The sequence below is a fragment of the Paenibacillus brevis genome (assembly GCF_018919145.1).
Classification (GTDB): domain Bacteria; phylum Bacillota; class Bacilli; order Paenibacillales; family Paenibacillaceae; genus Fontibacillus; species Fontibacillus brevis.
Map to the genome: position 1 here is coordinate 115,145 of NZ_JAHLQJ010000006.1, position 57,671 is coordinate 172,815.

At 49.2% G+C, this 57,671-nt stretch carries 49 protein-coding genes, 1 pseudogene and 1 riboswitch (2 of these 51 running past the window's edge); of the genes and pseudogenes, 28 read left to right on the forward strand and 22 right to left on the reverse strand.

What is annotated here, in order from left to right:
- The 6 genes from KQJ23_RS08580 to sdaAA form a co-directional block, all read left to right on the forward strand.
- On the forward strand, nt 1-1,503 hold the 3' portion of the coding sequence (locus tag KQJ23_RS08580) for a cellulase family glycosylhydrolase (RefSeq protein ID WP_216478430.1). Its footprint begins 222 nt before the window's first position; 1,503 of the gene's 1,725 nt are visible here — the last part of the coding sequence; its start codon lies off the left edge, out of view; the stop codon is at nt 1,501-1,503.
- Between the two features lie 173 nt (nt 1,504-1,676).
- Nucleotides 1,677-2,453: an ABC transporter permease gene (locus KQJ23_RS08585; RefSeq protein ID WP_216478431.1), complete on the forward strand. Its 777-nt coding sequence runs from the start codon at nt 1,677-1,679 to the stop codon at nt 2,451-2,453.
- A complete protein-coding gene (locus tag KQJ23_RS08590; protein ID WP_216478432.1) occupies nt 2,450-3,253 on the forward strand; it encodes an ABC transporter permease in 804 nt (267 codons plus the stop codon). The genes KQJ23_RS08585 and KQJ23_RS08590 overlap by 4 nt, the downstream gene beginning before the upstream one ends.
- Before the next feature lie 14 nt (nt 3,254-3,267).
- Nucleotides 3,268-4,245, forward strand: a complete 978-nt coding sequence (locus KQJ23_RS08595) for an ABC transporter ATP-binding protein (RefSeq protein WP_216478433.1) — start codon at nt 3,268-3,270, stop codon at nt 4,243-4,245.
- 93 nt (nt 4,246-4,338) lie between these two features.
- Nucleotides 4,339-4,451: riboswitch (glycine riboswitch) on the forward strand.
- Nucleotides 4,452-4,635: 184 nt separating this feature from the next.
- Nucleotides 4,636-5,301, forward strand: a complete 666-nt coding sequence (sdaAB, locus tag KQJ23_RS08600; RefSeq protein ID WP_216478434.1) for an L-serine ammonia-lyase, iron-sulfur-dependent subunit beta — start codon at nt 4,636-4,638, stop codon at nt 5,299-5,301.
- Nucleotides 5,302-5,357: 56 nt separating this feature from the next.
- Nucleotides 5,358-6,239 carry an L-serine ammonia-lyase, iron-sulfur-dependent, subunit alpha gene (sdaAA, locus tag KQJ23_RS08605; RefSeq protein WP_216478435.1) on the forward strand — a complete coding sequence of 294 codons (882 nt, stop codon included), beginning with the start codon at nt 5,358-5,360 and terminating at the stop codon, nt 6,237-6,239.
- Between the two features lie 32 nt (nt 6,240-6,271).
- Here the strand turns inward: sdaAA and KQJ23_RS08610 are convergent, their stop codons facing one another.
- From KQJ23_RS08610 to KQJ23_RS08670, 13 genes are all read right to left on the reverse strand, one after another.
- Entirely contained in the window at nt 6,272-6,856 is a 585-nt protein-coding gene (locus KQJ23_RS08610; protein ID WP_216478436.1) for an LOG family protein, read from the reverse strand.
- Between the two features lie 12 nt (nt 6,857-6,868).
- Nucleotides 6,869-7,807, reverse strand: a complete 939-nt coding sequence (locus tag KQJ23_RS08615) for an alpha/beta hydrolase (protein WP_216478437.1) — start codon at nt 7,805-7,807, stop codon at nt 6,869-6,871.
- 12 nt (nt 7,808-7,819) lie between these two features.
- Nucleotides 7,820-8,527, reverse strand: coding sequence for a DNA alkylation repair protein (locus KQJ23_RS08620; RefSeq protein ID WP_216478438.1), 708 nt, complete (start codon nt 8,525-8,527; stop codon nt 7,820-7,822).
- A 224-nt stretch (nt 8,528-8,751) separates the two neighbouring features.
- Complete coding sequence (locus tag KQJ23_RS08625; protein ID WP_216478439.1) at nt 8,752-9,327, reverse strand: 50S ribosomal protein L25; 576 nt, start codon at nt 9,325-9,327, stop codon at nt 8,752-8,754.
- Nucleotides 9,328-9,581: 254 nt separating this feature from the next.
- Nucleotides 9,582-10,160: a DUF4256 domain-containing protein gene (locus tag KQJ23_RS08630; RefSeq protein ID WP_216478440.1), complete on the reverse strand. Its 579-nt coding sequence runs from the start codon at nt 10,158-10,160 to the stop codon at nt 9,582-9,584.
- 110 nt (nt 10,161-10,270) lie between these two features.
- Nucleotides 10,271-11,383 (reverse strand): TolB family protein, encoded by a 1,113-nt coding sequence (locus tag KQJ23_RS08635; RefSeq protein WP_216478441.1) that lies wholly within the window; start codon nt 11,381-11,383, stop codon nt 10,271-10,273.
- A gap of 106 nt (nt 11,384-11,489) precedes the next feature.
- A complete protein-coding gene (locus KQJ23_RS24095) occupies nt 11,490-12,950 on the reverse strand; it encodes a sensor histidine kinase (RefSeq protein ID WP_216478442.1) in 1,461 nt (486 codons plus the stop codon).
- On the reverse strand, nt 12,940-13,635 hold the full coding sequence (locus KQJ23_RS08645) for a response regulator transcription factor (protein WP_216478443.1): 696 nt from the start codon (nt 13,633-13,635) through the stop codon (nt 12,940-12,942). Before KQJ23_RS08645 ends, KQJ23_RS24095 begins: the two co-directional genes overlap by 11 nt.
- A gap of 106 nt (nt 13,636-13,741) precedes the next feature.
- Complete coding sequence (gene rlmD, locus KQJ23_RS08650; protein WP_216478444.1) at nt 13,742-15,289, reverse strand: 23S rRNA (uracil(1939)-C(5))-methyltransferase RlmD; 1,548 nt, start codon at nt 15,287-15,289, stop codon at nt 13,742-13,744.
- Nucleotides 15,290-15,369: 80 nt separating this feature from the next.
- Nucleotides 15,370-15,555, reverse strand: a complete 186-nt coding sequence (locus tag KQJ23_RS08655) for a CLC_0170 family protein (protein WP_216478445.1) — start codon at nt 15,553-15,555, stop codon at nt 15,370-15,372.
- 9 nt (nt 15,556-15,564) lie between these two features.
- Nucleotides 15,565-16,806, reverse strand: a complete 1,242-nt coding sequence (locus tag KQJ23_RS08660; protein WP_216478446.1) for a Ger(x)C family spore germination protein — start codon at nt 16,804-16,806, stop codon at nt 15,565-15,567.
- Nucleotides 16,799-17,893 (reverse strand): GerAB/ArcD/ProY family transporter, encoded by a 1,095-nt coding sequence (locus tag KQJ23_RS08665; RefSeq protein ID WP_216478447.1) that lies wholly within the window; start codon nt 17,891-17,893, stop codon nt 16,799-16,801. The genes KQJ23_RS08660 and KQJ23_RS08665 overlap by 8 nt, the downstream gene beginning before the upstream one ends.
- Nucleotides 17,841-19,502, reverse strand: a complete 1,662-nt coding sequence (locus KQJ23_RS08670; RefSeq protein ID WP_216478448.1) for a spore germination protein — start codon at nt 19,500-19,502, stop codon at nt 17,841-17,843. The genes KQJ23_RS08665 and KQJ23_RS08670 overlap by 53 nt, the downstream gene beginning before the upstream one ends.
- Nucleotides 19,503-19,635: 133 nt before the next feature.
- On the opposite strand from KQJ23_RS08670, the gene recQ reads away from it, so the two are divergent.
- From recQ to KQJ23_RS08685, 4 genes are all read left to right on the forward strand, one after another.
- Nucleotides 19,636-21,462, forward strand: a complete 1,827-nt coding sequence (gene recQ / locus KQJ23_RS08675; RefSeq protein ID WP_430522290.1) for a DNA helicase RecQ — start codon at nt 19,636-19,638, stop codon at nt 21,460-21,462.
- A gap of 10 nt (nt 21,463-21,472) precedes the next feature.
- On the forward strand, nt 21,473-23,293 hold the full coding sequence (locus tag KQJ23_RS08680) for a B12-binding domain-containing radical SAM protein (RefSeq protein WP_216478450.1): 1,821 nt from the start codon (nt 21,473-21,475) through the stop codon (nt 23,291-23,293).
- A 14-nt stretch (nt 23,294-23,307) separates the two neighbouring features.
- Nucleotides 23,308-23,439, forward strand: a complete 132-nt coding sequence (locus tag KQJ23_RS23935) for a hypothetical protein (RefSeq protein WP_283571162.1) — start codon at nt 23,308-23,310, stop codon at nt 23,437-23,439.
- Nucleotides 23,440-23,661: 222 nt separating this feature from the next.
- Nucleotides 23,662-29,154: a HAMP domain-containing protein gene (locus KQJ23_RS08685; protein ID WP_216478451.1), complete on the forward strand. Its 5,493-nt coding sequence runs from the start codon at nt 23,662-23,664 to the stop codon at nt 29,152-29,154.
- A gap of 117 nt (nt 29,155-29,271) precedes the next feature.
- Here the strand turns inward: KQJ23_RS08685 and KQJ23_RS08690 are convergent, their stop codons facing one another.
- The 3 genes from KQJ23_RS08690 to mnmL are packed head-to-tail and all read right to left on the reverse strand — an operon-like array spanning nt 29,272 to nt 31,771.
- Nucleotides 29,272-30,198 carry an alpha/beta hydrolase gene (locus KQJ23_RS08690; RefSeq protein WP_216478452.1) on the reverse strand — a complete coding sequence of 309 codons (927 nt, stop codon included), beginning with the start codon at nt 30,196-30,198 and terminating at the stop codon, nt 29,272-29,274.
- 38 nt (nt 30,199-30,236) lie between these two features.
- Nucleotides 30,237-30,818, reverse strand: coding sequence for a tRNA 5-(aminomethyl)-2-thiouridylate-methyltransferase MnmM (gene mnmM / locus KQJ23_RS08695; protein ID WP_216478453.1), 582 nt, complete (start codon nt 30,816-30,818; stop codon nt 30,237-30,239).
- Between the two features lie 2 nt (nt 30,819-30,820).
- The gene (gene mnmL, locus KQJ23_RS08700) at nt 30,821-31,771 is read right to left on the reverse strand and encodes a tRNA modification radical SAM protein MnmL/YtqA (RefSeq protein WP_216478454.1); all 951 of its coding nucleotides are present in this window, start codon (nt 31,769-31,771) and stop codon (nt 30,821-30,823) included.
- 486 nt (nt 31,772-32,257) lie between these two features.
- On the opposite strand from mnmL, the gene trmB reads away from it, so the two are divergent.
- Nucleotides 32,258-32,965, forward strand: a complete 708-nt coding sequence (gene trmB / locus KQJ23_RS08705) for a tRNA (guanosine(46)-N7)-methyltransferase TrmB (protein WP_216478455.1) — start codon at nt 32,258-32,260, stop codon at nt 32,963-32,965.
- Nucleotides 32,966-33,038: 73 nt separating this feature from the next.
- Here trmB and KQJ23_RS08710 read toward each other — a convergent pair whose 3' ends face one another.
- Nucleotides 33,039-34,187, reverse strand: coding sequence for an MGDG synthase family glycosyltransferase (locus KQJ23_RS08710; RefSeq protein WP_216478456.1), 1,149 nt, complete (start codon nt 34,185-34,187; stop codon nt 33,039-33,041).
- 49 nt (nt 34,188-34,236) lie between these two features.
- Nucleotides 34,237-34,767, reverse strand: a complete 531-nt coding sequence (locus tag KQJ23_RS08715; RefSeq protein WP_216478457.1) for a phosphatase PAP2 family protein — start codon at nt 34,765-34,767, stop codon at nt 34,237-34,239.
- Between the two features lie 691 nt (nt 34,768-35,458).
- On the opposite strand from KQJ23_RS08715, the gene KQJ23_RS08720 reads away from it, so the two are divergent.
- From KQJ23_RS08720 to KQJ23_RS08760, 9 genes are all read left to right on the forward strand, one after another.
- The gene (locus KQJ23_RS08720) at nt 35,459-36,691 is read left to right on the forward strand and encodes a glycosyltransferase family 2 protein (RefSeq protein WP_216478458.1); all 1,233 of its coding nucleotides are present in this window, start codon (nt 35,459-35,461) and stop codon (nt 36,689-36,691) included.
- 1,121 nt (nt 36,692-37,812) lie between these two features.
- Nucleotides 37,813-38,307: a translation initiation factor IF-3 gene (gene infC, locus KQJ23_RS08725; protein WP_044477581.1), complete on the forward strand. Its 495-nt coding sequence runs from the start codon at nt 37,813-37,815 to the stop codon at nt 38,305-38,307.
- 34 nt (nt 38,308-38,341) lie between these two features.
- On the forward strand, nt 38,342-38,542 hold the full coding sequence (gene rpmI / locus KQJ23_RS08730) for a 50S ribosomal protein L35 (RefSeq protein WP_044477582.1): 201 nt from the start codon (nt 38,342-38,344) through the stop codon (nt 38,540-38,542).
- A gap of 33 nt (nt 38,543-38,575) precedes the next feature.
- Nucleotides 38,576-38,935 (forward strand): 50S ribosomal protein L20, encoded by a 360-nt coding sequence (gene rplT, locus KQJ23_RS08735; RefSeq protein ID WP_216478459.1) that lies wholly within the window; start codon nt 38,576-38,578, stop codon nt 38,933-38,935.
- Between the two features lie 317 nt (nt 38,936-39,252).
- On the forward strand, nt 39,253-40,332 hold the full coding sequence (locus KQJ23_RS08740) for a BMP family lipoprotein (protein ID WP_216478460.1): 1,080 nt from the start codon (nt 39,253-39,255) through the stop codon (nt 40,330-40,332).
- A gap of 123 nt (nt 40,333-40,455) precedes the next feature.
- Nucleotides 40,456-42,000 (forward strand): ABC transporter ATP-binding protein, encoded by a 1,545-nt coding sequence (locus KQJ23_RS08745; protein WP_216478461.1) that lies wholly within the window; start codon nt 40,456-40,458, stop codon nt 41,998-42,000.
- The gene (locus tag KQJ23_RS08750) at nt 41,993-43,066 is read left to right on the forward strand and encodes an ABC transporter permease (protein WP_216478462.1); all 1,074 of its coding nucleotides are present in this window, start codon (nt 41,993-41,995) and stop codon (nt 43,064-43,066) included. The genes KQJ23_RS08745 and KQJ23_RS08750 overlap by 8 nt, the downstream gene beginning before the upstream one ends.
- A 1-nt stretch (nt 43,067) precedes the next feature.
- Entirely contained in the window at nt 43,068-44,027 is a 960-nt protein-coding gene (locus KQJ23_RS08755) for an ABC transporter permease (protein ID WP_216478463.1), read from the forward strand.
- Nucleotides 44,028-44,189: 162 nt separating this feature from the next.
- Nucleotides 44,190-44,519, forward strand: a complete 330-nt coding sequence (locus tag KQJ23_RS08760) for a hypothetical protein (protein WP_216478464.1) — start codon at nt 44,190-44,192, stop codon at nt 44,517-44,519.
- A 3-nt stretch (nt 44,520-44,522) separates the two neighbouring features.
- Here the strand turns inward: KQJ23_RS08760 and KQJ23_RS08765 are convergent, their stop codons facing one another.
- Nucleotides 44,523-44,978 carry a GNAT family N-acetyltransferase gene (locus KQJ23_RS08765; protein ID WP_216478465.1) on the reverse strand — a complete coding sequence of 152 codons (456 nt, stop codon included), beginning with the start codon at nt 44,976-44,978 and terminating at the stop codon, nt 44,523-44,525.
- A gap of 715 nt (nt 44,979-45,693) precedes the next feature.
- On the opposite strand from KQJ23_RS08765, the gene ilvB reads away from it, so the two are divergent.
- The 6 genes from ilvB to KQJ23_RS08795 all read left to right on the forward strand — a co-directional run bounded on the left by ilvB (nt 45,694) and on the right by KQJ23_RS08795 (nt 52,601).
- Nucleotides 45,694-47,436, forward strand: coding sequence for a biosynthetic-type acetolactate synthase large subunit (gene ilvB / locus KQJ23_RS08770; RefSeq protein WP_216478466.1), 1,743 nt, complete (start codon nt 45,694-45,696; stop codon nt 47,434-47,436).
- A 4-nt stretch (nt 47,437-47,440) separates the two neighbouring features.
- Nucleotides 47,441-47,923: an acetolactate synthase small subunit gene (gene ilvN / locus KQJ23_RS08775; RefSeq protein ID WP_374705659.1), complete on the forward strand. Its 483-nt coding sequence runs from the start codon at nt 47,441-47,443 to the stop codon at nt 47,921-47,923.
- 150 nt (nt 47,924-48,073) lie between these two features.
- Nucleotides 48,074-49,066 carry a ketol-acid reductoisomerase gene (gene ilvC, locus KQJ23_RS08780; RefSeq protein ID WP_216478467.1) on the forward strand — a complete coding sequence of 331 codons (993 nt, stop codon included), beginning with the start codon at nt 48,074-48,076 and terminating at the stop codon, nt 49,064-49,066.
- Between the two features lie 434 nt (nt 49,067-49,500).
- A complete protein-coding gene (gene leuB / locus KQJ23_RS08785) occupies nt 49,501-50,580 on the forward strand; it encodes a 3-isopropylmalate dehydrogenase (protein ID WP_044477593.1) in 1,080 nt (359 codons plus the stop codon).
- A gap of 178 nt (nt 50,581-50,758) precedes the next feature.
- Nucleotides 50,759-51,169 carry a hypothetical protein gene (locus KQJ23_RS08790; protein ID WP_216478468.1) on the forward strand — a complete coding sequence of 137 codons (411 nt, stop codon included), beginning with the start codon at nt 50,759-50,761 and terminating at the stop codon, nt 51,167-51,169.
- Between the two features lie 325 nt (nt 51,170-51,494).
- A complete protein-coding gene (locus tag KQJ23_RS08795) occupies nt 51,495-52,601 on the forward strand; it encodes an ATP-binding protein (RefSeq protein WP_216478469.1) in 1,107 nt (368 codons plus the stop codon).
- 57 nt (nt 52,602-52,658) lie between these two features.
- On the opposite strand, the gene KQJ23_RS08800 is transcribed toward KQJ23_RS08795, so the two are convergent.
- The 3 genes and pseudogenes from KQJ23_RS08800 to KQJ23_RS08810 all read right to left on the reverse strand — a co-directional run bounded on the left by KQJ23_RS08800 (nt 52,659) and on the right by KQJ23_RS08810 (nt 55,110).
- Nucleotides 52,659-52,835, reverse strand: a complete 177-nt coding sequence (locus tag KQJ23_RS08800) for a FeoB-associated Cys-rich membrane protein (RefSeq protein ID WP_216478470.1) — start codon at nt 52,833-52,835, stop codon at nt 52,659-52,661.
- Between the two features lie 18 nt (nt 52,836-52,853).
- Nucleotides 52,854-54,871: pseudogene (gene feoB / locus KQJ23_RS08805) on the reverse strand (ferrous iron transport protein B).
- Nucleotides 54,868-55,110: a FeoA family protein gene (locus KQJ23_RS08810; protein ID WP_216478471.1), complete on the reverse strand. Its 243-nt coding sequence runs from the start codon at nt 55,108-55,110 to the stop codon at nt 54,868-54,870. The pseudogene feoB and the gene KQJ23_RS08810 overlap by 4 nt, the downstream one beginning before the upstream one ends.
- Before the next feature lie 193 nt (nt 55,111-55,303).
- Here KQJ23_RS08810 and KQJ23_RS08815 point away from each other — a divergent pair, with 193 nt between their 5' ends.
- Nucleotides 55,304-56,266 (forward strand): aldolase catalytic domain-containing protein, encoded by a 963-nt coding sequence (locus KQJ23_RS08815; protein ID WP_216478472.1) that lies wholly within the window; start codon nt 55,304-55,306, stop codon nt 56,264-56,266.
- Nucleotides 56,267-57,081: 815 nt separating this feature from the next.
- Nucleotides 57,082-57,671, forward strand: partial view of a putative bifunctional diguanylate cyclase/phosphodiesterase gene (locus KQJ23_RS08820; RefSeq protein ID WP_216478473.1) — the 5' portion only. Its footprint extends 1,531 nt past the window's final position; only the first 590 of its 2,121 coding nucleotides appear in the window; the start codon lies at nt 57,082-57,084; its stop codon lies beyond the right edge, outside the window.

The window sequence follows — 57,671 nt, forward strand, 5'->3', positions numbered from 1 at the left end:
CGTGTCACAAAGGAGTTAATTCAGCAAATTGCCGCTGAAGGCTACAAGAGCATTCGCATACCTGTAACCTGGGGACAGCACATGGGTGAAGCTCCGGACTACACCATTGACCCGGCGTATATGGAACGTGTTCAAGAGGTGGTAGGCTGGGCACTGGATGCCGATCTCTATGTCATGATCAATATGCATCATGATTCCTGGCAATGGATCAGCTATATGGAGAGCAACCATGATGAAGTGCTGGCTAAATATAATGCGGCATGGACGCAAATTGCAGACCGCTTCAAGAACCATTCAGAAAAGCTGATGTTTGAAGCGATTAATGAGCCTAGATTTACAGATGGAGGCACGACGGACAGAGAGAAGCAATATGAGATGCTGAAGGAATTGCTTGTCTCGTTCCACAAGATTGTGAGAGCTTCCGGAGGTGAGAATGGAGTACGTCCTCTGGTTATTCCTACACGCGAGACATCACCGGCTCAGGAAGACCTGGATGCACTGTATGAGACGATTCGGGAATTCAACGATCCGAATCTGATCGCAACGGTTCACTTCTATGGATTCTGGCCGTTCAGCGTTAACATTGCCGGGTACTATAAGCTGGAGCAAGATACGATGAATGATATGATTACGACGTTCGACAATGTCCGCAATACGCTGGTCTCCAAAGGAATTCCGGTCATTCTCGGTGAATATGGCTTATTGGGATTCGATAAGAATACAAGCGTTATTGAGCAAGGCGAGAAGCTGAAGTTTTTTGAAAATCTGATGCATGTGCTTAAGGAACGGCATATTACGCATATGCTCTGGGATAACGGGCAGCACTTAAAGCGGACAGAGCTCGTATGGTCTGATCCGGAGCTCATCCATATCATGAAGGCAGGATGGGAGCAGCGTGCTTCAACGGCTGAAACTGATCTTGTCTACTTGAAATACGGGGAAGAAATCAAGGATGTAAAGGTTCCATTGAATCTGAACGGCAACGAGCTTACTGGACTATATAACGGATCTACGCAGCTGGAGGAAGGTAAAGACTATGAACTGGCTGGTACGGAGCTGACCCTGAAGGCTAGTCTGCTGACCCGGGTAACGAAGGCAGGGCATCTGGGTCAGAATGCTATTTTATCCGCCAAGTTTAGTTACGGACCTGACTGGAGATTAAAGGTAGTCGTCTATGAATTGCCTCAATTGGGAGACACGGCTGGAACAGTAGATAACTTTGCTATTCCAACGCTCTTCAACGGTAATCGTCTGGCGACCATGGAGGCAATCTATAATGATGGCAGCTTCGCAGGCCCTCAGAACTGGACATCATATAAGGAATATGCCTACACCTTCATACCTGACTTTATGAAGGACCAGATTATCATTTCCGAGAATTTCTTCAATGAAACAAATGACGGAGAAGTAACCCTGAAATTCCACTTCTGGGGTGGGGATATTGTGAGCTACAAAATAACGAAATCAGGTACACAGGTTACAGGAAAGGCCGTTACAGAGTAAAACCTGTGCTTGGCTGACCCATATAGAGAGGCGTCCCGAGAGGGGCGCTTCTTATCTTTTTAAAAAGACTTGCCCATTGGAGAATTCTGGGTTATGATATGAGTCCTTCTTACAAAGTCGCCTTGTCTGAAGCGAACGGAGAAGCCGTTCGAGAAGCTTATCGGAGGTGTTGTATGCTTTATTTCACGCTGGCCTCAAAGGCCTATGCCCGAAATTTGCAATATCGCGGAGCTCATTTGATTCATAATCTCGCGAGTGCCATGTTCGGGTTCATCTACGCCAGTATCTGGATTGGAGTGGGTGATCATGCTTCACTGGGTACCTATGGAATTCAGGGAATGGTTAGCTATATCTCCTTTACCCAAGCCGCACTTTGGGTGACCAGCTTCATCTCTAACGGTCTTGGCATTCCGCAGAGTGTCAGAACCGGTCACATCTCGTTAGACCTGATGCGTCCTGTTCACTTGTTCAGCCATCTGATGGCTCGAGAGTGGGGACAAATCGCCTACCAGTTTATCTACAAATCCATCCCGATTTATCTCATCTATGTCTTTGTATTCTCGCTGCAGCTTCCCATGCAATGGACAACCTATTGCCTAACAGCGCTTAGTCTTGCAGGCGCGTCCTATCTGGCGATTTGTATGAATTACCTGATCGGCATTAGTGCGCTGTGGACGACAGAATCCTCCTGGCTCTATTGGGGCAATCATGCCCTGATCAACCTGCTCTCGGGGTTCTTCATTCCCTTGGAGTGGCTGCCCGGTGGACTGGAGAAGCTCTCGTGGATCTCGCCCTACCCTTATTTGCTCTATGTGCCGACATCCATGTATCTGGAACGGGGCAACATAGCCTGGCTCGGAGGCACTTTGATCTGGTGCGTGCTTATGACCGCCGTCTGCCTGTTGGCAACGCGGGTTGCCAGACGCAAGGTGGAGGTGCAGGGAGGATGAATTCACTTCAAACCTGGATGCACATGTATTTGTTGCTCATTCGTACGACCGTGAGAAGTCGAATGCAGTACAAATTCAACTTTGTCATTGGCTCATTTTTAGCAGCATTCATTCAGATTTCGGAATTTCTCATGGTTGCCATCGTTCTGGCCCGATTTGGCGGCATCCGTGGCTGGTCTATTCATGAGGTCGGTTATCTGGTTGCAGTTATGACCTTGTCGAAGACCTTGTATCGAACTATAGCGGATGAAGTGCATCATCTGGAAAAATATTTAGTCAGCGGCGACTTCGACCAATTGCTGACTCGTCCGTTGCCCGTGCTGCTGGCGCTGATGCCTCAGAGCTTCCGGATTATGATCGGCGAAGTGATGCAGGGCGGCTTCATTCTGTGGTGGTCGCTTGCGGGGATGCTGCAGGCGGGGACGATTGGCTGGCCGACCGTATGGTGGACACCGTTCATCATTCTAACGGGAGCAATCATCCTCTTCTCCATTGGTCTCGCTACCGCAACGATTGGCTTCTGGACGACAAGAATCAGTGAGCTGCAGACATTCACAGAGGATGCGGCCCGTTCCGCGGCTCAATATCCGTTAGCCATTTACCCGAAGTGGCTGGCTTCTTTCCTGTTGTATGCCATCCCTGTCGGATTTGTTAACTACTTGCCATCACTCTATTTGGTAAAGGGGGAGTTAGGGGCGTGGGTGCTTGCGGTTACGACTGCCATGGCCCTGATCTGTCTGGCGGCGGCACTGCGATTCTGGCAGTTCGGAATTACCAAATATCAAAGTACGGGAAGCTGAGGAGGAGAGAAGACATGATTGAAGCGAGACATCTCTATAAAGAATTCAAGACACCTGCAATAAAAGGAGGGCGCTTCTCGGGCGTCAGAACCTTGTTCTCACGTGAATACCGGGTGAAGGAAGCCGTGCGGGATATCTCCTTTCAGGTGCTTCCCGGCGAATTTGTCGGTTATATCGGACCGAACGGCGCAGGCAAGTCGACGACGATCAAAATGCTGACCGGGATTCTGCATCCAACCTCTGGAGAGGTTCGGATAAGAGGGTTGAATCCGCATCGCGAGCGCAGAAAGACTGTTCAGCAGCTGGGCGTCGTGTTCGGACAGCGCAGCCAGCTGTGGTGGGACCTGCCGGTCAAAGATTCATATGATATTCTTGCCCATATGTACCGTGTCCCGGCGGAGCTGAAAAAGCAACGCTTGGAGCGGTTTGCCGAGCTGTTGAATTTGCCCGAGTTCTGGGATACCCCGGTTCGCAAGCTTTCGCTTGGACAGCGGATGAGAGCCGATCTTGCCGCCGCGATGCTGCATGATCCGGATTTGCTCTTTCTGGATGAGCCAACGATTGGATTAGATGTGCATGCCAAGCAAGGAATCCGCGAGTTTCTTCGTCAGTTGAACAAGGAATACGGTAAGACCATCCTGCTGACCACCCATGATATGGATGATATCGAGCAGTTATGCAGCAGAGTAATGGTCATCAACCATGGGGCATTGAGCTATGACGGGACGGTTGCGGAACTGAGGGAGAGGATTGGTCTGCCTGCGGTGATTACAGTAACTTACCGGGGAGGTTGTCAAATACCGGTCTTGGAGCAGCCGGGGTTAGTCTATCGCATCGTATCGGCGGAAGGAGAGATTCTTAGGATTGAAGCCGATCTTCGGGCTACGGGCGTTATGGAATTGATCAAGGAGCTTGGGACATGGGGGGAGATCGCCGATCTGTCGATTGAAGGCCCAGATTTTGAAGAGGTTGTACGCCGCTTTTCCGAGTGAGGAATCAAGATCATGCCCTTTTTGAAGTTAGGTTTGAATTCTTGACATTTAAATTTCTTCATCATACATTGATATCAAATAGATGAACTGCGAATGATGAAGTTGGGAGAGTTCGCCTGGGCTAATTGGGCGGCACCGAAGGAGCAAAGGATCGGCACTTGCGAACCGGTCAAGAATCTCTCAGGTATAAGGACCAGCCTCTGACGCAACTCTGGAGAGAGCATACCAGCCACCCAAGGGGTACATGTTATCGGATATCATTCCGGATAGCATTAAACTTTCAGGTAACGGGGACAGAGATAAGGCAGCAGCCTTGTTTCTCTGTCCTTTCTTTACGTCAATTTACTATAGATGCAATTTCATGACGGAGAACACGCGGGAGAGATAACGATGAGATTTAAAAATGTATTTTCCATAATCGGTCCAGCCATGATTGGCCCCTCCAGCTCTCATACGGCGGGGGCGGTGCGAATCGGGAGGTTTGCACGTCAGTTGCTGGGCGAGCAGCCGTCGGTAGCACACATATGCTTCTACGATTCGTTTGCCGAAACTTACTCGGGACATGGGACCGATTTAGCTGTTGTCGGCGGCATAATGGACTGGAGAACGGATGACGAGCGGATCCGTGATTCTGTCCGAATTGCAGGCGAAGCCGGGATAGAGCTTCATTTCACCACGGGAATTGCTCCGGGTGTGCATCCGAATACGGTTAAAATCAAGCTGTCCTCGGATCAGAATGAAGTGGAAGTGATCGGCGCATCGATCGGCGGAGGGACCATTGTGATCCGGCAAGTAAACGGATTTGAGATCAAATGCACAGGAGAACTTCCAACCCTCGTGATCGGTCATGGTGACCGGCAAGGCGTACTGGCAGGCATTACAGCCCTGTGTGATAAAGAGAATGTCAACATCGGATATATTAATACGGATCGGGTTGGGCGAACGAGCGAGGCTTTGACTGTAGTTGAAGCTGACTCGAGGATCCCGGAGCATTTGATCGAAGCTATTCGTGCGCTGCCTTATGTCAACCGGGTAGTTTTCATTCATTTAGATTGATTGAGCGGCTTACCCTGATTAACGGATTCTACAACCCATAGAAGGAGAAAATAGACATGCGGTTTCGTAACTTGAAGGAGCTTGCGGCTCTCTGTGTGAAGGAAGAGAAGAGTATTGCCCGGATTATGCTGGAGGACCAGGCGGAAGAGAGCGGTCAAAGTGTGGAAGAGATTCTCAAGGTGATGGGTGAATACTATGAGATCATGAAGACTGCGGTTCATAAAGGGCTGACGGAGGATATCACCTCGACCAGCGGTCTAACGGGGGGAGATGCGAAGCGGGTCGAGAGCTACCGGTTGTCAGGGACTCCCGCCGTGGGGGATATCGCTGCCCAAGCCATGACTTATGCGCTATCCGTCTCCGAGGTTAATGCCTCCATGGGGCGGATCGTCGCCACGCCAACGGCAGGCTCCTGCGGTATTATACCAGGGGTGTTCGTCAGTGCGCAGGAAAGATTCGGCTGGGAGGATGAACATCTCGTTCACGGATTGTTCTGCGCCGGAGCAATCGGTTACGTTATTGCGAACAATTCCTTTATCTCCGGTGCAGAGGGCGGCTGTCAGGCGGAGGTCGGCTCTGCGATCGGAATGGCGGCCGGCGCCATGGTTGAACTGCGTGGAGGCACACCGGAACAGGCTGTACATGCTGTAGGACTTGCGCTGAAAAATACACTGGGTCTGATTTGCGATCCGGTAGGCGGCCTGGTCGAGATTCCGTGTATCGTCCGTAACGGATTCGGAGCCGTAAATGCGCTCGCTGCGGCAGACATGGCGCTGGCCGGAGTGAGAAGTGTCATTCCTTCCGACGAAGTTATTGATGTGATGCTGGAGGTCGGTTCATCCATGCCGAGCCGGCATCGGGAGACCGCTCAAGGGGGCTTGGCACAGACGCCAACCGGCCGTAAGATTATGAAGGAGCTTCTTATCCGGCAAAAATAAACCCCGCCTGAGTCGGGCGGGGACAGAAGAATCTAAATCTGCTGTTTGTGGGTGATAAAGGTTTTCACGGCCGGAGGAATATAGTGCTGGAACTGGTTCAAAAGCTCCTTGGGGTATTCTTGAACCAATAGAGCGGAGACGAACTTTTCCTGAAGGAATTGTTCTTTCGACATATGGTGGAACAGGGCGATCAACGGATCATAGTAATGTTGAATATTCAGCAAGCCGCAAGGCTTCTGGTGTAGCCCCAGCTGAGCCCAGGTGAAGATCTCGAAAAATTCATCCATGGTACCTGCGCCGCCTGGAAGAACTACGAAGCCGTCGGCCAATTCAGCCATCTTTGCTTTTCGCTCATGCATGGAGCTTACAGTAATCAGCTCGGTCAAACCGGGATGAGCCAGTTCCTTGCTCCTCAGGAAATCAGGCAGCACGCCGATAGCCTTACCGCCTTGCTCAAGCACCGTATCGGCAATTGCCCCCATCAATCCATTAACAGAACCCCCGTAGACTAGCGTGATATCGCGTTGTACAAGTTCATTGCCAAGTGCAATAGCTCCCTGGACATACACTGGTGAAGCACCGATTCCGGATCCGCAAAATACAGCCAGCCGCTTCATACAGATCGCCTCCTATTTGACGTATTTATTGATGAAGCTGGTTACCTTCCCCCAATATTCCTCTCCGGCGACGGAAGCCGCTCCTGCATGGCCCGCCCCAGGGACGATGTAGATTTCCTTGTCTACTTTCGCTGCCTTATACACTTCGTGCACCATTTTGCTTGGAACAAAAGTATCGCAATCTCCATGAATGAACATCATCGGGATCTTTGCCTTCGCTACTTGGGCTAATGCATTTGCTTGGCCGAGAGTATAACCGGCGCGGATGCGGGCGATCAGACTGGCTAGCGGAATAAGGGGGAAGGAAGGCAGACGGAAGAGAGCCTTAAGCTGATAACTGAATTCTTCCTTCGCCGAAGTGTATCCGCAATCTTCTACGATTACCTTTACTTGAGGGGGAAGAGGTTCTCCTGACGCCATCATTACAGTAGCGCCACCCATGGACACGCCATACAGAACAATTTCTGCCTGCGGGTAATCCAGCAGGATGCTGTCAACCCAACGAAGCAGATCCAGCCTATCCGGCCAACCCATGCCGATATAGCGGCCCTCGCTGCTTCCATGGCCTCGCGCATCCGGCATCAGAATGTGAAAGCCTGCTTTATAAAGCTGCATAGCCGGGCTTTTCATGGCCGCAGCTTCACTGGTGTATCCATGGGCCAATATCGCCCACTTGTTTGTTGTTGAGGGCTGGAGGATCTTGTATGCGTGCAGTTTGAGCCCGTCTGAGGATTCGATATGCTCATCCGCGACCTCAGCTTGTTCAAACCATTGATGATGGGAATCGTTCCGGCCAGCCTGCGTATCAATTGCATTGTGCGGAGCCTTGAACACGAAGGATTTATCCTTAGCGGGATTTAGCGCGAGATTATAGAAATAATTTCCGATTCCAAAGCATACCGCCAGAAGTACTGCTACAATAATAATTCCAAGCCAGATCCATATCGTCATTAGTAACCAATCCTAACATCGCACATATTTTCGTTTAAATCCGAGCTGCCCTCGTTCAAGAAACTTCAGAATATTTCCGGCAGGCTGAAGGAGCTTGCTTTTGGTATTATTCAATTGGACCTCTATGGGCTCGAGTGCTTTAGCAGTCTCAAGCGCCTTCGCATGGAGCGGTAAATAAGAAATTCCGACGGTATAAATAAAATTGCTCATTGAGAATTTCGTGCGTGCAGGACTGTCCTGAATCGCAGAGGCTGCAAGCTCAAGCATACCCGCTATTTTCTGCTCGGAAAATTGATGATCTGGCCGGTTTCCCAGTAACCAGCAGTAACAGCTCCAGCCAGCCGACATTCGGAGCTCTTCTCCGCATGCAATCCATTTGTCCGCAACTTGCTGGGCAATGTCTGACTCCGATAAAGTTACGGCAACTACGAAATCGGACAGCATGTAAAAATAAGCCCCGTCCATCCAGCGATCATAGTCCTCTTCGGTCATCGCATTCGGATCCGCAATGATGCCGGCAAAATACATGGCGTCGTAGTTCCCAGTAGCATAAAGCTCCTCGGCCAAAGGCTGATTAATTTTGATTTTCTTGGCAATCGGCTTCATGGCTCCGGTTGCTACGCCAAATAGCGGCTCATGCGCTCCATTGGAAATATAGATTTTCTTGGTTCGTTCCTTGCCCAGGGCTTCCAGCTCCTGCATAACGGATTCGAGATTCATAATTCGATGCTCCTTTCCTTATCTTTAATTATACTTGCCGGATAGCGAAAAAGTCAGCCATAAAGGCAGATTCATTTCTCTTTAGCACCTTCAAAGGGTAAGGATAAAGCTTTAAAAAGGGGCGAAGCCTTCATCAGGCTCGCCCCTTAATTATATATTTGAAGTCATCGCTGAAGCTCTTCATAGCTGTATCTTTAACAAGCCAGGATACTTCGCAGCAGATTTTACATGGCCTCCGGTTGGTCTGTCTGAACCTTTGGTGTCACCACGGACACGAGCAGTTCGTTCGCCGCAGAGATAGGTGCGACTCCGTCAGGCAGCTTGAGATCTCCGACATGAACGGAATCCCCGATCTCCAGTTCGCTGATGTCGACAGGAATGATGGCAGGGATATGGTCCGGATAGGATTCGATCTCGATGAACGTGCTTTGGATCTGCACGACTCCCCCGAGCTTGGCTCCCTTCGCGGTGCCGACGTAGTCAAGATTTACTCTCGTACGCACAATTTCATTTTTATTAATACGTAAAAAGTCGACATGAATGTATTCACGAGTAACCGGATCACGCTGAACTGTTTCCAGCAGCACCGGAATCGGCTCCTGATTGTCCAGGCGAAGCTCTACGATGCCTCCTTGGCCGCTCCGTGCCCATTTACCGAACTCTTTGGCGGACAATTGAATCATCAGATTGTCCTGTCCTATGCCAAATACAATCGCCGGAATTTGCCCTGAACGGCGAAGCTGCCGAAGTCCGGTTTTATTCATGGTCGTGCGTGTTTCTCCCCGCAAATAGTTTCTCATCTCAACAACACTCCTTAAATTAACATTATTTAGGTGCACTTACCTCGATCGTTCATAACGAACTACGGATTTCTCCCCCCGTAGCGGGGACAGAAGGAGCACCATTGCATCACCTCCAGAAAGACATTTAATGTAAAAATACTTATATATGCGAGAAGGCACCTCGTTCCAAGGGAACGAAATGCCTAATTACTTGGTACCATATCATATTAAGGGAAGGTTGTCGACCTGCCCAAAGGGGTGCCTGAATGGATCTATACCTTTAGCGAGCCGCGGAATCCCCTTGCTCCGTAATAAGAATCCGCTCCGTTATGGTACAAGAAGATAGTGTCATAGCGGCGGTCACAGAAGATGGCCCCGCCAAGCTTGCGGATATGCTCAGGGGTGCTCACCCAACTGGATGTTTTAAGATCAAAGCCGCCGAGCTTTTGAAGTTCCCGATACTGCTCCTCTGTCAGCAGCTCGATCCCCATGGCATCGGCCATTTCCATTGCGCTGCTTTCCGGCTTGTGTGCCTTCCTTGATTCCAGTGCTTCGCGGTCATAACAGATACTTCTGCGGCCTTTCGGGCTTTCTGCGGAGCAATCATAGAAAATGTATTCCTCCGAATCCTGGTCGTAACCAACAACGTCCGGCTCACCGCCTGTCCGCTCCATCTCATGAAGAGACCATACTTTTTCAGGGAGTGCTTCAAGCTTTGCCTGTACTTGCTCCCAATCCAATCCTTGATGACGGGACATGTTTTTCTCAAAACGCGCCTTCAGAATTTGAAGTAATTCTGCCGCCTGTTCAGGAGCTAATACTTTTTGATTATCATTTGGGGGTGTCGCCATAGTCAGTTCTCCCTTCAAAATTATACGCTCACTCTGTATTATGCCACGTTTTGGCGTGAAATCCAGATTAATAACGGGAGCGTATGTCTGCTCCCGTTTATTCGTGATGGTTACTGTAAAGAAGATTTCAAATAAACAATGCTGCTGTTATAGTGTTCTCCATCCCACCACGCATACGCAAGCTGCTCCCCGGTGGGATTCCAGCAGGTTATAGCATTTGTAATATCTACCACAATTGAAGTGGACTCCCCCGATAGCAGGTCATGCACGTATAAGCCGCTGACAGAAGCCCCGTTCTCTTCGCCCTTCATGCTGTATGCAATCATTCGTTGGTCGGGGGACCAGGAAATGCCGCCCAGTTCGACTCCTTCGGCGATCTTCTTAGGATTGCTTCCATCCGCATCAGCCAGCGATAACGTTTGTTTAGCTCCGTTATACTGCAAGACCAGGATTTTGTTCTCGTCCGGGGAAGGGTAGAGGCCCCCCACGTTAGGCAGGTCCAAGCTGGTGATTTCGCGTGTTGTCAGATTGAGAGCTTTCAATGTGTTATCGCCCGAAGTATTGTAATAAACCGTATCCTTAACCTTTTTGACAATAAGCAAAGCCTCCTGACCCAGCTCAGATAGAGGGGTTGCTTTTCCCTTCGTATCGGCGGTATAAGCCCCATTCATATACCCGGCCCCGACAATTGTATCCTGGTCTGCCCAATAGGCGCTGCCTACATTGCCGATGGACTCTCCCGTGATATTGAAGCTGTTCAGACTATCAAGATCAAGCACTTCATACGACGGGTCCCCCAGGCTATATCCGGAATAAAGTAAGTACTTACGATCCGGTGAGAGCTTTGCTCCGCCCAGATTCAGGTTGGGCTCTTCTTTAAGCAAAGAATACTCCTTGGTGGCCAAATTGTATTTGTATAAGCTCCTCGGGTGATATCCAGCCAACTCCTCAAGACTCATTTCCTCCAGAGATTCATTCTCCTTTGCAACGATGACCGTGTTCTCATCCAGCCAATCCGAGATTTCCAAGTTCTCATAGGAATTGATCTTGACGATGGAAATACCGGGCTCGCCGGCATCGCTTTTCTCATCCTCAATAACGGTAATGGAACTCCCGGGTTCTTGAATCGTGACTTTGCCGTTCTCCTTTGTTCCGTTGCATCCTGCGGCCAGGAGCAGGACGGACAGCATGAAGATCGCTTTGGTTAATGTTATGGTTTTCATTTCTCTTCGCCTCCTCGATAATTAAATTATCAAGAACTTGTTTCAGGGGAATCTACAAATGTTGCCGCCAGGTTAACAATTGTATCCAACTTGTAAACAAAGCGGCTCAGGCAGAATCAGATGAGGGAAAGACCAGCCTGAAGCGACTGCCCTCTGGCCCGGTATGGATGAGAGCAATCGAGCCTCCCAACATTTCAGCGTGCTTCCGGGTAAGTGACAGGCCGAGCCCGGCCCCGCCGTGTTCCTTGGATCTATTCTTATCTACCGTGTAGAAGGGCTCAAATACCTTTTCCGCAAGCTCTGGCGGAATGCCAATCCCGGTATCGGCAATCTCAATAACCACTTGGTCAGCGGCTGAGCAGCTCTTGATGGAGATGCTTCCATTCGCTTTATTATATTTGATGGCATTGTCCAGTAAATTAACAAGAACGAGGGTCAAGCTGTCCTTGTCCCCATGGATATAAGTATCCTCCAGTTCGGTATGAAGCTTTAGTCCAAATTTATCAACTTTGCCCTTCAAGCTGCCTAATACCGATTCAATTGCCGGTTTAACCGCCAGCTTCTCAAGCCTTAGCTCGAAATCATATTTCTCCAGCGCCGATAGCTGAAGGACCTTATCGACCATCTGATACAGGCGCTCGGTCTCGCTCTTCACATTTACAATAGCCGTCTGCAACAGCTTTTCGTCATCAGGATACATCTCGAGCAGATCAATGTAGGCCTTGATGGAGGTGAGCGGAGTCTTGAATTCGTGAGTAACGTTGCCAATGAATTGCTTCTGCTGGATGTCCAGCAAGGATAATTTGTCGACCGCCAGCTTAAGCTTGGTTTGTTCGTCTTCCATACCCTGAATGGTTCGTTTGATCTGTTCGCTCATGGCATGAATACCTTGACTCAGCTTGCCGATCTCATCCTTTCGCTTCAGGATAGTGGTCTCGTAACGGCCCTCCCGTATAAGGTCCACCATATGATCAAGCTTGATAATGCCTGTAGCAAAAGAATTGAAATATATATTGCCAACGAGGAAGCTCAAGATAAATACACCAGCGCCTATATAAATGAACAACTGCCGGATATCGTTATAAAATGCCAGATGGGTCGATAGGGAGTAATAGAATTGTATAACCCCGACTTGCTCGCTGCCTGCCCGGAGTGGTGTCAGATAAAATAGAGAGTCGCCTTCCACGAGATAAGCCGTTTTATGTTCGAGGGCGTAGGCGAGCGTTTTCTTGATATTGTCAGGGGAAGGGTTCGCCGTTCTACTGCTGACGGGTTCTCCCTGCATATCATATAGAACCAAGGATTGTCCGCTAATTAGTTCCAGCTCCTTAGCGAACTCCTGGCCCTTGGCGGTCAGGAAGGTCTCGGGGACTTTGCTTTCTTCCGACAAGATCGTCTGTATAAAATACATGTTCGCCGTTTTGGCTTGCTGGGCAAGATACTGTTCATATTGTTTCTTCTGATTATCTTCAATGCCTCGCAGCACCAGTAAGCTTAACAGAAATACGACAAAGAGCAGCAAAGCGGCCAGAAACAGGCTGAACTTCATTCGAATGCTAATTTTCACTGCTGCCTCCCAAGGCTTTATAGCCTATGCCATATACGGTTTGAATGATGCTGTCCAAGGGCGGGCCAAGCTTCTTGCGGATACGCTGAACATGAATATCCACCGTACGAGTACCTCCGAAATAATCCATTCCCCATACCAAATTGAGTAATTGCTCCCTGGTGTAGACTCTTTCCGGATGAGCAAGCATCAAGGCGAGCAAGTCGTATTCCTTCGGGGTTAACTCCAGAGGGTGGTCACCTGCCAGGGCGGTGCGTTTATCCGTAGAGAGGGTGATGCCGCCCACGCTGATTTCATCTGAATCAGGGTTATGTTGGGCCGTCTGTATTCTACGCAACAGAGATTTCAACCGAGCCAGCAGCTCCCTCATGTCAAACGGCTTGGTCATATAATCGTCCGCACCTAGCTCAAGGCCCAATACCTTATGGACGATATCCTCCTTCGCGGTCAGCATGATGACCCCTATACGTCCTTTTCCCTGAAGCTTCTTTAAAATCTCATACCCGTCCATGCCGGGCAGCATCACGTCCAGAATGAGGGCATCCGGCTGAAATTCCCCGATCCTCTTCAGGGCAGTCTCACCATGATAAACCGCCTCGGCCGTATAACCCTCTCTGGTTAACGCATACGTGATGGCATCCGCTATGGTTTGTTCATCTTCAATAACGAGAACCTTCTCCTTCATCGCAAGCCACCGCTCCTTTCCGGGGATTCAGCTATCTTTATCAACGGGCATGACGAATCTGTAACGACAAGCAAGCCCTTGATAGACAAGGGCTTGCGTTTCTGTGTCACTGAAGCACCAGCTTTGCCACGCACTCCACATGGCTCGTCTGGGGGAACATATCCACCGGCTGAAGCCACTCCAATTGATAGCCGCCGTCGGTTAATACTTTGCAGTCCTTGGCAAGCGTGGACGGATTACAGGATACATAGACGAACCGCTTGGGTTTGGTGCGGAGAACAGCCTCCAGGAAACGGGAATCAAGCCCGGTCCGGGGGGGATCAGCGATAATGACATCCGGATTGAAGCCGGATTTTACCCAGCGGGGCAGCAGTTCTTCAGCCAATCCTTCATGAAAGGAGATATTGCTGCGGCCATTGCGCTCTGCGTTAGACCGCGCGTCCACAACCGCCTCGGGAATCGACTCGATGCCTCTCACCGCATGGGCATAAGGAGCAAGCCAAAGGCCGATCGTACCGGTTCCGCAATAAGCATCGACAACCGTTTCGCGTCCGGTCAGACCAGCTGCATTTCGCACAGATTCGTACAGCTTCACTGTCTGCAGCGGATTCAATTGGAAGAACGCCCGTGGTGACAGTGTGAACTCCAGGTCCCCCAGCGATTCCTCAATGCTGTCTTCTCCCCAAAGAATCACGGTTTTATGACCAAATATCAGCGAGGTATTCTTCGGATTGACGTTCATCGCAATGCTCGTGATCTCCGGCAAGGCTTGTCTAAGCTCGCCTACAATCCGCTCGCGTTGCGGCAGTCTATCACTGGCTGTAACCAGTGTAATCTGGAGCTGGCCGGACTGGAAGCCCCAGCGGGCAACGATCGTTCGTACCAACCCATGATTGCCCTTTTCCTGATACACTGGGATATTAAGCTTCTCCAGTACTTTACGGGTTTGATCAACGGCTTCATTAATCTTGGGATGCTGGATGGGGCAGCCGGTTATATCAATTAATTTATGGGAATCTGCGGCATACAGGCCGGCAATCATCCCTTCCTGCTGCATGCCTAATTGGAGCTGAGCCTTATTGCGATAATCCCACGGACGCTCCATGCCGAGGATAGGCTTGAACTTGATTTGTCCTGAATCCGCATATCTTGAAAACGCCTCGCGAACGATCTCCACCTTGCCGGCAAGCTGTCCCTCATAAGACAAATGCTGAATCTGACAGCCTCCGCAAATTCCAAAGACAGGGCAAGGAGGCTCGGCGCGTTGAGGGGATCGCTTCTCGATTTTCGCCAGTTCTGCAAGGATATACTTTGCTTCCACCCGGGTAACAACCGCTTTAACAACCTCATCCGGAATGGCACCCCTGATGAATACAGCCTTGCGGCGGTAATATCCCACACCTTCGCCGTTGATGCCGAGCCGTTTAATCGTAACGACAATCCGGTCGCCCGTCTGTACCTCCTCGGCAGACTCCCGCTTGGCTACGGCTGGTTTTTGCCTGGTCTTTGCCGAGGCATCGGAGGGATTGGAGCGGCCATGGTTAAAGGACTTACTCTTCTTCGGCTGACCGCTCTGCCGGCCTGCATGGTATTGCGAATTTTTGGGGGAGGTCTCCGTTTTATGTTTTGAATGTTTCGTTGGTTTATTTGTCATGGTTATTCGTCCTGTTCATGAATTTGATCCGACATTACTATATCATGAACCGGCGGACAAGACCATGTTCCCGGCGCCTCTCAATGCTTCCATAAGAAAATGCCAAGCAGGATGAGCGCAGCAGACAAATTGAACCAGCCGAGCAAGGAAGATATTTTTTGCTCCCGCGCCCGGCGGCTGACTTGATAGACTTTTCGGTCCAGCAAAAGCAGCATTGCTCCCGAGACCAAGAACAGCATTGCAGCGGAAAAAATAATTCTGAGCATGGCCGCCTCCTAGTTTTTCAAGCCGTTTTGCCGAATGCGCATTTCCAGATCTATCTCGATGGGGATATCGGAATAGATATTTTCCCAATCCTGTTTGCTGTGCACCTGTTCTTGCCAATAGGATGGATGACGTACTCTTACAATTTCTCCAATCCCGAAAATATCGGAATGGTGCTTTTGTGTATCCCGAATAAGTTCGAGGACAATGCCCTTGGCTAGCCGGTTGAAGTTGTCTTGGATTAACGTGATTTGCCGGGGAGAATGGATATCGATATGCTCCTCGAGATGCTCTGTAATAGAGCCTTCCAGCCGAATCTCGAATTTTGCCGCCGGCTTGTCGTTCTCGATTCGGGTAATGATGTGGCTTGACCGCTCCCTCGTCTGAACCATGACGTGACCTATGCCCGGAACTTCGGTCATGACAGAATAGCCTCCAATGCTCAGACCCTTGGCAGCCATAAAAGCGCCGATTCCGATGGGATTCGTCTTGCCTGCCATCACCCCATTGCTAAAGTACGCTATGCCCTTAATCATCACATTATTATCTCCTTTGATTGTGATGTAAGGGAGATAGCCGTTCTCGCCCCATTTGCTGTCAGTGCTCCAGAATATTCCGAGATAATCGAGCGGAAATTTTCCGTAAGAGACCGCTCTTTCCGCCAAATTCAGTAGATAGAGCGTCGGTATCCGTTCCAGCGGAGGAGCGATGCTCATAACGTCCGCCGCCTTCCCCTCAGAGACCAGCATCCAGGTTCTGCGCCGTACTTCAGCGTTGCGCCTCAGATAATCGTTAAGATCGGAAAGTCCGCGCTTAGCGATAGCCTCGCTGATGACTATAACCCGAAGATGAATCAGATATTTGGGATCGGCAATTTGCTGCTGCAAATTGTTGAGCGCATCGTCCAGACTGATACCCGCGACCTTCACGACCCAAATCGAATTTTTAGTTACGTCACTGCTGCCGGAATTGCTGGGACCTAACGGAACTCGCCCAGGAACGGCAACCTGGGCCGTGATCAAGTATTGGTCTTTTTTCGGCTTGTTGTGGCGCTCGTAAGTGATTTCTTCCTCCGTGCCGGATTCTTCGGGAGACGGCTCGTCAATGGCCAAGCCAAGAATGAGCGCCCTGTTTTCGATCTCCAGGCTGTCCCAGCAGCCGGTGATCAATAGCGTATTGGCACATGCGAAAAGAGCGAGCAGAAAACGTGCCATACGCCGCCAGCGATTAGCGTTGAATAAGGAATCATTCATGAGCGGCGGCTCCTTTCTTGCCTATGAGACTGATTGCCAGCAACAGCAGCGGATAGCCGACCAAAAGTATAATGCCGATGAATTCCAGTCTGTTCATCAAGATTCGGGTGACCAGAACATGGCTCGGAAGCATGGCAATGATGAGCAGGTAAGGCAGCAGAAATGAAGAGGTAAGCCGCAAATCGGATACAGAAATGATTTTGCCCAAGGCATAAGTGGCCAAGTAATAATTACTGTATTGCGTGGTGAACACAGCAAGGAACCAGATCACGATAAAAATGACGTCAAACCGTTCAAGCACGCCTCCGCCCAGGGAGAGGGAGCGGGATAGCTCCAGCGTCGGATAGAGCAGCTTCTTCGTCTCTTCCGTCCCATACACCCCGAGTACGGCAATGACCATGACCAAATAAATGAAGCAACTGAGCATGACCCCGTACAGTCCGGATTTCATCGCCTTGCTCGGCTTGCTCATAATCGGTATCAAGATCGTGATGATGAATGTGGTCAAATACGGCGCGGTTGCTTTGATCATGCCCCCTCCCCAATGTTCGGCATTCATTCCCAAGACCGGCTGGAGATTAAGCGTGGATATTCTGGGCAGCAAAATGAAAATGATCAACAGAAATGGAAGGAAGGAAAACGGAAAGTAGAATAAATGAATATAGCTGAATTTAAGCTCATTTCGCCGGCAGGCTACCGCCGTAATGAGCAGGATCAACACGATGCAAATTTCGATCGGCGTTTTTCGAAAGACGACGGCGGTCAGGACGTCTCCGAACTGACGGAATCCCAAAGAGATAGACAGCGTAAAATATATGAAAAGCAGGCTGTTAAATAGCCGTGCCAGCCATTTCCCGCACAATTTCTCGCCGTAATCAAAAATAGAGCTCCCAAAACGCCGGCCAAGCAAGGTTAGGGGAATGAGCATCAGAATCGGGCCGATGATCCCGCTGATGGTCAGCAGCGGAGCGCCGGTATCGGCGCTTTCTGCCATAAACCTGGGAAAGCTGAGTACGGCAACCCCGAAGGAAGTGCTAGCGATGACGATGACGATCTGAAACATCGAAAGCGTGGGCTTCCGTCTCATCTGAATCCTCCTCTATTGAAAAAATGCGGTCAAAATAAGTCGAGGCTGTTCCGTCAGGCAGGCGGGTGGAATCTACAGGATGGAGATGATCGGGGCGGCGCTTCATCGACCAGATCGGGGCACGGAACAAGGTATCGGTCAGTTTCTCGCGGGAACCGTACAGCCAGGAAGACATGTAAGGGATACCGAACGATTCCAGGGCAAGCAAATGATTGATGATGACAATGGTCCCGAGAATAATGCCGAACAGACCGAACAGGCCGGCCAATATAATGAGCGGAAAGCGCAGCATACGGAGTGCAATCGCCATATCATAAGCAGGCGTAGCAAAAGATCCGATCGTTGTCAGCGCCACGATCACGACGGTAATCGGACTGGCCAGGCCGGCAGATACCGCCGCCTGCCCGACGACCAGGACACCCACGATTGAAAGGGCGCCGCCGATCATTTGCGGCAGGCGGATCGTAGCCTCGCGAAGGATCTCCATAGCTACTTCCATCAGAAGCACCTCCAGTACGGCGGGAAAGGGAACGCCGGCCCGCCCGCCGGAGATCGCAACGGCAAATGCCGTCGGCAGAAGCTCGGGATTGAAGGAGATGACCGCAACGTAAAGCGCCGGAAAAAACAGAGAAAAGAGCAGGGCGATGATCCGGATTTGCCGGATTAGCGTCCCGATAAAAAAACGTTCCGAGTAATCGTCAATCGTCTGAAAGAATTGATCAAACGTCGCTGGGACAATGAGCGCAAAGGATGACCCTTCCGTAAGGATGACCACTCTTCCGGCCAGAAGGGCTGAGACCGTCTTATCGGGCCGTTCCGTATTCTGGATCTGGGGGAACGGCGAAAGCGGGTGGTCTTCAATAAACTGTTCAATATATCCGGGATCGATGATGCCGTCGAAATCGATTCTGGCCAGGCGTTTCGTAACGTCTTTAATAATCTCGGGATCGCATATTCCTTCTACAAAACATACGGCGACCGGGGTCTTCGTGCGCTCCCCTATTTGGGCTGTCTCAATCTTAAGATCCGGAGTTTGGAGACGGTACCTGATCAGCGACAAATTCGTCTCCAGTTGCTCGATAAAGCCCTCCCGGGCGCCCCTTATCACTTGCTCGGTCTGCGGCTGCTCGATTCCCCTTCGCTCGATTTGCCGCAGGTTGAAAGCCAGCCCATCACGAATCTGATCGGCGATAAGCAGCACATTGCCAAAGGCAAGAAGCTGAAGCATCTCGGAGATATCCGAGCTTCGTTTGCCTTGGCTCACATAGATGCTCTCCTTCCACAGCCGATCCAACAAATCGGAGTCTTCCCCATCTTTAGGAGGCTCCTCGTCCTGATACTTCCAGAGCATCAAAGGCTTCAGCACATCCTCCTGAATGCGGGACTGATCCGTAATAGAGGACAAGAACAGAAGCGCGGCCGGAAAGCGCTGATCAATCATCAGCCTGCGGACGACCAGATCCCCATCGACACCGATGATCTCTTCAATCCTTTCTATGGTCTCTTCCAGATTGCCGGTAGCCTCACCATATTCCGGGGATGCTTGAAAAGGGCGCTTCATGCTTGCGTCTTCTTTAAGGGTTCTATACTTTTTGCTCCACGTCGGCATATCCATTCTCCCTCTTCTCTGGATAAAGTTATATAATGATATAGAATTGGTTATTCAATGGAACTTTATGTATTTAGGATTCCTGAACATATGGCAAGGAGCTATGAGAAACGTGAATACACAGACTATAACGATGGAACAAGCGCAGCAATTGCTGCAAAAATATTACGGGTATCCCGATTTCCGTGAAGGACAGCGCAGGATCGTATCCAGCATGCTTCAGGGTACAGATACACTGGGCATTATGCCTACCGGAGGCGGAAAATCGATCTGCTACCAGATCCCTGCCTTGATCTATGAAGGGTTGACATTGGTCATTTCTCCGCTCATCTCTTTAATGAAGGACCAGGTAGATGCTCTGACGACCGCGGGAATTTCGGCTGCCTACATCAACAGCACCCTTTCAGGCAAAGAGGTGAACGAGCGGATCCGTGCCGCGAGGCAGGGAGCGCTTAAGCTGCTTTATGTTGCGCCCGAGCGGCTGGAGCTGGACTGGTTCAGGGAGGAAATGGCATCCGTCCGCATCGCATGCGTTGCGGTGGACGAAGCACACTGCGTATCCCAATGGGGACATGATTTCCGGACAAGCTATCTGGCGGTGGCTCCATTTGTGAACAGCCTGCCTAGCCGTCCTATACTTGCCGCCTTTACGGCTACGGCTACGCCGGAGGTGCAGGAGGATATGGTTGCACTGCTTCAGTTGCGTCAGCCCTCGGTGTTCATCACAGGACTTGGCCGTGATAATCTCGCCATGTCGGTGCTTCGAGGAGAGGATAAACGCGATTACATCCTGAATTATGCGGCGACACATGCCCATCAGCCTGGGATTATCTATGCGGCGACGCGCAAGGATGTGGATGATCTTTATGAGCGGCTGCGGCAATCCGGCATTCCGGCTGGCCGTTACCATGCAGGCTTGTCCGATCAGGAGCGGGACAGCAGCCAGGAGGCTTTTCTATATGATGATATTCGGGTTATGGTCGCTACGAATGCCTTCGGAATGGGGATCGATAAGTCCAATGTTCGATATGTGATTCACTACAACATGCCGAAAAATATGGAGGCCTATGTACAGGAAGCCGGTCGTGCAGGCCGGGACGGTGAGCCGAGCGAATGTATTCTGCTGTTCAGCCCGCAGGATATTATGACGCAGAAATTTCTGATCGAGCAGAATCCGCAGGAGGGTGAACGCAAGCATAACGATTACCGCAAGCTGCAGCAGATGGTGGAGTATTGTTATTCCCCGAATTGTTTGCGCTGGGGGATGCTGGATTATTTTGGAGAGAGTCATGACCGCACGCCTTGCGGAATTTGCAGCTCTTGCAGAGATGAGCGGGAGCTTGTCGACATGACTAGAGATGCTCAGATCGTCTTCTCCTGCATTCATAGAATGAGAGAAAGATTCGGCGTATCCCTGGTCGCCTCTGTGCTCAAGGGTTCCCGGAACAAGAAGGTGCTGCAATATGGATTTGATACATTGCCAACCTACGGAATGATGCCCCGTCGCAGTGAGCGGGAAATCGCCGAACTGATCAATGCGTTAATTGCCGAAGGCTACCTCGCCTTGTCGGAGGGGCAATATCCGATTGTCCGCTTGCAGCAGCCGGCGGGTGAGGTCCTGAAGGGACAGCGGCAAGTTATGCTGCGGGCCCTGGAGGAGACGACACGCGGTCAAAACGCAGCTGCAGGCGGATCCTCCCGTCGCAGAAGCAATTCCTATATTGACGAGAATTCAGCCGTCAATGAGACTGTATTCGAGCAGCTTCGTCTGATCCGGCGTGAGCTTGCGGAGAGGGAGCATGTTCCTTCGTACATTATCTTCAACGATGCTACCCTTCGGGAGATGTCAGCCGTCTGCCCGGCGACTGAATCGGAAATGCTGAGGATTAAAGGCGTCGGCGAAGTGAAATACCGGAAATATGGAAAGCTATTTCTGGAGTTTTTTCAAAATATGGAATAGGTCGTGAACTATGAAAGTCATCTTGTCCACCTTAAATGCCAAATATATTCATACCTCGCTTGCCATTCGATTATTGAAGGCATACAGCGGGCATGAGTTCGATATCGATCTGGCCGAGTATACGATTAAGGATCCCGTGCTTAATATCGTATCGGATTTATACCGGAAATCGCCGGATGTTATCGGGTTCTCCTGCTATATATGGAACATGGAAGAGACGATCAAAGTGACAGAAATGCTGAAAAAGGTGCTGCCGGACACGCTTATCGTGCTCGGCGGACCGGAGGTATCCTATGATGCTGAGGATTGGCTGAGCCGGATTCCGAGCGTCGACTTTATTGTCATGGGCGATGGTGAGGAGACCTTTCATCATTTGCTGCAGGAAATTTCCGGTACGAAGAAATATCATTTTGTATTTGGTGCGGCCTATCGGAAGGAAGGGCGCGTCGTCCTCAACCCGCCGCGTTCCAAATCCGATCTCAATACGCTGCCTTCACCGCATCGTTTTCCGGAGGATTTGCCGGACCTGGGCAAGCGGATCATCTATTTTGAGACAAGCAGGGGCTGTCCGTTCAGCTGCCAGTTCTGTCTGTCCAGTATCGAGGTTGGGGTGCGATATTACGATATTGAACGGGTCAAATCGGATATCCTGTATCTTATCGGACATGGGGCTAAAACGATCAAATTTCTGGATCGGACCTTTAATATCAACCGCAGCTACGCGATGGAAATGTTTGAATTCCTGATCCAAAATCATGGGGGCTGCGTATTCCAATTTGAAATTACGGCGGATATTATGCGTCCGGAAGTGCTTGACTATTTGGCTGAGCATGCGCCGCCAGGGATTTTCCGCTTTGAGATAGGCGTTCAATCCACGAATGATCCTACAAATGCCTTGGTGAAACGCAGACAGAATTTCTCCAAGCTGACCCGTACGGTGATGAAAATCAAAGAGAGCGGGAAGATTGACCAGCATTTGGATTTGATCGCGGGATTACCGGAGGAGGACTATGCCACCTTCCGCAAAACCTTCAATGATGTGTTTGCGATGCGTCCGGAGGAGCTGCAGCTTGGCTTCCTGAAGATGCTTCGGGGAACGGGGCTTCGTAAAGAGGCAGCTAAGTATGACTATGTATACATGGAGCATGCTCCATATGAGATTCTCAGCAACCATGTCATGTCGTTCGGGGACATTATCTCTCTCAAGCGATTGGAGGATGTGCTGGAGAAGTACTGGAACGCTCACCGGATGGACCATACACTGGAATACTTGATTACAGAGGAATTCGAGACACCGTTCGATTTCTTTCAGCAGTTCGGGGATTATTGGGAGGAGCAGGGCTGGCAGCGGATCGGCCATCAATTGGAGGATCTGTTTACCAGACTGTATGCCTTTTTGAATCGCCGCGGAATGAGACAGCCGGAGATTGTGCTGGGCTTGATGAAGCTGGATTATTATCTGGGCCACAAATATAAGCCCCGCAAAATCTGGTGGGACGACCGGACATCCAAGGAGGTTCGGTCCAGTTATTTCAAATGGCTGGAGCAACACCCGGAGGAAGTGTCCAGCCATTTTGCAGCGTTGAAGCTGGATGAGCGGGAATTGCAAAAGTGCGCTGTTATCGAGGAGCTTTCTTTTCATCCACTACAGCTCGAGCCGCAGGAGGAAAAGACGGCTGGGCAAAATGTACCTGTGCTGATGCTGGTGCTGTATCTCCAGCAGGGCAAGGATGAGAGGCCTGATGTCTTTTATACCGACATTGGCCCAAGTATGGAAAATGCCCAATCAAGAGGGCCTTCAGGGAATACTATAGGGTATACCTTAAATTGAAGGAGGAATTTTAGATGGGCGGAGTTGTAGGAGGAGTAGGCGCTGGTTGCGGTGGCGGCGGATATCCAGGAGCATGGACTTCCACTGGAGCCATTCTGGTATTGTTCATTCTCCTTGTCATCATTTCCAGAGCATTCTACCTGTAATACAGTATGAAAAACGGCCGTCCGTATTTCCGGGCGGCCGTTATTATTTTCTTTTGTAATTCCCGAGAAATAAATCCAGAATCGTCATGATTCAATGTCTAAAATTTTGGCTAATGATTACGTGGGAGTATATGCACATGGAGTCACAGAAATTGTAAACTCTTCAGCATATTCCAAGCATGAGTGAACTACATAAATGGATGAGATCGGGAGAGGATCAGGATGGCGGAAGAGTCAAAGAAGCCTGGAGCATCGACAGAGCGCGTCGATGAAGGAGAACTTCTGAATGCGCTGATGGCCCTGAAAAAGGGCGATTTTTCGTTTCGAATGCCGTATGATAAGACCGGTATTGCCGGAAAGGTATCAGATACGTTCAACGAGATCATGGACATGCAGGAGAGCCTGGTGAGTGAAATCGCAACCGTGTCGGAAATTGTGGGCAAGGAAGGCAAGCTCTCCAGAAGATTCAATCACAAGAATACCGGCGGCTCCTGGGAGCATGTCATTGAAGCTCTTAACCGGCTGGTCAGCGATCTGGTTCAGCCGACAGCAGAGGTTGCGCGCGTCATTAATGCGGTAGCACAAGGGGACTTGACTCAAAAGGTTGATGTTGAAGTAGAAGGCAGGCCGCTGACGGGAGAATATCTGCGGATAGCGAACAATATTAACATCATGGTGAATCAACTCAGCACCTTTGCCTCCGAGGTAACGCGGGTCGCCCATGAGGTCGGAACCGAAGGCAAGCTTGGCGGACAAGCTGATGTTAAAGGCGTCTCCGGTACCTGGAAGGTGCTCACGGACAGTGTTAACAATATGGCGGCTAATTTGACGAATCAGGTTCGTAACATCGCGGCGGTAACCACAGCTGTGGCGAACGGGGACTTGAGCAAACAAATTAAGGTAGATGCCAAGGGTGAAATCCTGGAGCTGAAGGATACTATCAATACGATGGTCGATCAGCTGTCGATGTTTGCCTCCGAGGTAACGCGGGTTGCTCGGGAAGTCGGAACCGAGGGCAAGCTTGGCGGACAGGCTGAGGTTAAAGGGGTCTCCGGCACCTGGCGAGATCTGACGGAGAGCGTAAATGACATGGCCTCCAATCTGACGGATCAGGTTCGGAATATCGCCGTGGTTACGACGGCGGTCGCAAACGGGGATCTCTCCAAGAAGATCACGGCCAATGTCCAGGGCGAAATTCTGGAATTGAAAATTACGATCAATACGATGGTGGATCAATTGTCGACCTTTGCCTCCGAAGTTACCCGGATGGCCCGGGAGGTCGGAACCGAAGGGATTTTGGGCGGACAGGCCGAGGTTACCGGGGTTGCGGGTACCTGGCGGGATTTGACCGAAACGGTAAATTACATGGCTTCTAACCTGACGAATCAGGTCCGGAATATTGCCGAGGTAACGACGGCGGTCGCCAAGGGCGATCTGTCCAAGCATATTACCGTAAATGCCAAGGGCGAAATTCTGGAATTAAAAAACACGATCAATATCATGGTCGATCAATTGTCGACCTTTGCCTCTGAGGTTACCCGGGTTGCCCGAGAGGTAGGTACCTTGGGCATGCTGGGCGGACAGGCTCAAGTACGGGGGGTTGCGGGTACCTGGCGGGATTTGACCGAAAGCGTTAATTACATGGCTTCGAATCTGACCAATCAGGTACGAAATATCGCCGTAGTTACAACGGCTGTCGCCAATGGGGATTTGTCCAAGAAGATTACGGCGGATGTTCAGGGCGAGATTCTGGAGCTGAAAAATACGATCAATACAATGGTGGATCAATTGTCGACCTTCGCCTCCGAAGTAACGCGTGTGGCGCTAGAGGTGGGTACCGAGGGCAAGCTGGGCGGACAGGCCGAGGTTAAAGGTGTTGGCGGCACCTGGCGGGATCTGACAGAGGGCGTAAATAACATGGCCCGGAATTTGACCGACCAGGTGCGGGGAATCGCCGAGGTTACGACAGCTGTTGCCAGAGGGGATCTGTCCAAGAAGATCACCGTCGATGCCAAGGGGGAAATTCTGGAGCTGAAGAACACGATGAACACGATGGTGGATCAGCTCAGTCTCTTTGCCTCCGAAGTGACGCGTGTGGCGCGTGAAGTCGGAACCGAAGGGAAGCTCGGTGCGCAAGCGGATGTTAAGGATGTATCGGGAACCTGGAAGGACCTTACCGATACCGTAAATACGATGACCAGCAACCTGACGATCCAGATGCGGAACATTGCGGGTGTGACGACGGCGGTGGCTAATGGAGACTTGTCCAAGCAGATCACCGTCGATGTTAAGGGGGAACTGCTGGAGCTGAAAAATACGATCAACACGATGGTGGATCAGTTGAATTCCTTTGCTTCGGAGGTGACCCGGGTATCCCGCGAGGTCGGTACAGACGGTAAGCTGGGCGGACAGGCTCAAGTAAGAGGGGTCGGCGGGATCTGGAAGGACCTCACCGACAATGTAAATCTTATGGCGGCCAACTTGACGGATCAGGTGCGGGGCATCGCCAAGGTCGTCACGGCGGTAGCGAATGGTAATCTGAAGCAGAAGCTGAATGTAGAGGCCAAGGGCGAGATCGCGGCATTGACCGACACGATCAACAATATGACCGATACGCTGGCGACCTTTGCTGACCAGGTTACTACCGTTGCCCGCGAGGTAGGTGCGGAAGGGAAGCTCGGCGGTCAGGCTAATGTACCTGGTGCTGCGGGAACCTGGCGAGATCTGACGGATAACGTTAATTATATGGCGAGCACGCTGACCTCACAGGTTCGGGCGATTACGACCGTCGCAACAGCCGTAACGAAGGGCGACCTGTCCCGAAGCATTGATGTAGCGGCTGCTGGTGAGGTTGCGGTTCTTAAAGATAATGTGAATGAGATGATTCGAAATCTGAAAGAGACAACGCGCATCAATACGGAACAGGATTGGCTGAAGACCAATCTGGCGAAGTTCTCCAGGTTGCTCCAAGGACAGAGGGATTTGAATGCGGTCTGCCGCATGATTCTGTCTGAGCTTGCTTCTCTGGTATCCATGCAGCATGGCGTCATTTATATTAATGAGCCGGTCGGCGGGGAACCGACATTGGCGCTATTCGCCAGCTATGCTTATCAGCACCGGAAGCATCTCTCGAATCAGTTCCGGGCCGGCGAAGGCTTGATCGGACAATGTCTCATCGAGAAGCAGCGTATTCTGCTTGCTAATGTGCCCGAAGATTATGTCATGATCTCGTCCGGACTCGGCGAGGCCTCTCCATTGAATATTGTGTTGCTTCCGATTCTGTTTGAAGATCAGGTGCTTGCGGTTATGGAGCTGGCTTCCTTCCGGGCGTTTACTCCAATCGATCTGGCCTTCCTGGATCAATTAACGGAATCGATCGGTATCGTCATGAATACACTTCAGGCTAACCGCCGCACGGAGGAATTGCTGAAGCAGTCTCAATCATTGACGGAAGAGCTTCAGAATCAGCAATTGGAATTGAAGGAGACGAACGAGGAGCTGGAGGATAAGGCGAAGCTTCTTGTCCTGCAGAAGGCGGAAGTGGAAAGTAAGAACAACGAGGTTGAAATTGCAAGACGGATTTTGGAAGAAAAGGCTGAGCAGTTGGCGCTTACGTCACGATATAAGTCCGAATTTTTAGCTAACATGTCTCACGAACTGCGCACGCCGCTTAATTCGCTGCTCCTGCTGGCAGAGCAATTGTCGGAGAACTCTGACCACAATCTGACCGATGAGCAGGTCAAATTTGCAAGAACGATTCAGGATGCGGGAATCGAGCTTTTGGAGCTGATTAATGATATTTTGGATTTATCCAAGATTGAGTCCGGTACAGTCACAGCGGATTACAGCGAGTTGAAGCTGAGCGAGATGAAGGACAGCCTGGAGCGAAGCTTCCTCCCTATGGTGGAAGACAAGAAGCTGAGCTTCGAGATCGAGGTAGGAGCTGAGCTGCCTGAGAAAATGGTTACAGATCCGAAGCGGCTGCAGCAGGTTCTGAAGAATCTGCTCTCGAATGCTTTCAAATTTACCGAAGCCGGACAGATCCTCCTGAAAATCAGCAAAGCAGCAAGCGGCTGGGGAGCAGGCAGCGAGAAGCTGAATCGGGCCAAGGAGGTTATTTGCTTCTCGGTCAGTGATACAGGGATCGGTATTCCAGTGGACAAGCAGGCCATTATTTTTGAGGCGTTCCAGCAAGTTGACGGCAGCACCAGCCGCCAATATGGCGGCACAGGGCTTGGCCTTGCGATCTCCCGTGAAATTGCCGCGCTGCTAGGCGGAGAGATTACGCTGTACAGCGTGGTGGATAAGGGCAGCGTATTTAATCTATATCTGCCTCTATACAGTGATGTGCCTGGCCGTGAGCCGGCAGCCGCTGAGGAAGCAGCAGATGACGGCTCTTCTAAATATGTTCCCGAGGTCATTGATGTGACACCGCGTGAGCCAAAGCGCAGCTCGAGCTCCAAGGAGGAGCGGGTGATCATAGATGACAGGGATCATATTGAGGATGGCGATCTTGTGTTTTTGGTTATTGAAGATGATTTGAAATTCTGTGAGATTTTGATGGATATATTACATCGAAAAGGAATTAAGGCTGTAGTAACTCCACGGGGAACCGGTGCGTTGGAACTGGCGCAGAAATACCGCCCTCATGCCATTACTCTTGACCTCCGGCTAAAGGATATTGACGGGCGGCTGGTTATTGAGCAACTGAAGAATGATCTGAGCGTGCGCCATATTCCGATCTGTGTCATTACGGTGGAAGAGGAAGAGATTCCATTGCGGCAGAAGGGAGTGTACGATTACATCTCCAAACCGGTGAACAGTGAGGAACTGGAGAGCAAGCTGGATCAGCTTAAGGAATTTTCGCGGAAAAATGTACATCGTCTGCTTATCGTAATGAGTCAAGGAGAACAGCTTCAAGAGAGCGTTCAGTTCCTCGGGCATAACGATGTGGAGATTGTCTTGGCAGATACAGGCCGCAAGGCGCTAAGACAAATTCGAAGCACCCGTTTCGATACGATCCTGCTGGATAACGATCTGAAGGATATGGATGCTCTGGACCTGATCCATGAGATCCATAAGCATATGCATAACAAATCGGTTCCGATTATTCTATATCGTAATCGGAAGTGGACGGCTGAGCAGGAGACCCGGCTGGAGGAATTGATACGTATCTCGGTCATCAAGGAAGTGAAGAATCAAATGCAGATGATGGATGAAGTGAGCCTCTTCCTGCATAGCGTATATGAGAATCTCCCCGATGAATCCCGGGAGAAGCTAGTGAAACTTCATGAATCCGATGAGATGATTCAGTCGAAGCAGGTACTGGTTGTAGATGATGATATCCGGAACATTTTTGCGCTGACCACCATTCTGGAGCGCCACAATATGCAGGTCACTTCTGCCGAGAATGGTCAGGAGGCTATACAAATACTTGAGAGCCATCCGCAGATCGAGATTGTTCTGATGGATATTATGATGCCGATTATGGATGGATATGAGACAACGCGGGCTATTCGGAGCAATCCGAAATTCCGTGATTTGCCGATTATCGCATTGACGGCGAAGGCGATGGCAGGGGACCGAGAGGCTTGTCTGGAGGCCGGAGCTTCCGACTATATCACGAAGCCTGTGAACAGCGCCCAGCTTCTTTCCATGATCCGCAGCTGGCTTGACCGGCCGCAGAAGACGGAGGATTCCGAGGCTTCGGAATAAATAATGATCCTATATGAACTAAATTAAAGTTTGTATAGTTCAATTTATACAGAAAAACGGCGACACCGGGGATAGACCGGGTGTCGCCGTTTTGTAATGCAGGTATTGATCCGCTGATCATAACAGATGCTTGTTGATCCAATCAATACAGTCCTGTGTAACCTCGTCACGGTTGATTTCGTTCAGCATTTCATGGCGCCCTTCGGCGTACAGCTTGAGCTGCACATCCCGGATGCCCTTCCGGACGTACATTTCTGCAAGCCGCTTGGGACCTGCGCCATAGAGTCCAACAGGATCACTGCCTCCGCCAAATATGTATACTGGCTTATCTTTAGGAATAAGGGAGAGCTTGCTATTCTTATGAATCTCCCGAAGAAGGGAGAACATGCTGCTGAAGAAGCCCGCGCTGCAGATGAAGCCGCACATCGGGTCATCGATGTATTTATCCACTTCCGCCTCGTCCCGGGATAACCAGTCAAATGGAGTTCTCATCGGCAAGAAACGCTTATTGAAGCTTCCGAAAGTAATAGCGTTCATCAATAGACTTGGATGCTGAGAACCTTGGAGCTTGCATTGAAGTGCTGCAAGCTGTTGTCCAAAGGACAGCAGACCGCGGGGGCCGTTCGTTCCGGACAGGAGAAAGCCGTGATAAGCCTCAGGTGCTTCATACATGACTTTCTGAGATAGGAAGGAGCCCATGCTGTGTCCGAGGAGGAACAGGGGCAAACCAGGGTAGCGTGCAGAGATCAGTTTGCCTAACGAGATCATATCCCGGGCCATGCCGTTAAATCCGTCTTCCCCCGGCCACCCCAGCTCCTCCGGCGTTCCGGCTGTTTTTCCATGACCCCGATGATCATTCGCATAGACGACAAAGCCGGCTTCAGTCAGGGCAAGTGCGAAACGTTGATATCTGGCCGCTGTCTCGCTCATCCCATGCGCAATTTGGATAATGCCTCGGATACGTCCAGAGTCCGCAGGCAGCCAGCGATAGACAAATACATCATGCCCGGTATCGTTGGCGAAGGTAAAGGTTTCTTCCCGCATGCTCCACACTCCCTCCAGATCGGGTTAATAATTGAGTCTTACTTTTTTTCAACGGCGATTAAGTAAGGTGAATCCGGCTTTTGCAGCTGACGATACATCAATGCCTGCCCTCTGCCTTGCGATAGAGCCGCCGCCCATCCTTCTACTTTTTCCGCTTCCTCCCGGCCTCCGGAATGCCCCGGATAGAGAACGGCAGTGAGGACTCCTCTAGGCCTCAGCAGCTCCAGAGCCTGATCAAGGGCAGGAATGGTACTGTGAGGGCTCGTGATCACGGCTTGATCGGCTCCAGAGGCCGGCAAATAGCCTAAATTGAACATAACGGCACCTACCTTGCCATGCGTCTCAAGGGGAAGCGCAGCCCCCATATCGGCATGGCTCTTTAACAGCAAGGTAACAGGCGAGAGTCGAAGCGTAGTTTCTTTATCTAGTCTGGTCTGGGTAAGCTGAAGGGCCTGCGGCTGAATATCGAAGGCGTACACATGGCCGCGTGCCCCGCATATTCCGGCCAGGAATAGGGTATCGGCTCCTGTGCCGGCCGTGGCATCCACAGCGGATTCTCCCGGCTGCAGGCGCTCACTCACCAGTTTATGCGCAAAACTGAGAACGGATTGAAAACCCATGCTTAGCCCCTCCAGTATTTCCCTTGCCAGGTATCACGCCGCTTCAGTTCATCATCAATGGCATTGAGCACTTCCCACTTCTTAAGGCTCCACATCGGGCCGATCAGAAGATCTCTTGGAGCGTCGCCCGTCAACCGATGCACAATCATTTCCGGAGGAAGGAACTCAAGGGTATCGACAATCAATTTCACATATTCGTCCTGCTCCAGGAAACGAAGCAAGCCTGCTTCATATTGCTTGACCATCGGGGTCTTGCGCATCAGATGGAGCAGATGGATCTTGATTCCCTGTACATCCATATTGGCAACGGCCCGGCCGGTCTCCAGCATCATTTCATGACTCTCCTGAGGCAGTCCGTAAATGATATGAGTACAGACGCGAATGTTATGCTTGCGCAGCTTCTCTACGGCATCCAGATAGCACTGGGTATCATGCGCACGGTTAATCAGGGTGGACGTTGACTCGTGAATGGTCTGCAATCCCATTTCTACCCACAGATAAGTACGCTCGTTCAACTCGGCCAGGTATTCAACAACATCATCCGGCAGACAATCCGGACGGGTTGCTATGGATAAGCCTACAACACCCGGCTGCTCCAGGATGGCTTCATAGTATTCCCGTAATTCCTCCACCGGAGCATAGGTGTTGGTATAGGCCTGGAAATATCCAATGTATTTGGCATGGGGCCACTTCAAATGCTGGCGGTCCCGAATCGTGTTGAACTGCGTTACCAGGTCGTCCCGGCGGCTTCCTGCAAAATCGCCGGAGCCGCGGGCGCTGCAAAATGTGCAGCCTCCTTTAGCGATGGAACCGTCCCGATTGGGACAGGTGAATCCGGCATCGAGCATGACTTTAAATACTTTATCGCCAAATTGTTCCCGCATTTCGGTGTTCCAGGTATGAAACCGTTTATCGCTCCACAATAAAGGGGCGGAAGGTTGTAATGTACTCATCGTTTCTCCTTAGTCCATGATGGATGTAATATAGTTGTCACATTTAAGGGTTTTTCAGTTTGAAAACCTAAAAAGCCTTGCGTTATGCGTATTCCATGGATTCATTGTACCAAAAAAACAATAAAAAGTGGAACTATGGGCAGGAGCATTTCTTGCGGCTAATGACATATTATGCTATTTTTAAAATACCTAAAATTTGTTTGGACCCCAATTCCAATAAATCGAAGAAGGAATCCCAGCCCGTCTCCCCGGCGGCACCGGATTCCTTCTTCACTTTTTAGAGGTTATTCACAAAGTCATCTTTTGATCACGAAGAGTTTCAAGAAGTTGATTCAACATCGAATCTTGCGTTCACCCCCGAAGTCCGAGCGGATGCTCACGAGCATGCTTTCCTTTGGAAGCATTTCTTTATACGGAAATACTCTTTACAATTGGGCCGAACTTCGGCACAATGTTTCAGTAACTACTTGAAGGTGGAGGAATAAGATGCGTTTACGCGGCAGAAAAGGAATCCGTGAGGAGCTGGAGCAGCAACAGGATATCGTTGTTCTTGATCCCCGGGCATATAAGGGAAAATGGGCGCAGGTGTTTGGTGATGACCGGCCGCTCTATATTGAGCTGGGCATGGGCAAAGGACAATTTGTCAGCGGCATGAGCATCAAGCATCCTGCGTGTAATTTTGTAGGCATGGATATGTACGATGAGCTCATTCGGCGCGCAAGCGAGAAGGTGCGTTCGATCTGGAGCGGGACTCCGGAAGGAGAGCCTGCAAATGTGAGACTGGCCTTAGGAAATATTGAATCGATAGAGGAGTTTTTTGCCCCCGGAGAGGTTTCGAGGATCTATCTTAATTTTAGCGACCCATGGCCGAAGAAGAAGCATGCCCGGAGACGCCTTACGCATCCGCGCTTTTTGGACAAATATTGTTCGCTGCTGAATCAACAAGGGGAGATTCACTTTAAGACCGACTCCCGCGAATTGTTTGAGTTCTCGCTGAATGCTTTTGCGGCTAAGGGACTTCAGATGAGCAATATATCTCTGAATCTCCATAAGGACGGCATCAATGAACAGCATGTTATGACGGAGTATGAGAGCAAGTTCTCCAAGCAGGGAATGCCGATCTATCGTTGTGAAGTGAAGATAGGGGAAGCGGCGCTCGAGGACTATCATCGGACAAAAATGGAAGAGTTCTAAAATTAGCCATCAACCATACAGGGGCCATCCAAGAGCAGATTGAATGATCTGCTTTCGGATGGCCCCTGTTGATTTAGTTATTCTTCTCTGTTAAGAAAGGATGACGCTCGATAAGTTCGATGATAGCTTGAGCGCTCTGCATCGGATAATAGCTGGCGATCCGGTCAAGCATCTCCGCGCGTTCACGGACGACTTCATCGTAATGATTCATCAGTCTATGAATCCAGGCTGTGATATCATCCAGCGAACTGATCGGTGTGCCCCAGCCTTGAGATGTAAAGTACTGTGAGTTTTCTTCCTCCTGGCCTGGAAGCGGCTTGTGGAACAGCATTGGAATGGCTTTAGCCAATCCCTCGGAGCAGGTCATGCCGCCGGGCTTGGTTACCAGCAGGTCGGACACCTCCATCAGCTTATCAATTTCACGGGTGAACCCGAGTAAATGAATGTGCGGATGGATAAAGCGCGGATCCTTCCTCATCTTTTCCAATGATTTCGTATTGCTGCCAAAGCAGAAAATAATCTGAATTTGTTCTCGAAAGGAAGCTAGGTGGGCATTAACCGCCTCGTCCTTCATGAATCCCCAGCCCCCGCCCATAACCAGTACAGTAGGCATCTCCTTCAAGCGAAACTGCTCAAGAATATCACTTTTCTGATGACGTTCCCAGAAGTTCGGATGAACGGGAATACCTGTAATTCTGATTTTGTGGTCTTCAACCCCGCGCTCGAGCAGCTTCTGTCTCACTTGCTCGGTAGAGACTAAGTAGCTGTTCACCTCAGGGCTAATCCAGGTTCCATGAGCATCGTAATCGGTGATCACCGTAGCTAGCGGCACATCAAGCAGATCAAGCCGCTTGATCCGGGAGATAATTGCACTTGGAATCGGATGCGTGCATACAATGACTTCCGGATGGAGCTGCTTGATGATTTGTATTGTATCTGTGTAAAACATTCGATGAAGAGCAAGCGTCGTCAACCGGTTCAGTGATTTTTTATAATTGCTTCTATACATCATTCGTATTAACCGTGGTTGCGTAGAGACCGTTTTTTTATAGGCGGTAATAATAATCGGTGCCATCCGGGGGTTCAAGAAGCTTCCCAGCTCCATGACTTTCGTCTGCACCTGTGGCGAAACTCTGCGTAAACTGCTTGATAGCGCATACGCCGCCTGCGTGTGCCCGGCTCCAAACCCTTCGGATAGAAGCAAGACTCTTTGTTTTTGCACTTAGTTTCACCTTTTCCTGCAAGGTTTTCCTACCCCTACAATATCCCCTTTAAGGCCATAATGCAACCGTGCTAAGTGCGACAGCAGAGCCGATTATGCCTCCTGCAAGCACGTCTGAAGGATAGTGCAGACCGAGGTAAATCCGCGATATTCCAACGATCACAGCGATTGGTGCCAGAATGAGTGCGAGTAAAGGTTGGGTGGAAATAAAAGGAACAGTAATAGAAAAAATGGCTGTCGTATGCCCTGACGGAAAGGAGTGATCTGTCAGCGGATTACGGAATGTATTCGTTCCCGGAAGCGTCAGGTAAGGACGAACCCGGGGATAGATTTTCTTCGCCAAAGCAACAGGAATATGGCTGGCTGCAAGCGCGGCAAAAGCCTGCAATCCCGTTCTGCTCCACACCGGCGAAGGGGCGAAGTACCAAATGGCCAGAGTTGATAGTATCGTGAACCAAGCTCCTCCCAAGTGGGTCAGATGATATAGCCAGAAATTAAGGAAGCTGCGGTGCAGCCTGCCGTTGATTCCAACGAATAGCCGTTGATCAAGCTCGATAAGTTTTTGAAACAATCTAGTCATGGGAATATCCCTCCGCGTTTGGTGTGCCGCACGTACGGCCTTGACTGCCGCTGAAGCCTCATTTCAACGCAGCGATGGCAATATGGGTTGATTATAAAAGACATTTTTATCAAAAAGGTATCATAATTTTTAATTCTGCTTGAGTTAATATACCCTTTTTTTGATTTCTTGTGAATCAATCCTTTGAAGTTCTTGCTGTCCTGATTCAAATATTATCAAACAAGTTTAAAGGAAATTGATGTGTTGTGTAAACATTTTTACCCCAATCTTCGTTTGTAGTAAATAGAGAGCGTAATAAACATTTACAAAACGCTGATTTTTTTTCGAACGAAGGGGGGACTAAAGAAATAAAAAGAGCTAAAACTGATGAAAATAGGAAAGAATCGCAGCGAACATGATGGATGCCCCTGCTTGGAGGTAAATGCGCTGACTTCTGCTTATTTTAAGGGCAAGCAAGCTTTTACACCGGTTTGACAAATAGTGAAAAGTCATGGAAAATCGTTAAAGCGTTGAAAGAGAAATATTTTATTTTCAGTGCTGAACGCTGCTTTCCCCAGGCTGCTAAGCAACGAACAAGGTTCAGGGTCATGAAAAAAATGTACAGAGAAAAAAAGGGTCAACAAGAAACTCCGTAAGGCAAAGAGAGACAAAAAACAAGAATTTGTAGGAGTTTAAAGGGGGTACAGAAAACATGTTTAACACGATCATTATTGTATTGCAGGTGCTGCTCGCTGTAGTCGGAGTGTATCAGTTCGCTTTGTCACTGTTCGGCATGTACAGGAAAAAGAAAAAAGTGGTCCACGATCCTTCCAAATCTTTCGCTGTGCTCGTAGCGGCGCATAATGAGGAACAGGTTGTCGGTGCTTTAATGGAAAACCTAAAGAATTTGAACTATCCGAAAGAACTGTACGATGTGTTTGTGATATGCGATAACTGTACAGATTCAACTGCTGAAATTGTTAGAAGCCACGGGATGAATGCCTGTGTACGCGTTAACCCGAATCTGCGGGGGAAGGGCTATGCAATTGAGTGGATGCTGAAGCAACTCTGGAAGATGCCGCGCCAATATGACGCAGTTGTTATGTTTGACGCTGACAATCTGGCGCATCCAGACTTTCTGCGCGAAATGAACAATGATCTTTGTTCCGGCGCCCGGGTCATTCAAGGCTACATTGATACGAAGAATCCGGAGGATTCCTGGATCACTGCGTCGTACGGGATCTCTTACTGGTACTGCAATCGTCTCTGGCAGCTTTCCCGGCATAATCTGGGGATGGCCAACTTTCTAGGCGGTACAGGGATGTGTTTTGAAACCGAGCTTCTTAAGGAAATTGGCTGGGGGGCTACCAGTCTTGTTGAGGACTTGGAGTTCACCATGCGCTGCGTGAAGCGCGGCATCTATCCCGTGTTTAATTATGATGCGAAGCTGTTTGACGAGAAGCCGCTCACCTTTAAGGCTTCTGCACGTCAACGTCTGCGGTGGATGCAGGGACATTTCACGGTAGCTCGAAGATATTTCTTCCCGCTGCTGTGGAGAAGCCTGAAAGAGCGCAGCCTGATCAAGCTGGACATGGCGCTGTATGGCGTTAACGTCTATATCGTACTGCTGACATTCCTGCTCACCGCCTTGATCTGGGTAGATCAAACGATCTTTGGCGGACCGAATTTTGATACGTTGTACTCGAACTTCCCATTATGGATTTCCTTTGTAGCCATTGCAGCGAATGTGTTCATTTTCCTGGCGGCGATGGCATTGGAAAAGGTAACATACAAGAAAGTGTATGCTTATCTGGTGCTGTTCCCGATCTATTTGCTGTCTTGGTGGCCGATCACGTTCTATGCGTTCTTCACGCAGAACAACAAGCAGTGGAGTCATACGCAGCATACTCGCGTAGTCCGCCTAGAAGAAGTCCAAAAAGGGTAGAGGTAACTTAATTATCGACTTTTGATCACGAAGTAAACTCAAGTAGCATATTCGGCGTCGAATCTTGAACTCAGCCTGGGTCTTCCGTTGCTCACGTAGGTTTTGCCTACGCTCCGCTCCTCAGACCCAGGCTTTATTCAACCTTCTCGGTGCTGAAAAGCCGATAATTAAGTCTTTATTGAGAGGTACCTTAACAAGGAACTTTGATCACGAAGCAGACTCTAAGAGGACTATTCGGCATCGAATCTTGAACTAGCCAGGGCCTTGCGGTGCTCACGTAGGTTTTGCCTACGCTCCGCTCCTCAGTCCCTGGCTTCGTCCAACCTTCTCGGTGCTGAAAGTCCCTTTTTTAAGTTTATGTTTGGAAGGGTAGCTTAATTATCGACTTTTGATCACGATGTAAACTCAAGCAGCATATTCGGCGTCGAATCTTGAATTCAGCCTTCTTGGTGCTGAAAAGCCGATAATTAAGTCTTTATAAATAGGCGTTAGAAACGGATTTGATGCTGAACATTTGTATGGAATATCGTATAAAAGTCATCGTTGAAATGTCCAAACAAGCAATTTTGTACAATTATTCGTACAAAATGAGTTCGTATAGTACTATAATGTACTTTTTATATGAAGAATCGTATAAAACTTGTTTTATCGACGGTGATGGTTCGTACAGAAGATTACACTGAAAAGCTAATGGGGACTAGTGGGGGTTAAGGTGGATCGAGTTTGAATCAAGTAAGCGTCTTTAGGGCAGCTTTTGATCATTTTGATTACGTGGTGTGGTATTTCAAAGGTAAACTGACCTAACAGCAGAGGATGCCCGAATTTGTATCCTTATCTTATATCTTTATCGTGTTTCCTCATCTTATTTCCTTTCGCTTGACAATGATCTGCTTGCTGTGTTAAAGTATTTGAGTATTGCAACAACAACAGTTTTGGATTGCAAGCAGAGGCTCGTGCTTCTCACCTGACCGACGATGGCGTTGGCTGGTATTGATCCAATGATTTATGAATGCTTATGTTCATGATGAATTGACGATCAGACAGGATGCGGGCGCCTAAACCTGCATCCCTTTTTTATTGAACCTAATCAATGGAGGTGGAGAATTATCAGTAAGGAACATATGATCAATGATGAAATTCGGGTGAAGGAAGTTCGTCTGGTTGGACCTGAGGGTGAACAGATCGGAATTAAGCCTACCCGTGAAGCGCTGCAAATGGCAATTGATTTGAATCTGGATCTCGTCAACGTAGCACCGACGGCTAAGCCGCCTGTCTGCCGCATCATGGATTACGGAAAATTCCGTTATGAGCAGCAGAAGAAAGAAAAGGAAGCCCGTAAGAACCAGAAGATCGTGGACATCAAGGAAGTTTGGTTCCGTGCCAATATTGAGGAACACGACTTTCAAACGAAGCTTCGCAATGTGGTTAAGTTCTTGAATGAAGGCGACAAGGTAAAATGCTCGGTTCGCTTCCGCGGCCGTGAAATTACCCATGCCGATATCGGTAAGAAAATTCTTGATCGCGTCAAGGAAGAGGTTGCTGAGATCTCTGCCGTAGAACGTCTTCCAAAACTGGAAGGCCGCAGCATGATTATGATTCTGGCGCCTAAAAGCTAAGCATATTGAACACAAACTATGAGGGGGAAGTACCATGCCTAAAATGAAAACTCACAGCAGTCTGAAAGACCGCTTCAAAATTACCGGTTCCGGTAAAGTAAGACGTTACAAAGCAAACCGCAATCACTTGCTGTCCCATAAGTCCAAACGCGCAAAACGTGTATTGGCAAACAGCCCTGTGGCTTATTCCGGTGACGTTAGCCGTTTGAAACAACAACTTGCAAACTTGAAATAATCATTTACACAACTTATTGGGAGGTTTATTGATATGGCAAGAGTAAAAGGCGGATTTGTAGTTCGTCGTCGTCATAAAAAAGTATTGAAGCTGGCAAAGGGTTATTTTGGTTCGAAACATCGTATTTACAAAACTGCTAATGAGCAAGTTATGAAATCGATGCAATATGCATACCGGGATCGCCGCACGAAGAAACGCGACTTCCGTAAGCTTTGGATCGTTCGTATTAATGCGGCTGCCCGCATGAACGGCTTGTCCTACAGCAAATTGATGCACGGCCTTAAGCTGGCTGACGTCAACATCAACCGCAAAATGCTGGCTGATCTGGCTGTGAATGATATTAATGCGTTCAATTCCTTGGCTACTGTAGCCAAAGAAAAAATCAACGCTTAATTTATGAAACCTATACCGCCGTCACAGAATGACTTGAGTCATTCCGGTGACGGCGGTTTTATTATGATGCGTGAAAAATGTAAAAATGGGCACGATGAAGATAGGGTCTTTTATAAGGAAGAAACCTGCCTCAGAAGACAGAAGTTCACATCTACCAAACATGGGATGGGAACTGTGTCGAAAGGAAGCGTTTGCTTTTACAAAAAGACGAAACTTATTTAACCATAGGTTATTAAAAGTATGGATTTTAGGTGTTTTTAAGGGTATAATCGGTCTGTGCAGAAATGGACAAAATTTTTAAGGGGGATTATACGTTAATGAACAAGGTCTTCAAGTATTCTCTAGTCATGGTGCTCGCACTGACAATGGTTCTGACAGGATGCGGCAACAACAGCAAGAACAATGCGGCAAACAACACTTCTGATAATGGTGCTGCTACCAACAATTCCGGCGGCGCTGGCAACAGTGGTGACAAGGCTTCCAACATCAAGATCGGCCTTGTAACTGACGTAGGCGGCGTAAACGACAAATCCTTTAACGAATCCGCTTGGGAAGCTCTGGAAGCATTGAATGCTGAGCAAGGTATCCAGCATCAATATCTTCAAAGTACAACAAGCGCGGATTATATTCCTAACCTGAACGAATTCGTTCAAGGCGGATTTGATCTGACTTGGGGAATTGGCTTTGACCTGGGCGATGCTGTTAAACAAGTGGCGGACGCTAATCCAAATGCGAAGCTTGCCATTATCGACGCGGTAGTTGAAGCTGCCAACGTTGAATCTGTAACCTTTGCCGAGAACGAAGGATCCTTCCTCGTGGGTGTGGTTGCTGGTCTTACTACAAAGACAAATAAGATCGGCTTCATCGGCGGTATGGAAAGCCCGGTTATCAAGCGCTTTGAAGTTGGCTTCAAGGCAGGGATTGAAGCGGTTAATCCTGATGCAAAGCTGACGATTACTTATGCAGGCGCCTATGACAAGCCTGACGTTGGTAAATCCTTGGCAAGCCAATTGTTCGATGACGGCGCGGACATTATTTTCCCAGCTGCCGGACAAACAGGCAACGGCGTATTTAACGAAGCAACTGCACGTAACGCTGCCGGTGGTGCCAACAAATTGTGGGTTATCGGCGTAGATAAGGATCAATCGATTGAATTCGGCGACGAAGTAACGCTGACTTCGATGGTTAAACGGGTTGACGTAGCGGTTAAGAACGTATCCCAACAAGTTATTGACGGTACGTTCAAGGGCGGACAAGTTACCAACCTGACTTTGAAGGATGATGGCGTAGGCTTGCCTGAAACTTCGAAGGCGAACGTAAGCCAAGAAATTCTGGACAAGGTCGAAGAGTTCAAACAGAAAATTATCAACGGTGAAATTACAGTTCCTGCTGAATAATACCGTATAGATAAATCTCGAGACCCGTTCCGATATGAAAAATGTAAAGCACAAACAAGCAAGGCCAGTGATGTATAACTGGCCTTGTTGTTTGCTTAAATCCCAAATGATGAGGGTGATTTCATGAGCACTGCGGCTGCGGCTCCTGTGGTCGAGTTGAAGCAAATCACAAAGCGTTTCCCTGGCATTATCGCCAATGACTCTATCAGTTTGACCCTCCGCAAAGGGGAAATTCATGCGCTGCTCGGAGAGAACGGCGCCGGCAAATCGACTTTGATGAATATTCTATTTGGCCTTTATCAGCCAGATGAAGGCACGATTGAAATGAACGGTACACCGGTTACGATTGACAATCCGAATAAGGCAATCAAATACGGAATCGGTATGGTACACCAGCACTTTAAGCTTGTTCAGCCTTTCACGGTGACAGAGAATATCATTCTGGGTATGGAGCCTAAAAAAGGACTAAATATCGACTATAAATCAGCATCCGCACAGGTGGCTAAGCTGTCGGAACAATACGGGCTTCAGGTCAATCCTAACTCGAAGATTCAAGATATTTCGGTAGGAATGCAGCAGCGCGTCGAAATTATGAAAACGTTGTACCGGGGTGCTGATATTTTAATATTTGATGAACCTACTGCGGTATTGACGCCACAGGAAATCGAAGAGTTAATGGCCATTATGCGCCGCTTGGTGGCGGAAGGAAAATCCATTATTCTAATTACGCATAAGTTAAAAGAAATCATGGAAATTTCGGATCGGGTAACGATTATCCGCAGAGGGAAGGTTATTGATACCGTAGATACGGACAAGACCAATCCGAGCGATCTCGCCGAAAAAATGGTCGGACGCAGTGTTTCGTTCAAGATTGACAAGGACGAGCCGAACATTGGCCAGCCTGTACTGGAAATGAATCAGGTGAGAGTGGAAAGCAAGGACGGCGTTTCTCTTCTTAACGGACTTGACCTGGTGGTCAGAGCCGGAGAGGTCGTCGGAATTGCCGGTGTGGACGGGAATGGTCAGACCGAGTTAATCGAGGCCATTACCGGACTGCGCAAGATCAATTCAGGAACGATTACTTTGTCAGGCAGAAGCATTACCAATCTGCCGACGCGGAAAATTATTGAGAGCGGTGTGTCGCATATTCCGGAAGACCGTCACAAGCACGGTCTAGTTTTGGATTTCTCCGTCAAGGAGAATATGATTTTGGAAACCTATTACAAGACTCCCTACAGTAAGGGCGCTTTCCTGGATCAGCGCACGATTGGCGAATATGCAGGAAAGCTAGTCAAAGATTTCGATGTGCGTACGCCGGATATTGAGACAAAGGCTCGTTCCTTGTCCGGAGGGAATCAGCAGAAGGCAATTATTGCGCGGGAAATAGACAAGAATCCCGATTTTCTTATCGCAGCTCAACCTACACGGGGCCTGGATGTAGGCGCCATTGAATTTGTACACAGACAATTAATCGCGCAACGCGATCAGGGGAAAGCTGTTCTTCTTGTCTCATTTGAGCTGGATGAAATCATGAATGTGGCAGACCGGATCGCAGTTATTTATGGCGGCAAGATCGTCGGAGAAGTGTATCCGAAAGATACCAATGATCAGGAACTCGGACTGATGATGGCAGGCTTTATCGATAAAGGGGGACAAAAGGGTGAATAAGCTGCGCAAAATATTTACGCTCGACAGCCTTGTCGTGCCTTTAGTCGCCATTGTGCTGGGCCTGATTGTAGGCGCATTGGTCATGCTGCTCGGGAATTACAATCCGATCGAGGCCTATTCCGCGCTCATTAAACGTGTGGTTGGCAGTCCTTATCATATGGGGGAGACCATTCGTCAGGTCACACCTCTGATCTTTACAGGTCTGGCAGTGGCCTTTGCCTTCCGTTCAGGGATGTTCAACATCGGAGCGGATGGTCAGGTGCTGATCGGAATGACGACAGCTACGGCCGTGTCATTGTCTCTTGATGGGGTACATGCTCTGGTTTCAGTTCCGCTGGCAGTGATCGCGGGTGGTTTTGCAGGCGGATGCTGGGCGGCAATTGCCGGTTTCCTCAAGGCAAAACGGGGAATTAACGAGGTTATTACGACGATCATGCTGAACTGGGTCGCTCTTTACTTCTCCAACTACATTATTCGTCACTTCTTCCTGTTAAAAGGACAGAACCGTTCCGAAGATATTCAGGCATCCGCTTCGATGACCTTCTTGTCTTCCATCTTCGACAATGCCCGTGTCCACTGGGGTACAGTAATTGCACTGATCGCAGCGGCGTTCTTTTATATTTACCTATGGAAAACAAAGCAGGGCTATGAAATGCGAGCTGTAGGCTTTAACCAGCATGCGGCTGAATACGCAGGGATGAACGTGGGCCGCAATGTCATCAAGGCAATGTTCATCAGCGGCGTGTTTGCCGGTCTGGCAGGCACCTTTGAGGTGCTTGGCGTATTCCATTTCCAATCGGTATTTGCCGCTTCTCCGGGGTATGGATTCGATGGGATTGCGGTCGCCTTGCTTGGGATGAACCATCCGATCGGGGTTGTATTTGCGGCCATCCTGTATGGAGGCTTGACTTACGGATCGGCAGGTATGAGCTTTGCCGCCGGAGTTCCGCCTGAGCTTATTAAAATCATTATCGGCTCGATTATTTTCTTCATTGCGGCGCAAGGCATCGTGCGCTTCATCCTAAAGCCGTTTTATCTCAAGCGCAAGAAAGAGAAGGTGCTGTAATATGGACGTTCTTACGCTGTTAGGCCAATTGCTGAACTCGACGCTCGTGTTTTCTACGGCTTTGATCTTTACGGCACTCGGCGGGATTTTCTCTGAACGTTCCGGCGTAGTCAATATCGGACTAGAAGGTCTGATGATTTTCGGCGCATTTGCCGCCGGAGTAGGCACTTATTATGCACAAGAGGCGGGCATGGGAAGCGCAGCCCCCTGGATCGGCGTTATATGCGCAATCTTTGTAGGCATCCTGGGCTCGTTGATCCATGCGTTAGCTTCCGTGACCTTCAAAGCGGATCAGACCATCAGCGGTATCGTCATTAACTTCTTGGCGGCCGGTTTGACCTTGTTTTTTGTGAAGCTGTTGTTTGACGGCTCTGCCGAGACACCGCTGATTAAAGTATTTCATAAACAGGCAATTCCTTTGTTAAGAGAGATTCCGATTATTGGCGAAGGATTCTTTAATTCCTATCCGACCACTTATCTGGCTTTGATTCTGGTTGCAGTAGCGTTCTATGTGCTGTACAAAACGCCGTTCGGCCTTCGCTTGCGCTCGGTGGGTGAATACCCTGGTGCGGCAGATACGCTCGGGGTGAACGTGTCCCGTATGCGCTATATCGGGGTTATGATTTCCGGCGCATTGGCCGGTTTGGGCGGGGCAACGATTACGTTAACAACAACCAGTTTGTTCTCTCACAACACCATTTCCGGACAAGGATATATTGCGATAGCCGCGATGATCTTCGGGAAATGGAATCCGGTGGGGGCCTTTGGTGCAGCTATGTTCTTCGGCTTCTCCCAAGCGATCCGGAACTATGTGCAATTGTTTGAATGGTCCAGAAGTATTCCGCAGGAATTTATCTTTATGATCCCGTATGTACTGACGATTATCGTACTTGTCAGTGCGGTGGGGAGAGCTTCCGCACCGTCTGCGCTCGGGACTCCTTACGATCCGTCCAAACGCTAATGACCCTAGAACTGTATCCCAGGGCCGAATTCCATTTCGGCTTTGCGGATACAGTTTTTTTATGCCCATTTCTCAGTCTCAAGGCGATGGCTCAAACGGCGGCGAAGTCCCGGGAATATAGTAATTTGAACGAGATTACGATATACGAAGGAGGAAGCTGAAATGGCCACGAAGGTGACAAGGAAAGAGGCAGAGAAATGGGTCGGGAAGTCGATCGTCGCTTATAAAAAGGACGGAAGCGTTGTCAGCGGCAAGCTGGTCAAGGTTAGCGGCGGGCGTCTGTACGTACGGCAGAATCCCGGGAAAAAGGTGAAGACTAAGGCAATCATTCCATTGGTCTTGTTTGATTTGCTTGCAATTGGAGCATCGCCGTACGGCTACGGAGGCGGCTATGGCGGTTATGGAGGTTACGGAGGTTATGGTCCGTACGTCGGAGGCGGCTATAGTCCTTATGGATATGGACCAGGCCCTTATGGCGGGGGCATCTGGTAAGGATTATCTTCGGTTAAAGAGCTCTTTTTCCAGTTCAAAGCATTGAGAGGGCTTCATGTAACGAATGGTTTGATATCCTAAATTTCTGTAAAATAAGTGAGCTCTGGTATTGTCGCGGTCTACCATGACCTTTGACTTTACACAGCCGCGTGAGCTGGCGAAATTCTCGGCTTGTGCCAGGAGCGTCTTTCCAAGGCGGTTGCGACGATAGGATGGAGCAACCGCCATCATGTCAATATAGAGCAGTTCCCCATGCATCATGAAGTGAATGAATGCGATAGGATCAGATTCATAATCTTGGGATGCTACAAGTGTAACGCCATGTGATAGCCGTTTGGGCACGTCCTTGACCACTGTCTTCAGTTCGCTTGGAGACAGGTGGGAGAGAGGGACAAGCTCCTTGCAGATCAGATCATGAATGATGGGATCGTCCTGTTTGGGTCTTCTGTATCTAATCATTTCACACATCCTCCTTGCCTAGGCCATTACCCATATCATATGTCGAAAATCTCAAAGCGTTCGTCTTTTGATCACGAAGTGATTCAAGAGGAAAATACGGGATCGAATCTTGCGTTCACCTTCAAAGTCCAAGCGGATGTTTACGAGATATGCTTCCTTTGGAAGCATTTCGCTCATGCAGGGTTTGCCTATATTCCGATCCTCCTTTTTTAGGTTCACGAAATCTTCTCAGTGCTGAAAACCGACTTTTGACCACCGGATAAATCGCCTTACTTTTGTGCACATTAAAATTAAGGTATTGACTCTGAATGTAAACTAATCATATAATGTGTCTAAACATTTTAACGACTATATCAAACGGCTATGATGAGGACGAAGGTTAAGGGCTCTTTGCTCAGAGAGTAGATGGATTTGCTGAGACCATCTGCCATTACCCCTTAAATGCGAGCTCACCTCGGAGCTGTTTTTCTGAAAAGTTGGATACCGGTCCTCCGGCATATCCCGCCTATTAGGAGAAATCGTCGGGTCTGCGTTAAAGACCACGGGTAGTAGCTGGAATGCTATACCCGTCAAGGTCCGATTCCGTGAGGAGTCGGGTAAAAATGGGTGGTACCACGGAAGCAAAGCCTTTCGTCCCTCGGAATAGGAGACTATTCCGGCGGACGGAAGGTTTTTTTGTTATATAAATATCCAATCTTTGGAAGGAGGATGACTGATGAGCGCGCAAATTCCTGAAGTGCGGTCTACAGAACAATTACGTGAGAAATGGATGAAACCGGAAGTGATTTCCGGCTCCGAAATCTTGCTTCGCAGTTTGCTATTGGAAGGTGTCGAATGCGTCTTCGGTTATCCAGGTGGGGCGGTATTGTACATTTACGATGCCCTGTACGGATTTACTGATTTCCACCATTTGCTGACAAGACATGAACAAGGAGCGATTCATGCAGCAGATGGCTATGCACGTGCAAGCGGTAAAGTTGGAGTGTGTATTGCAACCTCCGGCCCGGGTGCAACCAATACGGTCACGGGAATTGCAACAGCTTATATGGATTCAGTGCCCCTCGTGGTGATTACGGGGAACGTCGTGTCAAGCTTGATCGGAACCGATGCTTTCCAAGAAGCCGATATTACCGGGATCACGATGCCGATTACCAAACACAGCTATCTGGTACGAAATGTGGAGGATTTGCCGCGGGTGATTCATGAGGCATTCCACATTGCAAATACAGGCAGAAAGGGTCCGGTACTGATCGATATTCCGAAGGATGTCTCGGCAGCCAAGACCATGTTCGAGCCGGTTCAGAACGTTCATCTGCGCGGCTACCAGCCAACGGTGAAGCCGAACAGAATTCAGCTGGATAAGCTGGCTGCAGCGATCCAAGAATCGGAACGTCCGGTTATCCTGGCCGGCGGGGGTGTCGTCTACGCCGGAGCGCACGAAGCGCTGCTCGAATTCGTAAACATCACTCAAATTCCGATTACCACAACATTGCTTGGCCTTGGAGGTTTCCCGAGCGGGCATGAATTGTGGATGGGAATGCCGGGGATGCACGGTACAGTTACGGCGAACCGTTCCATTCAGGAAGCGGATCTCCTCATCAATCTGGGCGCACGGTTCGATGACCGCGTAACCGGAAAATTGGACGGATTCGCGCCACTTGCAAAAATCGCACATATCGATATTGATCCCGCTGAAATCGGAAAAAATGTGAACACAGATATTCCGATTGTCGGGGATGTCAAGAACGTGCTAGAGCTGCTCATCCCGCTTGTGGCTCGGGCAGGTAAAGCGGACGCTTGGAGAGAGAAGGTTGTAAAATCCAGCCAAGAGAACCCGTTCAAGTATAAGGATTCGGACACGGTCCTCAAGCCGCAATGGGTCATTGAGCTCCTGAATGAAACGACGGAGGGGCAAGCGATTGTAACAACGGACGTAGGTCAGCATCAAATGTGGGCTGCTCAATACTACAAGTTCAATCAGCCTCGCTCCTGGATCACTTCGGGCGGCCTGGGAACGATGGGCTTCGGATTCCCGTCGGCAATCGGGGCCCAGATGGCTGATCCGGACCGGTTGGTTATCTCGATCAATGGCGACGGCGGCATGCAGATGTGTGCTCAGGAGCTGGCGATTTGTGCAATCAACAACATTCCGGTTAAAGTGGTTGTCATCAATAACCAGGTGCTCGGCATGGTGCGGCAATGGCAAGAACTGATCTACGAGAACCGGTACAGCTTCATCGACCTGGCCGGCAGCCCTGACTTTGTGAAGCTTGCCGAGGCCTATGGGGTGAAGGGACTCCGGGCTACGAATAAGGCAGAAGCGAGACAGGCTTGGCAGGAGGCTCTGGATACACCGGGACCGGTGCTTGTGGAATTCGTCGTTGAGAGAGGCGAGAACGTCTATCCGATGGTAACTCAAGGCTCCACAATTGATCAAATGCTGTTGGGGGAAGATTAACATGATGAAGAACCATGCGATATCGGTATTAGTTAATGACCAGCCGGGTGTTCTTCAACGGGTCGCGGGATTGTTCGGACGCCGCGGCTTCAATATTGAGAGTATTACGGTTGGCCAGTCGGAGGAAGAAGGCTTGTCCAGAATGGTCATTGTGACCCAGGGTGATGACAAGACCTTGGAACAGATCGAGAAGCAGCTCTATAAGTTGATTGATGTCATTAAGGTAGTGAACCTTAGCTCGAGACCGATGGTTGGCAGAGAACTTGCATTGATTAAGGTGAAATCAGAGCCTTCGGAGCGTCCGGAAATTATGGGCGTTGTCGAAACCTTCCGCGCTGCGGTAGTCGATATCGGTACGAGCAGCATGATTGTTCAAGTTGTCGGGGATACCGAGAAAATTGATGCCATGATCGAATTGCTTAGTCCTTACGGAATTAAAGAATTGTCCCGGACCGGGGTAACTGCTATGATTCGAGGGAACGCTTAAATCGTAATACCCGTCCTGGTATGGCGGGAGATTGATGAGATCCTTAGCATCGGCAGGGTCCCATGAATCACCCGTCATACAGGCGGCGAAACAATAAAAATTGGGACGTGCCTATGGCACAGACCCGCAAAATATGGGAGGGCTTTAGAGATGGCAGTAACTTTGTACTATGAACAGGATGCAGAACTTAGCGTACTAAAAGGAAAGACAATTGCGATTATCGGTTATGGCAGCCAAGGTCATGCCCATGCGCAAAACCTGCGTGAGAGCGGACTGCAAGTAGTTATCGGTCTTCGCGAAGGTAAATCGTTCAACAAAGCTAAAGAAGACGGCTTCGAAGTTCTCTCTGTTGCAGAAGCAACAAAACGCGCAGATGTTGTACAAATTCTGATGCCTGACGAGACGCAAGCATCCGTGTATCATAGCGAAATTGCACCTAACCTGAAAAAGGGAGCAGCACTGCTGTTTGCACACGGATTTAACGTTCACTTTGGACAAATTGTTCCTTCTCCGGACAACGACGTGCTTCTTGTAGCCCCTAAATCACCAGGGCACATGGTTCGCCGGACTTATGTTGAAGGCTTTGGGGTACCAGGCTTGATTGCAATTCATCAGGATGCAACTGGCAAAGCGAAGGAAATCGGTCTTGCTTATGCAAAAGGCATTGGCTGTACTCGTGCAGGGGTTATCGAGACCTCCTTCCGTGAAGAAACCGAAACAGACCTGTTCGGTGAGCAAGCTGTACTTTGCGGTGGTGTATCCGCATTGATCAAGGCTGGCTTCGAAACGTTGACTGAAGCAGGCTATGCTCCTGAGATGGCTTACTTCGAATGCTTGCATGAACTGAAGCTGATCGTAGACCTGATCTATGAAGGCGGTCTGGCTACAATGCGTGATTCCATCTCCAACACAGCGGAATATGGTGATTATGTAACAGGCCCTCGCATTGTTACTGAAGAGACGAAGAAGGCGATGAAGGCTGTATTGTCCGACATCCAACAAGGTAAATTTGCAAGAGACTTTATCCTGGAGAACCAATCCAACCGTGCCTTCTTGACGGCAACTCGCCGCAACGAAGCTGAACATCCGATTGAAGTTGTGGGTAAAGAGCTTCGCGGCTTGATGCACTGGATCAAGAAGTAATACATCAGGCCCTGCGACATACTGTATGCAGCAGAATGATAAGCACCTGCTTTAAGGCATTACGGGAATAAAGCGGCTGTCAGAGCCTATGTGGATGCCTTGAATCGCCTTTTGGAGAAGCAGGAGCAGAAAAACAGGCTTAGCATCAAAATCGAAATTCTTGTATTATCCCCTGAGCGCTAGCTCCAGGGGATTTTTCTTATCTTTTTTATGATCCCGGGAGAAGCTCACTGTTCCAAAGCAAATTAGACCGGCTTATAGGTTTAACCTATGGAGTTAATAGTTTCTATATCTTTGTAACTCCATGTTATGTATGTTACAACTGAAATAAGATGATACAAGCGAGTTAGATAAGTAGAGTTGAAGGCACTATAGTTGCTTAAATGGTCCAACTTACTACAGATATGAGCTATCCATGAAAGGGAGTTGTAATTATGGCAGAAGTGAAGAAGATTGCAGTCATCGCCGGAGACGGTATCGGTCCGGAGGTTGTTGCAGAAGCGGAGAAGGTTCTTAAGCGGACAGAGGAGCTGTTCGGCTATCGCTTTGAAACCGAGCATGCTTTGTTCGGAGGAATTGCAATTGACGAGAAGGGAACTCCGCTTCCGGAGGAGACTCTGGCAGTGTGCCGCAAGGCGGACGCAGTACTCCTTGGTGCTGTCGGCGGTCCGAAATGGGATAATAATCCGAAGGAGCTTCGTCCGGAGACAGGACTTTTGGGCATTCGCAAGGCATTGGGGCTCTTTTCCAATCTTCGTCCTGCTGTCGTATTTGACTGCTTGAAGGATGCCTCCACCTTAAAGCCGGAGGTGCTGGAAGGAACCGATTTGATGGTTGTACGCGAGCTTACAGGAGGCATTTATTTCGGTGAGAAATACCGCCGTGATACTGACCAAGGGCAAGAAGCGGTTGATACATGCGCCTATAACGTATCCGAGGTTGAGCGTATTGTGCGTCAAGCATTCGAGATTGCACAGAAGCGCCGGAAGAAGCTCGCTTCCGTGGATAAGGCGAATGTGCTGGAGACTTCCCGCTTGTGGCGTGAAGTGGTGAACCGGGTCGCTCCGGAATATCCGGACGTTGAACTCGAGCATGTGCTCGTCGATAACTGTGCGATGCAGCTGTTAAGACGGCCTTCCAGCTTTGATGTCATTGTGACCGAGAATATGTTCGGAGATATTTTGAGTGATGAAGCGGCTATGCTGACAGGCTCGATCGGTATGCTGTCATCGGCATCGCTTGGAGAAGGCAGCTTTGGCTTGTACGAGCCAGTCCATGGCTCCGCACCGGATATTGCGGGTCAGAATCTGGCGAATCCGATTGCAACCATCTTGTCCGTAGCCCTGATGTTCCGGATGACCTTCGGATATGCGGATGCAGCGGATGCGATTGAGCGCGCGGTGGCGGATGTACTGAACGCCGGGCACCGTACAGGCGATATTGCAGTCGACAAGAGCAAGGCGATCGGCACAGTTGCCATGGGAGACCTGATCGTCGCAGCAATGTCCAAGTAAAGAAGCCATCGCCGTCAACGAGTTGACTTCGCAATTGCCCGGTGCTACCATGTGAGTTGATTATTCTTTATTCAGTCCGATTGAGGCATCATTAACCGGCCTTTAGAATAAAGTAGATGCAATAACATATTAGGGTTCAGGAATGAATTTTCCTGATTTGCTGAAAGGGTGACGGGGAATGAGTTTTTGCTGTGGAGCGAGTATGCTGGGCACGAAAGGGACGTTGAAGCATTATCGTACTCAGGTACACAATGTTCCCCTCCTGTTTTGCCCTGTTTGCCATCGGGTGGAGGTTCATTACAAGGTTGAAAATGAGTACGAGGTATTGGCAGAATATGCGCATAGTGACGGCCTGTCCGAAATCGATTTCCAGGATTTTAGCATGGAGGACGAAGATGAAATCTTCGGCAACTGTGTAAACCGGGAGGATGAGGATCCGCTCGACATTGTCCAGAGTCAGATTGACCTGTCGCTGGATTTGCTCTCTGTCGCCGTTCAACTTGGCGATCCAGAATGGGAAGCGGAGTTGAAGCGAAGACTCGCTGTCATGAGCCGCCGAAGAATGAAGCTGTTGCAAAAACATAGCTGATAAAGAAGAGCCGTCATCTCAAGGATCACTTCCTTGAATGGCGGTTCTTCCTTATTCGAAGGGAATAACGGCTGCAAATCGCAATACTTTTTTTGGGATTTGTGTTTATTTGAGAGTATCCCCTCTTTTTCGACAGTATCTCTGATTGACGTTAATTGGAAAAGTTTACTATGATTGAAATAGTCAATTACATATAGGACAGGCTCTATATACAGTTTCATAAGTGAGCAAGATTGTGTTCCAGGAAAAGGCGGATGTTTCGTTTCATGATCGTTAGTGTCGTTTATGGCAGGAGAGATCATTAGGAGACAAAGGGGGAACCAGCTTGTTAGGCGAATTTCAAGAGACACTGCTCCAATCTGTAAAAGCATTTCAATCAACGGAATTAGTCATGAATAAATATGAGAATGTACTTCAGCATTTGGACAGCGGGATTATGCTGTTTGACGCAGATGGAACCATGACCTTTATAAATGTCCGGATGGCCCGGCTGCTTGAACTGCCCCGCCAGTCACTGATTGGCTGTAATCTGGCCCAGTTGCTGAAGCATCCCGGCATTAGTCATTACAAGAGGAAGAAGATTATCGGGTTGTATCGGGAGACGATTGTATATCGAAAGAAAAATTTTGAGTTTATGGATGAATACGGACGATATTGGCTTGCGACAATTACGTATAGTGATGAGATGGACGGAGATTACCTGGTGAGTGTCAAGGATGTCTCCGAGTTCAAACAGATTGAGGAAACCGCTTACCAGAATGATAAGCTGGCGATGCTGGGGAAAATATCGGCCGCCATCGCTCACGAGATTCGCAATCCATTGACTGCGATTCGCGGCTTTATCCAGCTGCTCAAGCCTCATCTTGTTCAACTTGGCAGAGAGGAATATGCGCAGATCATTCTTAGTGAGATTGACCGTGCCAACGATATCATTTATGAGTTTCTAAATTCTTCGAAGCCTTCGACTCCGCAGAAGAGCGTAATCAGTGTTGCTTCCCTGTTGAAGGAGGTTGTCCTTTTGACAGAGAGTGAGGCTCTGATGAAGGGGTGCGAGATCGGCATTAAGGAAATTGCCCCTCAGATGAATATTGCTGTGGATGTGAAGCAAATCAAGCAAGTACTCCTTAACATAATCAAGAATGCAATGGAAGCAATCGAGGAGGTAGGCAGCGAGCACTCCGGTCAGATTGAAGTAAAGGCTGAGCTGGAAGAGAAGTACGTCAATATTTCAATTCGGGATAATGGAAAAGGAATGGACAAAGCGATGCTGGCAAGACTGTTCTCTCCCTTCTTTACAACGAAGGAGAAGGGAACCGGGCTTGGCCTATCGGTCAGCTATAGAATTATTAAAAATCATCGGGGAACGATATTTGCCGATAGCATCAAGGGGGCTGGCACGATCTTTGTGATCTCGCTTCCTTTGGCTACCTGAATACAAGACCTGCGCCGCACAGTAGCGGTCGCAGGTTTTTTAATATGCATATCTTATTCATCCCGCAGGAGGCTGCTTGCTCGATGATGAAGCCGGATCACAACAGGAAGCTGCACAGGATTGTTGTTGAGCGCAGGCTGCGCAGGCCCCTTGCTTCCGCTTTCGAATACCCCGGTAAAAAGCAAATCCAGCATAAGCGAACACAATCGTCAGGATCACGATATCAGCGATCATTCGTTCATCTTCCTTCCATTAAAAGATCAGCTTGCCCCCTTGATAAATAACGATCGATACGAGATATGCAAGCAGCAGAGCATATACTACCGAAAACGCAGTCCACTTCCAGGAGGAGGTTTCCTTCCGAAGGACACCCACGGTTGCCAGACAAGGCGTATATAACAGTATAAATGACATGAAGCTGTAAGCCTGAAGCGGAGTAAAGGCAGATGAAATTTGGACTTGCAGTCCGTTTATATCCGGTACATGGTAAATGATATTCATGGTTGAGACGACGACTTCTTTGGCCATAAAACCAGTAATTAATGCAGCGCCAGCTTGCCAGGTTCCGAAACCAACAGGTTGAAGCAGAGTGGCGATCATCCCGCCGATGTAGGCGAGGAAGCTATCGTCCATGGATTCGGCTACTCCTCCGGGCCCAAGGTAAGACATCATCCAGATCAGAACAGAGCCGGCAAGAATAAATGTACCAGCTTTGCGAAGGAATCCTTTTCCCTTCTCCCAGGTACTACGGAATAATGTCCGTCCTTGCGGCAGACGGTAGGGAGGAAGCTCAATAAAGTAGAAGGATTTTTGATTCTTAAAGATAGTTTTGGAGAACAGTTTGGCAAGCAGCAAAGTGAGAAGAATACCAAGGATATATAGAGAGAAGACAACTAGAGCTTGCGATTCGGCAAAAAACACACCGGCAAATAAGGCATACACAGGAAGTCTGGCGGAACATGACATTAATGGCACCAGCAGCATCGTTAAGGTACGTTCCTTTTCCTGTTCAATCCCTCTGGAAGCCATAATTGCAGGCACGTTACAACCAAATCCAATGATAAATGGAATCAGCGACTTTCCGTTCAATCCGACCATTTCCATCAACCGGTCCATCATTACCGTAATCCGGCCATATAGCCGGTGTCTTCAATGAAGGAAATGATCAGAAACATGATGAAGATTTGCGGCATGAATACCAAGACACCGCCAACTCCTGCCACAATGCCGTCTAATATTAATGCCATAGTGAACCCGGAGACATTTAGAGCCTCAAGGGCTCCTGAAATTAAATTGCTCAGGGGTCCCGAAATAAAGGCATCCAGCATATCGGACAACGGATTCCCGAGCCAGTCAAACGTTAGTTTGAAGGTAAAGTACATAAAGGCTAAGAAGAGGGGGACTCCCCAAAACGGATGCAGGGCAAAGTGATCGATATGATCAGTCAGTGTCGTGCGGGCCTTTGGCTGGGTAATTACCGTACTTTTCAAAATTTCGTGAATGCGCTCCATGCGTACGGATCTCAAGTAGGCAGTCAGTGTCATGGATGGGTATGCTACTGCTAGCGATTGCTCGGTCCTGTCAAGAATAGCATCCAGACGAAGGGAACAATCGCCGTCTATTTTCAGGGAATTACGAACAGCTTGGTTGTTCTCGAGCAACTGGAGCGCAGCCCAACGCATTGAGAGACTTGGATTAGGGACAAATTCCGCTAATTCCCGGGAAATATCAAGGATAGCCTGTTCAACCACCTCACCGTAATTAAGAACCCAGTGCGGGCCCGCGGTCTGCAAGGAAATGTGGCTCATAAGCTCCAATAACTCAGGACTCCCTTTTCCCGTCCGTGCAATCAATGGAATTACTGGAACCCCCAGCATGCTGGATAATGCCTCGAGCTGAATATGGATTCCACGGGATTGAGCAACATCCATCATATTTAAGCCGATCAGAAGGGGCTTGCCGTATTCAAGCATTTGTAAGGTGAGGTAGAGATTTCGTTCCAGTTGGGAGGCATCCACAATATTTATGATTGCTGTAGGCTCCTGGTCGACCAAAAATGTTGCAACCACGCCTTCATCTCTGGACACAGGATTCAGGGAATAAACACCGGGCAGATCTGTAATAGAACCTGTCTTATTGCGAAGCAGGCCTACTTTCTTCTCAACCGTGACACCGGACCAGTTGCCTACATACTGATATGAACTTGTCAGCGTATTAAACAACGAGGTTTTTCCTGTGTTTGGATTTCCGATCAATGCGGCATTGTTCAAGATCCGGACACCTCGATCCGTGCAGCCTCTCTTCTGCGGATACTGAGGAGTTGACCGCGATATTCAAGCAATACAGGTCCGCCCCATAGACAGTAACGCTTGACGGTGATGCTTGCGCCCTCATGAATGCCAAGGTCTGCAAGTCTCCGCCGCAGCATAGGGTCGATATGTATCAGCTTCGAGATTATAGCGGAATGACCAGGTTTTAACCGAATCAGATGTTCTGAACTGGGCTGCATTGTTTTCCCTCCATTACATATTTCGATATTGATAATCACTCTCAAACGGGATCAATATACAAGATACTTATGGAATTAACTGTGAAAATAGTCACATAAAACAATAAAAGAAATGGCTTTACGTCTTTACTTTTGCTTTTCTCTTCAAGTAAGATGGTAGATAAAACACGCACAGAGAAGGGACACGGTACAGATGAAAGAAAACCAATGCAAAATCGTAGACTGTACAATTCGAGACGGGGGACTTGTTAATAACTGGGACTTCAGTGTTGAGTTTGTTCAAAAATTATATGCAGGCTTGAACGAGGCCGGCGTCGATTATATGGAAATCGGATATAAAAACTCTCCTAAGCTGTTGAAGGGAGCTGACGAGGCCGGACCTTGGCGTTTTCTAAATGATGATTTCCTGAAAAAGGTCATTCCGAATAAAGGGAATACGAAGCTCTCTGCACTGGTGGATATCGGACGAGTAGATGAGAATGATATTTTGCCGCGCAGTGAAAGCTTGCTTGATCTGATTCGGGTTGCCTGTTATGTGAAGGATGTGGACAAGGCCTTGAAGCTTGTTCAGACTTTTCATGACCGCGGATATGAGACAACCATTAATATTATGGCGCTGTCCAACGTTATGGAGCATGAGCTGCTTGAGGCGTTCGACATGATCAAGAACAGTGTCGTGGATGTCGTATATATTGTAGATTCTTATGGCAGTCTGGACTATAAAGACATGGAGCTTTTGGTGAATAAGTTCAAGCAGCATCTGCCGAACAAGCGTCTGGGCGTTCATACGCACAACAATTTGCAGCTCGCATTTTCCAACACGCTTGTCGCTGCGGATTTGGGCGTCGAGCTGCTTGATGCTTCTGTCTACGGTATGGGACGTGCCGCAGGCAATTGTCCTACGGAGCTGTTAGTCACCCATCTGAAAAATACGAATTACCAGCTGCGTCCTGTACTGGAGGTATTGGAGCAACTGCTGGTTCCTTTGCGGGAGAAGGAAGAATGGGGATATCTGATCCCCTACATGATTACAGGAAGTCTGGATGAGCATCCGCGATCGGCAATGGCCCTGCGCGCCGCTGAGGACAAGGACAAATCGGTCGATTTCTATGATAAGCTGACCACACCGGAAGTCGGATTCGACAAGAACAAGTAAGCATTGTGCTGAATAGGGCCATCCCAAGAGACTTGATCTGGAGGGAGGCCCTATTTATGTTAGGAGACCGGCATATCGCCGGATTTATGCTGACAGGTGCAGTGTTGCATTGCAGTATCGGGAGAACAGTTAAACATTAGGGCGAGTTAGAGAGGGCAACGTGTAAAGAGTTGTTACGATCGCTGTTGTTCGCGGATTTCTTTAATTGGACTAAGTTCTGACAAGGAAGAAATCCGCTCACAAAGGCGACCGCTCTGCTTCTTCACAACCCTTTACACTTATGCCCTTTGCAATTCAACCATAATGCAGTTTGCACAGGGTGCGCCTAAACTGCAATGCAATATGCTGCGCTGCAATAGGCTTGCCTCCCGTGGCATGTCAGCAGGATATGCGCGCAAGCCTTGGTTAAAGCGCGGGGCAATTGTCCGATTCGCTTTACGCGTGAACATGATGGCAAGCCGACGCGTGCCTGGAGTACCGCCTCGTTTCACGATGCTCCGGTCTTACGCCAAATTCCGCTTATTCACAGACATTCCAGTTTTGCTCCGGATTTAACCTTTTTCACTGCATGCGTGTGATAAGTATTTCAAGTGATCGACCGATCACGTTATGTTGCGAAATGCCGCGTGCAAATCTCAGCGAGCGGTGTGCGTCATTAAGAGGGTGCAGCATCATTAGCATGCTTCTATTAACCGCAATGAATAATAATACGAAAATTGTTATTTTAAAATGGATGAAGCAGGAATAAATCGTTTCTTGTTGAATTATTATTGAGTGCGACTTGCAAGATACCAACCTCCAGGAGTTGAGCATATATGAATGTCAGGACAGAGGAGAAGACGGCAGTTATTCACATCGGGCTTGGTCTGTTGGTAATGTTAAGTCTATTCGCATTTTTTAAAAATTCTGGAAGTTTTGCTGATACTCAGATCATTCAGATTATCCAGCTGGTAGGAGGATTGCTCTGCGGTGCAGTGGCGTTCGCTATTTTTGCACAGGGCTGGATCTGGTTTGCCGAAAAGCTGTCCAAGCATCGCTTCTACACAGCAATCCTGTTCATCGTGCTGGCGGGTTTCAGTTTTCTGCTTGCCATGGGGCCGGACGGAGTAGGAGTACGGGATGCCGATATCGGTACCCGGCTAAGCAATGTCTGCCTGGTTATCTCCCACCTGATTTGTGCTGTAGGAATGTTATTGATATTTTCGGCTTCGGATAATCAAATTACGAGACGATATAAAGTAAGTGCTTTGCTTGGGACAGCCATCGGAAGCGGTGCGCTGCTTCTGCTTTTATTCTCTTATCAGCAGATTTTACCGGAAAGTATGTTGGAGCTTGGGAGCTTTCCTCAATTTAAAGCAACGATATGGATTATTACCATGCTGCTGTATTCTGCGGCGATTGCCGG

Excerpts from the sequence above, each read along its gene's own strand:
- KQJ23_RS08585 (WP_216478431.1), top strand. The coding sequence starts at position 1,677 with ATGCTTTATTTCACGCTGGCCTCAAAGGCCTATGCCCGAAATTTGCAA.
- KQJ23_RS08590 (WP_216478432.1), top strand. The coding sequence starts at position 2,450 with ATGAATTCACTTCAAACCTGGATGCACATGTATTTGTTGCTCATTCGT.
- KQJ23_RS08595 (WP_216478433.1), top strand. The coding sequence starts at position 3,268 with ATGATTGAAGCGAGACATCTCTATAAAGAATTCAAGACACCTGCAATA.
- sdaAB (WP_216478434.1), top strand. The coding sequence starts at position 4,636 with ATGAGATTTAAAAATGTATTTTCCATAATCGGTCCAGCCATGATTGGC.
- sdaAA (WP_216478435.1), top strand. The coding sequence starts at position 5,358 with ATGCGGTTTCGTAACTTGAAGGAGCTTGCGGCTCTCTGTGTGAAGGAA.
- KQJ23_RS08610 (WP_216478436.1), bottom strand. The coding sequence starts at position 6,856 with ATGAAGCGGCTGGCTGTATTTTGCGGATCCGGAATCGGTGCTTCACCA.
- KQJ23_RS08615 (WP_216478437.1), bottom strand. The coding sequence starts at position 7,807 with ATGACGATATGGATCTGGCTTGGAATTATTATTGTAGCAGTACTTCTG.
- KQJ23_RS08620 (WP_216478438.1), bottom strand. The coding sequence starts at position 8,527 with ATGAATCTCGAATCCGTTATGCAGGAGCTGGAAGCCCTGGGCAAGGAA.
- KQJ23_RS08625 (WP_216478439.1), bottom strand. The coding sequence starts at position 9,327 with ATGAGAAACTATTTGCGGGGAGAAACACGCACGACCATGAATAAAACC.
- KQJ23_RS08630 (WP_216478440.1), bottom strand. The coding sequence starts at position 10,160 with ATGGCGACACCCCCAAATGATAATCAAAAAGTATTAGCTCCTGAACAG.
- KQJ23_RS08635 (WP_216478441.1), bottom strand. The coding sequence starts at position 11,383 with ATGAAAACCATAACATTAACCAAAGCGATCTTCATGCTGTCCGTCCTG.
- KQJ23_RS08645 (WP_216478443.1), bottom strand. The coding sequence starts at position 13,635 with ATGAAGGAGAAGGTTCTCGTTATTGAAGATGAACAAACCATAGCGGAT.
- rlmD (WP_216478444.1), bottom strand. The coding sequence starts at position 15,289 with ATGACAAATAAACCAACGAAACATTCAAAACATAAAACGGAGACCTCC.
- KQJ23_RS08655 (WP_216478445.1), bottom strand. The coding sequence starts at position 15,555 with ATGCTCAGAATTATTTTTTCCGCTGCAATGCTGTTCTTGGTCTCGGGA.
- KQJ23_RS08660 (WP_216478446.1), bottom strand. The coding sequence starts at position 16,806 with ATGAATGATTCCTTATTCAACGCTAATCGCTGGCGGCGTATGGCACGT.
- KQJ23_RS08665 (WP_216478447.1), bottom strand. The coding sequence starts at position 17,893 with ATGAGACGGAAGCCCACGCTTTCGATGTTTCAGATCGTCATCGTCATC.
- KQJ23_RS08670 (WP_216478448.1), bottom strand. The coding sequence starts at position 19,502 with ATGCCGACGTGGAGCAAAAAGTATAGAACCCTTAAAGAAGACGCAAGC.
- recQ (WP_430522290.1), top strand. The coding sequence starts at position 19,636 with ATGGAACAAGCGCAGCAATTGCTGCAAAAATATTACGGGTATCCCGAT.
- KQJ23_RS08680 (WP_216478450.1), top strand. The coding sequence starts at position 21,473 with ATGAAAGTCATCTTGTCCACCTTAAATGCCAAATATATTCATACCTCG.
- KQJ23_RS23935 (WP_283571162.1), top strand. The coding sequence starts at position 23,308 with ATGGGCGGAGTTGTAGGAGGAGTAGGCGCTGGTTGCGGTGGCGGCGGA.
- KQJ23_RS08685 (WP_216478451.1), top strand. The coding sequence starts at position 23,662 with ATGGCGGAAGAGTCAAAGAAGCCTGGAGCATCGACAGAGCGCGTCGAT.
- KQJ23_RS08690 (WP_216478452.1), bottom strand. The coding sequence starts at position 30,198 with ATGCGGGAAGAAACCTTTACCTTCGCCAACGATACCGGGCATGATGTA.
- mnmM (WP_216478453.1), bottom strand. The coding sequence starts at position 30,818 with ATGGGTTTTCAATCCGTTCTCAGTTTTGCGCATAAACTGGTGAGTGAG.
- mnmL (WP_216478454.1), bottom strand. The coding sequence starts at position 31,771 with ATGAGTACATTACAACCTTCCGCCCCTTTATTGTGGAGCGATAAACGG.
- trmB (WP_216478455.1), top strand. The coding sequence starts at position 32,258 with ATGCGTTTACGCGGCAGAAAAGGAATCCGTGAGGAGCTGGAGCAGCAA.
- KQJ23_RS08715 (WP_216478457.1), bottom strand. The coding sequence starts at position 34,767 with ATGACTAGATTGTTTCAAAAACTTATCGAGCTTGATCAACGGCTATTC.
- KQJ23_RS08720 (WP_216478458.1), top strand. The coding sequence starts at position 35,459 with ATGTTTAACACGATCATTATTGTATTGCAGGTGCTGCTCGCTGTAGTC.
- infC (WP_044477581.1), top strand. The coding sequence starts at position 37,813 with ATGATCAATGATGAAATTCGGGTGAAGGAAGTTCGTCTGGTTGGACCT.
- rpmI (WP_044477582.1), top strand. The coding sequence starts at position 38,342 with ATGCCTAAAATGAAAACTCACAGCAGTCTGAAAGACCGCTTCAAAATT.
- rplT (WP_216478459.1), top strand. The coding sequence starts at position 38,576 with ATGGCAAGAGTAAAAGGCGGATTTGTAGTTCGTCGTCGTCATAAAAAA.
- KQJ23_RS08740 (WP_216478460.1), top strand. The coding sequence starts at position 39,253 with ATGAACAAGGTCTTCAAGTATTCTCTAGTCATGGTGCTCGCACTGACA.
- KQJ23_RS08745 (WP_216478461.1), top strand. The coding sequence starts at position 40,456 with ATGAGCACTGCGGCTGCGGCTCCTGTGGTCGAGTTGAAGCAAATCACA.
- KQJ23_RS08755 (WP_216478463.1), top strand. The coding sequence starts at position 43,068 with ATGGACGTTCTTACGCTGTTAGGCCAATTGCTGAACTCGACGCTCGTG.
- KQJ23_RS08760 (WP_216478464.1), top strand. The coding sequence starts at position 44,190 with ATGGCCACGAAGGTGACAAGGAAAGAGGCAGAGAAATGGGTCGGGAAG.
- KQJ23_RS08765 (WP_216478465.1), bottom strand. The coding sequence starts at position 44,978 with ATGATTAGATACAGAAGACCCAAACAGGACGATCCCATCATTCATGAT.
- ilvB (WP_216478466.1), top strand. The coding sequence starts at position 45,694 with ATGAGCGCGCAAATTCCTGAAGTGCGGTCTACAGAACAATTACGTGAG.
- ilvN (WP_374705659.1), top strand. The coding sequence starts at position 47,441 with ATGAAGAACCATGCGATATCGGTATTAGTTAATGACCAGCCGGGTGTT.
- ilvC (WP_216478467.1), top strand. The coding sequence starts at position 48,074 with ATGGCAGTAACTTTGTACTATGAACAGGATGCAGAACTTAGCGTACTA.
- leuB (WP_044477593.1), top strand. The coding sequence starts at position 49,501 with ATGGCAGAAGTGAAGAAGATTGCAGTCATCGCCGGAGACGGTATCGGT.
- KQJ23_RS08790 (WP_216478468.1), top strand. The coding sequence starts at position 50,759 with ATGAGTTTTTGCTGTGGAGCGAGTATGCTGGGCACGAAAGGGACGTTG.
- KQJ23_RS08800 (WP_216478470.1), bottom strand. The coding sequence starts at position 52,835 with ATGATCGCTGATATCGTGATCCTGACGATTGTGTTCGCTTATGCTGGA.
- KQJ23_RS08810 (WP_216478471.1), bottom strand. The coding sequence starts at position 55,110 with ATGCAGCCCAGTTCAGAACATCTGATTCGGTTAAAACCTGGTCATTCC.
- KQJ23_RS08815 (WP_216478472.1), top strand. The coding sequence starts at position 55,304 with ATGAAAGAAAACCAATGCAAAATCGTAGACTGTACAATTCGAGACGGG.